The sequence below is a fragment of the Streptomyces sp. SS1-1 genome (assembly GCF_008973465.1).
Taxonomy (GTDB): domain Bacteria; phylum Actinomycetota; class Actinomycetes; order Streptomycetales; family Streptomycetaceae; genus Streptomyces.
This window is the reverse complement of sequence record NZ_WBXN01000004.1, coordinates 7,073,127-7,128,416: the sequence shown is the minus strand read 5'-3', so window position 1 is coordinate 7,128,416 and position 55,290 is coordinate 7,073,127. Positions and strand designations below refer to the sequence as shown.

At 74.5% G+C, this 55,290-nt stretch carries 53 protein-coding genes and 1 pseudogene (2 of these 54 running past the window's edge); 19 read left to right on the top strand and 35 right to left on the bottom strand.

Annotated elements, in window-relative coordinates; translation table 11 throughout:
* The 8 genes and pseudogenes from F8R89_RS33985 to F8R89_RS33950 form a co-directional block, all read right to left on the bottom strand.
* Positions 1-186 carry the beginning of a branched-chain amino acid ABC transporter permease gene (locus tag F8R89_RS33985; protein ID WP_413251282.1) on the bottom strand. The gene continues 966 nt to the left of window position 1, outside the view, so 186 of the gene's 1,152 nt are visible here — the first part of the coding sequence; the start codon lies at positions 184-186; its stop codon lies beyond the left edge, outside the window.
* Positions 179-1,078 carry a branched-chain amino acid ABC transporter permease gene (locus F8R89_RS33980; protein WP_151787604.1) on the bottom strand — a complete coding sequence of 300 codons (900 nt, stop codon included), beginning with the start codon at positions 1,076-1,078 and terminating at the stop codon, positions 179-181. Before F8R89_RS33980 ends, F8R89_RS33985 begins: the two co-directional genes overlap by 8 nt.
* Positions 1,075-1,875, bottom strand: coding sequence for an ABC transporter ATP-binding protein (locus F8R89_RS33975; RefSeq protein ID WP_151787603.1), 801 nt, complete (start codon positions 1,873-1,875; stop codon positions 1,075-1,077). The genes F8R89_RS33980 and F8R89_RS33975 overlap by 4 nt, the downstream gene beginning before the upstream one ends.
* Positions 1,872-2,690 carry an ABC transporter ATP-binding protein gene (locus tag F8R89_RS33970; RefSeq protein WP_151787602.1) on the bottom strand — a complete coding sequence of 273 codons (819 nt, stop codon included), beginning with the start codon at positions 2,688-2,690 and terminating at the stop codon, positions 1,872-1,874. Before F8R89_RS33970 ends, F8R89_RS33975 begins: the two co-directional genes overlap by 4 nt.
* A gap of 183 nt (positions 2,691-2,873) precedes the next feature.
* Positions 2,874-3,440, bottom strand: a complete 567-nt coding sequence (locus F8R89_RS33965) for a PH domain-containing protein (protein ID WP_151787601.1) — start codon at positions 3,438-3,440, stop codon at positions 2,874-2,876.
* A 98-nt stretch (positions 3,441-3,538) separates the two neighbouring features.
* Positions 3,539-4,840: a helix-turn-helix domain-containing protein gene (locus tag F8R89_RS33960; protein ID WP_151787600.1), complete on the bottom strand. Its 1,302-nt coding sequence runs from the start codon at positions 4,838-4,840 to the stop codon at positions 3,539-3,541.
* A 215-nt stretch (positions 4,841-5,055) separates the two neighbouring features.
* Positions 5,056-6,648, bottom strand: a pseudogene (locus tag F8R89_RS33955) (helix-turn-helix transcriptional regulator); the annotation flags it as partial.
* Between the two features lie 141 nt (positions 6,649-6,789).
* Entirely contained in the window at positions 6,790-7,701 is a 912-nt protein-coding gene (locus F8R89_RS33950) for an alpha/beta hydrolase (protein ID WP_151787598.1), read from the bottom strand.
* Positions 7,702-7,955: 254 nt separating this feature from the next.
* Between F8R89_RS33950 and F8R89_RS33945 the strand changes: the two genes are divergently transcribed.
* From F8R89_RS33945 to F8R89_RS33935, 3 genes are all read left to right on the top strand, one after another.
* The gene (locus tag F8R89_RS33945; RefSeq protein ID WP_151787597.1) at positions 7,956-8,600 is read left to right on the top strand and encodes a dihydrofolate reductase family protein; all 645 of its coding nucleotides are present in this window, start codon (positions 7,956-7,958) and stop codon (positions 8,598-8,600) included.
* Between the two features lie 185 nt (positions 8,601-8,785).
* The gene (locus F8R89_RS33940; RefSeq protein WP_151787596.1) at positions 8,786-9,625 is read left to right on the top strand and encodes a DUF1206 domain-containing protein; all 840 of its coding nucleotides are present in this window, start codon (positions 8,786-8,788) and stop codon (positions 9,623-9,625) included.
* Between the two features lie 28 nt (positions 9,626-9,653).
* The gene (locus F8R89_RS33935; RefSeq protein ID WP_151787595.1) at positions 9,654-10,085 is read left to right on the top strand and encodes a hypothetical protein; all 432 of its coding nucleotides are present in this window, start codon (positions 9,654-9,656) and stop codon (positions 10,083-10,085) included.
* Between the two features lie 66 nt (positions 10,086-10,151).
* Here F8R89_RS33935 and F8R89_RS33930 read toward each other — a convergent pair whose 3' ends face one another.
* Positions 10,152-11,219: a helix-turn-helix transcriptional regulator gene (locus tag F8R89_RS33930; protein ID WP_151787594.1), complete on the bottom strand. Its 1,068-nt coding sequence runs from the start codon at positions 11,217-11,219 to the stop codon at positions 10,152-10,154.
* A gap of 95 nt (positions 11,220-11,314) precedes the next feature.
* Here F8R89_RS33930 and F8R89_RS33925 point away from each other — a divergent pair, with 95 nt between their 5' ends.
* Together F8R89_RS33925 and F8R89_RS33920 are read left to right on the top strand one after the other, a co-directional pair.
* Positions 11,315-11,716 carry a VOC family protein gene (locus F8R89_RS33925; protein WP_151787593.1) on the top strand — a complete coding sequence of 134 codons (402 nt, stop codon included), beginning with the start codon at positions 11,315-11,317 and terminating at the stop codon, positions 11,714-11,716.
* Between the two features lie 113 nt (positions 11,717-11,829).
* Positions 11,830-12,957, top strand: coding sequence for a hypothetical protein (locus tag F8R89_RS33920; RefSeq protein WP_151787592.1), 1,128 nt, complete (start codon positions 11,830-11,832; stop codon positions 12,955-12,957).
* A gap of 421 nt (positions 12,958-13,378) precedes the next feature.
* On the opposite strand, the gene F8R89_RS33915 is transcribed toward F8R89_RS33920, so the two are convergent.
* The 4 genes from F8R89_RS33915 to F8R89_RS33900 are packed head-to-tail and all read right to left on the bottom strand — an operon-like array spanning position 13,379 to position 16,917.
* Positions 13,379-14,260: an SDR family oxidoreductase gene (locus tag F8R89_RS33915; protein ID WP_151787591.1), complete on the bottom strand. Its 882-nt coding sequence runs from the start codon at positions 14,258-14,260 to the stop codon at positions 13,379-13,381.
* A gap of 31 nt (positions 14,261-14,291) precedes the next feature.
* A complete protein-coding gene (locus F8R89_RS33910; RefSeq protein WP_151787590.1) occupies positions 14,292-14,753 on the bottom strand; it encodes a hypothetical protein in 462 nt (153 codons plus the stop codon).
* A 48-nt stretch (positions 14,754-14,801) separates the two neighbouring features.
* Positions 14,802-16,421 carry a phytoene desaturase family protein gene (locus F8R89_RS33905; RefSeq protein WP_151787589.1) on the bottom strand — a complete coding sequence of 540 codons (1,620 nt, stop codon included), beginning with the start codon at positions 16,419-16,421 and terminating at the stop codon, positions 14,802-14,804.
* The gene (locus tag F8R89_RS33900; protein ID WP_151787588.1) at positions 16,414-16,917 is read right to left on the bottom strand and encodes an SRPBCC family protein; all 504 of its coding nucleotides are present in this window, start codon (positions 16,915-16,917) and stop codon (positions 16,414-16,416) included. The genes F8R89_RS33905 and F8R89_RS33900 overlap by 8 nt, the downstream gene beginning before the upstream one ends.
* A gap of 129 nt (positions 16,918-17,046) precedes the next feature.
* On the opposite strand from F8R89_RS33900, the gene F8R89_RS33895 reads away from it, so the two are divergent.
* The 5 genes from F8R89_RS33895 (at position 17,047) to F8R89_RS33875 (ending at position 22,500) form a co-directional block, all read left to right on the top strand.
* Positions 17,047-17,733 (top strand): DNA alkylation repair protein, encoded by a 687-nt coding sequence (locus tag F8R89_RS33895; protein WP_151787587.1) that lies wholly within the window; start codon positions 17,047-17,049, stop codon positions 17,731-17,733.
* Positions 17,734-17,811: 78 nt separating this feature from the next.
* Positions 17,812-18,756, top strand: a complete 945-nt coding sequence (locus tag F8R89_RS33890; RefSeq protein ID WP_151787586.1) for an amidohydrolase family protein — start codon at positions 17,812-17,814, stop codon at positions 18,754-18,756.
* A 353-nt stretch (positions 18,757-19,109) separates the two neighbouring features.
* Positions 19,110-20,471, top strand: a complete 1,362-nt coding sequence (locus tag F8R89_RS33885; protein ID WP_151787585.1) for a bifunctional o-acetylhomoserine/o-acetylserine sulfhydrylase — start codon at positions 19,110-19,112, stop codon at positions 20,469-20,471.
* The gene (gene metX / locus F8R89_RS33880; RefSeq protein ID WP_151788393.1) at positions 20,468-21,670 is read left to right on the top strand and encodes a homoserine O-acetyltransferase MetX; all 1,203 of its coding nucleotides are present in this window, start codon (positions 20,468-20,470) and stop codon (positions 21,668-21,670) included. Before F8R89_RS33885 ends, metX begins: the two co-directional genes overlap by 4 nt.
* On the top strand, positions 21,667-22,500 hold the full coding sequence (locus F8R89_RS33875) for a DUF1684 domain-containing protein (protein ID WP_151787584.1): 834 nt from the start codon (positions 21,667-21,669) through the stop codon (positions 22,498-22,500). Before metX ends, F8R89_RS33875 begins: the two co-directional genes overlap by 4 nt.
* A 53-nt stretch (positions 22,501-22,553) precedes the next feature.
* On the opposite strand, the gene F8R89_RS33870 is transcribed toward F8R89_RS33875, so the two are convergent.
* The 4 genes from F8R89_RS33870 to F8R89_RS33855 all read right to left on the bottom strand — a co-directional run bounded on the left by F8R89_RS33870 (position 22,554) and on the right by F8R89_RS33855 (position 27,080).
* A complete protein-coding gene (locus F8R89_RS33870) occupies positions 22,554-23,336 on the bottom strand; it encodes a sulfite exporter TauE/SafE family protein (protein WP_151787583.1) in 783 nt (260 codons plus the stop codon).
* A 39-nt stretch (positions 23,337-23,375) separates the two neighbouring features.
* Entirely contained in the window at positions 23,376-24,203 is an 828-nt protein-coding gene (locus tag F8R89_RS33865; protein ID WP_151787582.1) for a class I SAM-dependent methyltransferase, read from the bottom strand.
* Between the two features lie 92 nt (positions 24,204-24,295).
* Positions 24,296-24,880 (bottom strand): helix-turn-helix domain-containing protein, encoded by a 585-nt coding sequence (locus tag F8R89_RS33860; RefSeq protein WP_151787581.1) that lies wholly within the window; start codon positions 24,878-24,880, stop codon positions 24,296-24,298.
* Between the two features lie 85 nt (positions 24,881-24,965).
* A complete protein-coding gene (locus F8R89_RS33855; RefSeq protein WP_151787580.1) occupies positions 24,966-27,080 on the bottom strand; it encodes an MMPL family transporter in 2,115 nt (704 codons plus the stop codon).
* 74 nt (positions 27,081-27,154) lie between these two features.
* Here F8R89_RS33855 and F8R89_RS33850 point away from each other — a divergent pair, with 74 nt between their 5' ends.
* On the top strand, positions 27,155-27,652 hold the full coding sequence (locus F8R89_RS33850) for a MarR family winged helix-turn-helix transcriptional regulator (protein WP_192806305.1): 498 nt from the start codon (positions 27,155-27,157) through the stop codon (positions 27,650-27,652).
* Position 27,653: 1 nt separating this feature from the next.
* On the opposite strand, the gene F8R89_RS33845 is transcribed toward F8R89_RS33850, so the two are convergent.
* Genes F8R89_RS33845 through F8R89_RS33835 form a run of 3 tightly spaced genes read right to left on the bottom strand, consistent with a single transcriptional unit; the run spans position 27,654 to position 31,231 of the window.
* A complete protein-coding gene (locus F8R89_RS33845; protein ID WP_151787579.1) occupies positions 27,654-29,378 on the bottom strand; it encodes an MOSC and FAD-binding oxidoreductase domain-containing protein in 1,725 nt (574 codons plus the stop codon).
* Positions 29,379-29,433: 55 nt separating this feature from the next.
* Entirely contained in the window at positions 29,434-30,318 is an 885-nt protein-coding gene (locus F8R89_RS33840) for a pyridoxamine 5'-phosphate oxidase family protein (protein WP_151787578.1), read from the bottom strand.
* Between the two features lie 43 nt (positions 30,319-30,361).
* Positions 30,362-31,231, bottom strand: coding sequence for an alpha/beta fold hydrolase (locus F8R89_RS33835; RefSeq protein ID WP_151787577.1), 870 nt, complete (start codon positions 31,229-31,231; stop codon positions 30,362-30,364).
* Positions 31,232-31,382: 151 nt separating this feature from the next.
* Here F8R89_RS33835 and F8R89_RS33830 point away from each other — a divergent pair, with 151 nt between their 5' ends.
* A complete protein-coding gene (locus F8R89_RS33830; RefSeq protein ID WP_151787576.1) occupies positions 31,383-31,892 on the top strand; it encodes a CGNR zinc finger domain-containing protein in 510 nt (169 codons plus the stop codon).
* A gap of 71 nt (positions 31,893-31,963) precedes the next feature.
* On the opposite strand, the gene F8R89_RS33825 is transcribed toward F8R89_RS33830, so the two are convergent.
* From F8R89_RS33825 to F8R89_RS33790, 8 genes are all read right to left on the bottom strand, one after another.
* Complete coding sequence (locus tag F8R89_RS33825; protein WP_151787575.1) at positions 31,964-32,254, bottom strand: DUF6355 family natural product biosynthesis protein; 291 nt, start codon at positions 32,252-32,254, stop codon at positions 31,964-31,966.
* A 221-nt stretch (positions 32,255-32,475) separates the two neighbouring features.
* Positions 32,476-33,270: an SDR family NAD(P)-dependent oxidoreductase gene (locus F8R89_RS33820; protein ID WP_151787574.1), complete on the bottom strand. Its 795-nt coding sequence runs from the start codon at positions 33,268-33,270 to the stop codon at positions 32,476-32,478.
* A gap of 205 nt (positions 33,271-33,475) precedes the next feature.
* Complete coding sequence (locus tag F8R89_RS33815; RefSeq protein ID WP_151787573.1) at positions 33,476-34,681, bottom strand: glycoside hydrolase family 64 protein; 1,206 nt, start codon at positions 34,679-34,681, stop codon at positions 33,476-33,478.
* Between the two features lie 206 nt (positions 34,682-34,887).
* Positions 34,888-36,744: a GMC family oxidoreductase gene (locus tag F8R89_RS33810; RefSeq protein ID WP_151787572.1), complete on the bottom strand. Its 1,857-nt coding sequence runs from the start codon at positions 36,742-36,744 to the stop codon at positions 34,888-34,890.
* Positions 36,741-36,890, bottom strand: a complete 150-nt coding sequence (locus tag F8R89_RS36405) for a hypothetical protein (RefSeq protein ID WP_192806304.1) — start codon at positions 36,888-36,890, stop codon at positions 36,741-36,743. Before F8R89_RS36405 ends, F8R89_RS33810 begins: the two co-directional genes overlap by 4 nt.
* Entirely contained in the window at positions 36,887-38,284 is a 1,398-nt protein-coding gene (locus tag F8R89_RS33805) for a hypothetical protein (protein WP_151787571.1), read from the bottom strand. Before F8R89_RS33805 ends, F8R89_RS36405 begins: the two co-directional genes overlap by 4 nt.
* Positions 38,281-38,997, bottom strand: a complete 717-nt coding sequence (locus tag F8R89_RS33800) for a FadR/GntR family transcriptional regulator (protein ID WP_151787570.1) — start codon at positions 38,995-38,997, stop codon at positions 38,281-38,283. Before F8R89_RS33800 ends, F8R89_RS33805 begins: the two co-directional genes overlap by 4 nt.
* 270 nt (positions 38,998-39,267) lie before the next feature.
* Positions 39,268-40,986: a SpoIIE family protein phosphatase gene (locus tag F8R89_RS33790; RefSeq protein ID WP_151787569.1), complete on the bottom strand. Its 1,719-nt coding sequence runs from the start codon at positions 40,984-40,986 to the stop codon at positions 39,268-39,270.
* A gap of 190 nt (positions 40,987-41,176) precedes the next feature.
* On the opposite strand from F8R89_RS33790, the gene F8R89_RS33785 reads away from it, so the two are divergent.
* The gene (locus F8R89_RS33785) at positions 41,177-42,073 is read left to right on the top strand and encodes a PfkB family carbohydrate kinase (protein ID WP_151787568.1); all 897 of its coding nucleotides are present in this window, start codon (positions 41,177-41,179) and stop codon (positions 42,071-42,073) included.
* A gap of 810 nt (positions 42,074-42,883) precedes the next feature.
* Here the strand turns inward: F8R89_RS33785 and F8R89_RS33780 are convergent.
* Genes F8R89_RS33780 through F8R89_RS33770 form a run of 3 tightly spaced genes read right to left on the bottom strand, consistent with a single transcriptional unit; the run spans position 42,884 to position 44,537 of the window.
* Positions 42,884-43,744 (bottom strand): oxygenase MpaB family protein, encoded by an 861-nt coding sequence (locus F8R89_RS33780; RefSeq protein ID WP_151787567.1) that lies wholly within the window; start codon positions 43,742-43,744, stop codon positions 42,884-42,886.
* A 27-nt stretch (positions 43,745-43,771) separates the two neighbouring features.
* Positions 43,772-44,251 carry an MSMEG_6728 family protein gene (locus F8R89_RS33775; RefSeq protein WP_151787566.1) on the bottom strand — a complete coding sequence of 160 codons (480 nt, stop codon included), beginning with the start codon at positions 44,249-44,251 and terminating at the stop codon, positions 43,772-43,774.
* A gap of 10 nt (positions 44,252-44,261) precedes the next feature.
* Positions 44,262-44,537 carry a DUF2945 domain-containing protein gene (locus F8R89_RS33770; RefSeq protein ID WP_151787565.1) on the bottom strand — a complete coding sequence of 92 codons (276 nt, stop codon included), beginning with the start codon at positions 44,535-44,537 and terminating at the stop codon, positions 44,262-44,264.
* Positions 44,538-44,779: 242 nt separating this feature from the next.
* Between F8R89_RS33770 and F8R89_RS33765 the strand changes: the two genes are divergently transcribed.
* The 4 genes from F8R89_RS33765 (at position 44,780) to F8R89_RS33750 (ending at position 48,144) form a co-directional block, all read left to right on the top strand.
* On the top strand, positions 44,780-45,244 hold the full coding sequence (locus tag F8R89_RS33765) for a DUF6325 family protein (RefSeq protein WP_225994574.1): 465 nt from the start codon (positions 44,780-44,782) through the stop codon (positions 45,242-45,244).
* A 51-nt stretch (positions 45,245-45,295) separates the two neighbouring features.
* Positions 45,296-45,592, top strand: a complete 297-nt coding sequence (locus tag F8R89_RS33760; protein ID WP_151787564.1) for an SHOCT domain-containing protein — start codon at positions 45,296-45,298, stop codon at positions 45,590-45,592.
* Between the two features lie 80 nt (positions 45,593-45,672).
* Positions 45,673-46,995, top strand: coding sequence for a chloride channel protein (locus tag F8R89_RS33755; protein ID WP_151788390.1), 1,323 nt, complete (start codon positions 45,673-45,675; stop codon positions 46,993-46,995).
* 309 nt (positions 46,996-47,304) lie between these two features.
* On the top strand, positions 47,305-48,144 hold the full coding sequence (locus F8R89_RS33750; RefSeq protein ID WP_225994573.1) for an SDR family oxidoreductase: 840 nt from the start codon (positions 47,305-47,307) through the stop codon (positions 48,142-48,144).
* 16 nt (positions 48,145-48,160) lie between these two features.
* Here the strand turns inward: F8R89_RS33750 and F8R89_RS33745 are convergent, their stop codons facing one another.
* Together F8R89_RS33745 and F8R89_RS33740 are read right to left on the bottom strand one after the other, a co-directional pair.
* Positions 48,161-49,999 (bottom strand): glycoside hydrolase family 15 protein, encoded by a 1,839-nt coding sequence (locus F8R89_RS33745; RefSeq protein ID WP_151787563.1) that lies wholly within the window; start codon positions 49,997-49,999, stop codon positions 48,161-48,163.
* 97 nt (positions 50,000-50,096) lie between these two features.
* Positions 50,097-50,828 carry a GAP family protein gene (locus F8R89_RS33740; RefSeq protein WP_225994572.1) on the bottom strand — a complete coding sequence of 244 codons (732 nt, stop codon included), beginning with the start codon at positions 50,826-50,828 and terminating at the stop codon, positions 50,097-50,099.
* Positions 50,829-50,962: 134 nt separating this feature from the next.
* On the opposite strand from F8R89_RS33740, the gene F8R89_RS33735 reads away from it, so the two are divergent.
* Entirely contained in the window at positions 50,963-51,877 is a 915-nt protein-coding gene (locus F8R89_RS33735; protein WP_151787562.1) for a YhjD/YihY/BrkB family envelope integrity protein, read from the top strand.
* Between the two features lie 136 nt (positions 51,878-52,013).
* Positions 52,014-52,688 carry a DUF4328 domain-containing protein gene (locus tag F8R89_RS33730; RefSeq protein WP_151787561.1) on the top strand — a complete coding sequence of 225 codons (675 nt, stop codon included), beginning with the start codon at positions 52,014-52,016 and terminating at the stop codon, positions 52,686-52,688.
* Positions 52,689-52,725: 37 nt separating this feature from the next.
* On the opposite strand, the gene F8R89_RS33725 is transcribed toward F8R89_RS33730, so the two are convergent.
* Both F8R89_RS33725 and F8R89_RS33720 read right to left on the bottom strand, forming a co-directional pair.
* The gene (locus tag F8R89_RS33725) at positions 52,726-54,171 is read right to left on the bottom strand and encodes an APC family permease (RefSeq protein WP_151787560.1); all 1,446 of its coding nucleotides are present in this window, start codon (positions 54,169-54,171) and stop codon (positions 52,726-52,728) included.
* 285 nt (positions 54,172-54,456) lie between these two features.
* Positions 54,457-55,290: the 3' portion of an esterase/lipase family protein gene (locus F8R89_RS33720; protein ID WP_151787559.1), read on the bottom strand. The gene runs 162 nt beyond the window's last position; only the last 834 of its 996 coding nucleotides appear in the window; the start codon falls outside the window, past its right edge — the gene reads right to left on this strand; it ends in the stop codon at positions 54,457-54,459.

Below are 55,290 nucleotides of genomic sequence, written 5' to 3'. Positions count from 1 at the left end.
GGAGAGCTGGCCGGCGGTGCCGGACAGCAGGCCGAGGCCCACCGCGCCGACGGCGGCGGCCATCGAGAACAGGCCGATGCGCAGCCAGAACGCGTCCAGGTAGAAGGGAAGGGCGCACAGGACGGCGACGGCGGCGAGGGTGCGGCCCAGACGCAACGCGCGGGCGCGGGAGGGTCGTTCAGACACGGACCGCCGCCTTTCCGCCGAACAGCCCGGTGGGCCGCACCAGCAGGACGAGCACCATCACCGCGTAGGGGGCGACGTCGCCGAACCCCTCGCCGAGGACGTGCAGTTCGGACTGGTAGCCGGCGACGAGCGCCTCGGTCAGGCCGATCAGGAGGCTGCCGGCGAGGGCGCCCGGCGGGGACGCCATGCCGCCGAGGATCGCCGCCGGGAACGCCTTCAGGGCGATCTGGCCGGTCGTCCGTTCCAGGCCGGGGGCGGGGAACGCGGCGAGGAAGACGGCCGCGAGGGCCGCGAGGGCGCCGGCCAGGCACCAGGCGAGCATCCGGACCCGCACCAGCCGTACGCCCATGAGGGAGGCGGCCTCGACGTCCTCGGCGGCGGCCCGCAGCGACAGGCCCCAGGAGGTGTACCGGAAGAGGGCGAAGACGCCGGCGATGACGGCAGCCGAGACGACGATGGCGGCGATCCGGCTGTCCGCGACGGTGACCGGGCCCAGCGCGCTGACGGAGTCGCCCCAGGGGTCGCCGAGCGAGAGCAGGTCGCCGCCGATGCGCCGGGACAGGTCGGTGAGGATGACGATGTCGACGCCGATGGTGACGATGGTCTGGACGTGGGCGGCGTGCGGGTCGGCTCCCCCGCCGGCCTGGAGCAGGAAGCGGTCCATGGCGCCGGCCACGGCCGCGGTGACCAGGACGGACACGGCGAGGGCGGCGGCGAAGCCGAGGTCGTCGTGGAGCACGGCGGTGAGGTAGCCGCCGAGCAGCAGCAGCGAGCCGTGCGCGAAGTTCATGACGCCGGACGCCTTGAAGATGATGACGAAGCCGAGGGCGACGAGGGCGTAGACCGCGCCCAGGGCGAGGCCGTTGAACAGGGTGTCCAGGAAGGTGGTCACGCGGCGTCCTCCTCGTCGGCTCCGGTGCCGAGGTAGGCGCGCAGCACCTCGGGGTCGCCGCGCACCTCGTCGGGGGTGCCGTGGGCGATGACCCGGCCGAAGTCGAGGACGGTGACCTCGTCGGCGAGCCGCATCACCAGGCCCATGTCGTGCTCCACCAGCACCACGGACAGGCCGAGTTCGGCTCGCACGGTGTGCACGACCTCGACGGCGCGGGCGCGTTCGGCCGCGTTCATCCCGGCGACCGGTTCGTCGAGGAGCAGGACGCTCGGTTCCAGGCACAGGGCGCGCGCGAACTCGACGCGCTTGCGGTCGCCGTAGGACAGCAGGGCGACGGGGCTGTCGAAGTGCTCGGCGAGGCCGGTGAGTTCGGCGATCTCGCGGGCCCGTGCGAGGTGTTCGCGCTGTTCGCGGCGGGCGTGGGGCAGGCGCAGCGCGCTGGCCGCGAAGCCGGCGCTGGACAGGGCGTGCCGGCCGAGCATCAGGTTGTCGGCGACGGTGCCCTGGGTGGTGACGATGTTCTGGAAGGTGCGGGCCACGCCGAGCGCGGCGATGCGGTGCGGGGCGAGCCGGGTCAGGTCGGCGCCGCCGAGGCGTACGGTGCCGGACGCCGGGCGGCACAGTCCCGACAGGACGTTGAAGCAGGTGGACTTGCCGGCTCCGTTGGGGCCGATGAGCGCGTGGACGGTGCCCGGGGCGACGGTGAAGGACACCGTGTCCAGGGCGGTGAGACCGGCGAAGCGGACGGTCACGTCCGTCACGGCCAGTTCGGGCGGTGCGGTGGTGCGGACGGTCACGCGGCTCCCTGCCCCTCGGTGGTCTTCGTCGCCTCTCCGGTGCCGCCGGCCTCCGGTGTCTCCCCCAGGTAGAGCCGGCGTACGGCGTCGGTGCGGGCGAGTTCGTCGGCGGGCCCGGACAGCCGGACCTCGCCGACCTCCAGGACGTGCGCGGTGTCGGCGAGGGACAGGGCCATGCCCGCGTTCTGCTCGACCAGCAGGACGGCGGTGCCCTGCGCGTGGATCTCGCGGACGACCTCGGCGATCCGGTACACCATCTGCGGGGCGAGGCCCAGGGAGGGCTCGTCCAGCAGGAGCAGACGCGGAGCGGCCATCAGGGCGCGGCCGATGGCGAGCATCTGCTGTTCGCCGCCGGAGAGCAGTCCCGCGGCCTGCCGGGTGCGTTCGGCGAGCCGCGGGAAGAGGGCGAAGACCCGGTCGCGGGCCTCGTCGACCTGCGCCGGTCTGCGCCGTCCGAGGCCGAGGCCGCCGGTGCGCAGGTTCTCGTCGACGGTGAGCCCGGCGAAGACGCGGCGCCCCTCGGGGACCTGGACGACGCCGGCGCGCACGGCGGCGACCGGGTCGCGTCCGTCGAGTTCCGTGGTGCCGTAGGTGATCCGGCCGGCCGTGACGGCGCCGCGGTGCAGGCGCAGGGTGCCGGACACCGCGCGCAGCAGGGTCGTCTTGCCGGCCCCGTTGGCGCCGAGCAGGGCGACGACCGAGCCGTGCGGGACGGTCAGGGACACGGAACGCAGGGCGGACACGGCCCGTCCGTAGGTCACGTCGAGGGCGTCGACGCGCAGGGCGGGCTCGTCGTCCGGTGGTGCTTCGGGCATCACGTCTCCTCGGATCCGTGCCGGGGGCACGGGTGCGTCGGGGGGAGGGGCAGCCCACGACAGCACGCCCGCGACCGGCGGGTACAGGCCCGAGCCGCAGGTCGCTGCGCGGTCCCAACGGGGGTGGGCCGGGGTTGTGCGGGTGCCCACCAGGCCGTTGACGCCCGGGAGTCCGGACGTGCCCTAGAGAGCCCTCAGGATCTCCGCCCTGCGGTCCCGGTGCTCCTGGTCGGTGATCGCGCCGGACGCGCGCAGGTCGTCCAGGGTGGCGAGGCGGGCGGCGATGTGGCCCGCGGTGCCGGGCGGGGGTGGGGCGCCGGCGGCGAGGCGGTGGCCCAGCAGGTCGGCGAGGGCCGTGCCCTGGTCGGTGGGCACCTGCCGGAGCTCGGTCCCGCCGCCCGCCGCGACGACGCGCAGGGTGCCCATGAGCAGGCCGCCGGTCCACTGCACGGAGCTGATCCGGTCGTACGGGAACTCCTCCACGGTGCGCGTCAGCATGCCGTGGCCGTAGAGGACGAGGCGCCGGTCCGTCATGACGAGGACGCCGGTGCCGTGGCCGTGGGTGCCCGTGGCGAGCATCTCCACGGTCTCGTCCTCGCTCAGCACCTCGGGCAGCCGCCGTACCGCGTGCCGTACGCCGAGGGAGGCGACGCGGAAGGCCACGGCGTTGATCCGGGTCCGTACGCCGCCGTGCGGCCAGGGCCGGGGCGCGGGCGGGAGGGGCCCGCGCCGGTGTCCCCTGTCAGCCATGGCACCTCCAGCCGACCGGCCCCCGCCTCCTCACCCGAGTGCACCATCCGGCGCCCGGCCGCGCATCTCCGTACGGCGGGCGGGGCGGGCGCGGCCGGTCAGCCGCGCAGGAGGCGCCGGGCCGTCAGGGCGAGGCTGATCTCGACGACGTCGACCGGGCGGGCGAGGGAGCGGCCGGTGAGCTGTTCGCAGCGGCGCAGCCGGTTCAGGACGGTGTTGCGGTGGCAGTACAGGCGCTCCCCGGCCCGCTGGGCGGAGCCGTCGCAGTCGAACCAGGCGGTCAGGGTGTCCAGCAGGACGTCCCGGTCGGCCGGGTCCAGGCGCAGCAGCGGGCCGAGGACCTGTTCGGTGAGGGTGATGCCCAGCTCGGGGCAGGAGACCACGAGGGCCTCGGGCAGATGTTCGGTGAGCCGGATCGTGCCGCCCCCGGGCGGGCAGATGCCGAGCGCGAGGTCGGCGAGGCGGCGGGCGTCGCCGACGGCGGCCAGGCCGTTCACGGTGCCGCCGACGCCGACGCGCCGCCCGGGCACGCCGTCGGCGCTCAGGCCCAGTGCCTCGACGGGGTCGCGGCCGTCCGCGTCGTCCCCGTCGTCCCCCTCGTCGCCGACCAGGACGATGCCGTGGTCCACTTCCCCTCCTGAGTGCCAGTACACGCTCGCACCGGGTGGTACGGCGGTGGCGCGGACGCCCGCCGGCAGCTGGGGCCGGCCGCCCGCGACCGCGACGACGACGTAGCGGCCCTGTTCCGGCAGGCGCAGTCCCTCGGCGGTCTCCGGCAGGTCGGCGATGCGGCTCGTGCCGTCGAGGAGGGCGGTCGCGAGGAGGCGCGCCCGGTTCTCGCGGCGCCAGGCGAGCTGCCGTTCGGTCTGCCGGTACGCCTCGGCGACGATGCCGCTGTGCTCGTCGACGTAGTCCCACACGTCGGTGGCGACGTGCACGAGGAGCCGGACGTCCTCGGGCGCCGAGCGGGAGGTCTCCTCCACGAGCCGCTGCCAGACCAGGGAGCCGCCGAGCCGGAACGCGTGCAGCAGGGCGTCGAGCGGCAGCCCCTGCTCGGCGCGGGAGACCCCGATCCGCCAGGTGCAGCGGTGCGCGGCGTCCCGGGTGCCGCGCGGGTCGAGCAGCGAGGTCACGCTGTGCCGCAGGGAGCGGTGGGCCTCCTCCCAGGTGGCGCCGTGGTCGTGCGCGAGCGCGGCGCGGTACGCGGGTTCCTGCTCGCCGAGGGCGGCCAGGAGGCGGTCGGTGAGCGCCGGGAGGTCGTCGAGCAGGGCGCGGGCCGCCCGGTGCAGGACGCGCAGCGCGTCGGCGTCGATCAGCGACCGCAGGCGCGGGGCCCGCCGGTGCGGGACGGGCACCGGCCCGGTGCGGATCGTGGCGCGTGTGCGTACGGCAGGATGCATCGCGGTCCTCCCCCAGCCTCGGCTTCCCGGCAGTGCTCCGGCGCCGGGCCGGCTCAGCGGTGTCCGGCGGGGTGCGCTGCCCGTGCGGCGGTCGCCACCCGAATCGTCCTGCGTTGAAGGATGACATACCGTCCGGTCGGTCCCTAGGGGTGTGCAGCCGGATTCTTCGGCCGGGCCGGGGCACGGCCGGCCTCACCGGGCCGGCCCGGCGCCGCTCACCGGTCCTCCTGGCCGACCATGAGCGCCAGTTCGATGCGGGAGCGGACGCCGAGCGCGGCGAAGACGTTGCGCAGGTGGTAGTCGACGGTGCGGGTGCTGACGGCGAGGCGCTGGGCGACCTCGCGGTTGGTGGCGCCCTCGGCCACGTGGCGGGCGATACGCAGTTGCTGCGGGGTGAGCCGGGCCAGGCCCGCGGCCCGCTCGGTCCTGGACGCGGCGCCGTTGGCGCGCAGTTCGGCGCGGGTCTGCTCGGCCCAGGCGGCGGCGCCACACCGCTCGAACCCGACCAGGGCGGCCCCGAGACGGGCGCGGGCCTCGCGCAGACGCCGGCGCCTGCGCAGCCAGCGGCCGTACAGCAGCTCGGTGCGGGCGCGCTCGAAGTCGCCGCCCGCCTCGTCGTGCAGGGCGAGCGCCCGCAGGTAGAGGGCGTCGGCCCGGTCGCCGGACGCGAGCAGGGCCCGGCAACGGGCGAGCTGCGCCGGGGCGTGCGGGTCGGCGCCGAAGGCCGCCCACAGCGCGAGGTCGCCGACGACCGTCCGCGCGTCCTCGGGGTGCCCGGCGAGCACCGCGGCCTCCACGAAGCACGGCACGGCGAGCATCCACACGGCGAAGTGCCCGCGCCGGGCGCCCGGTCCGACGAGCGGGCCGAGCCGGTCGGCGGCGTCCAGCGGGCGGCCTCGGGCCAGGTCGGCGCGGGCCACGGCCCATTCGGCGAGGGTGGCCGCCTGTGCCAGGCCGTGCCGGCGGGCGACGGCGAGGGCGGTCGCCGCGTACCCCTCGACGGCGCCCGTGTCCCCTTCGATCGAGGCGGCCAGGGCGAGCATGGCGTGGTGGCTGGCCGCGGTGTTGCGGTGCCCGGCCGCCGCCGCGGCCCGTACGCCCTCCTCGGCGTGGGCGCGTGCCTGCTCGTGCCGGCCGGCCCGCAGTTCGCCGTAGGCGAGGTACTCCAGGGCGCGTGCCTCCGACGCGGCGCAGTCCGCGTTGCGGGCGGCGGCCAGGGCGCGGGCGCCGGCGGCGCGGGCCTCCCTGAGGTCGCCGAGCAGCAGGGCCGCGGACGCCGCCCGCAGCAGGCGGTCGGGGCGGTCGTCGGTGCGGGCGCGGTCCAGCACCCGGCGCAGCGGGCCGACGGCGTGCTCGGGGCGGCGGGCCAGCAACGCGCGCATGCCGTCGCGGTGGTCCTGGAGGAAGGCGTCCCTGGCCCACCCCGGTCCGGAGAAGGTGTCCGCCCTGTCCTCGCCGTCGAGCGTGCTCAGGCAGGCCGCGATGTCGCCCGCCGCCCAGGCGGCCTCGGCCGCCGACATCCGGGCGGCCCCGGCCAGTTCGGGGGCGTCGGCGGCGAGCAGGGACGCGGCCAGCAGCAGGCTCTCCCGGGCGTCGTCCACCGGTCCGTCGGCCAACTGCCGTCGGCCCCGCGCCAGTTCGAGGCACCCTCGGTCGACCACGACCGACCCGGCGCCCTCCTCGCGGGTGCGGCCCCGCTCGGGGGGAGCCGTCCGCGTGCTGCTCCTGTCTGTGGTCATTCCCGTGATGTTACGGGCGCGTAAAGCGACGCGGAAGGCCCGCGTCCGTGGGGGCGCGGGGCCGAACAGGCCGCGCCACCTGCGGGTTGGCGAGGGAGGCGGGGTGGCGGGACTGTGCCGCCGCCCAGCCGTGCGCGCCGGGGACCGTGCCCCGGCACAACGGGGCGGTGGACGCCGTGGTCGCGTCCACCGCCCGCCTGTGGGGGAACCTCAGGAGGTGTGGGGGCAGTTGCCCCGGTACTCCTCGATGGTCAGGCTGGCCCGGGGCAGCGGGCACAGGAACTGCTCGTAGCGGGTGTCGTTGTCGATGAACCGCTTGAGCCAGGAGATGCTGTACTTCGCGATCGTCGTGTTCGACGTGTTGGGCGTGAAGTGGGTCGCCGCGTTCAGTTCCAGGTACGCCCGGTCGAGGTTCGAGGGCAGGGTGTTGTAGAACGGCTTGGCGTGGGTGGCGACCGGGGCGATGGTGTCGCCGTCCGCGCCGAAGATCAGGGTCGGCGTGGTGAGTTCGGGCCAGGTCTTGTCGAGGTTCCACGGGGTCAGCGGGATCGCCGCCTGGAGCGACGGACGGGTCTTGGCGGCCTCCAGGCTGCCGCCACCGCCCATCGAGTGGCCCATCACGCCGAGGCGGCTCGCGTCGATCCGCCCGCGCACCGAACTGCGCTCGGTCAGGTAGTCCAGCGCGGCCAGGAGCTGGCGGCCCCGCGAGTCGGGCTGGTCGACCGTGGTGAGCGTGTCGATGGTGAACACCACGAAGCCCTGCGAGGCGAGCCGCGGCCCCAGCCAGGCGATCGACGACTCGTACGCCGTGAAGCCCGGGGAGACGGCGATGGCGCCGAAGGTGCCGTCGCTGGTCGACGTCGGGTAGTAGATGGTGCCGCCGCCGAACCCGGTGACCACGAGCGAGGACACGGAGGTCTGCGACACGGCGTAGGGGCCGCGCAGGGCCTCGATGCTGGAGGTGGTCGGCGCCGGGCCGCGCTCGTACGGGTTGTCGGCGGCGTGGGCGCCCGGACCGCCGAGGGTCCCGAGTCCGACGAGCGCGGCGAGGGCCGCGGCGGCGCCGGCCAGGCGTCCGGTCCGGCGCCTCGCGGGGGCGGTGCTGTGGGGGTGCAGTCGCACGGGTCGTCCTCTCTGTCGTGGCGGGCGGCCGGCGCCACGGGCACACGGGACATGGGGAGTCGGCCGCGTGCCCGCGGCGGGGCCCGCCGTGGGTGGCCGTGTCACTGTCGGGGACCGTGCGGCCCGTGCGGACCGGCAATGTCACCGGTCTTCTCGGCGCGCACGACGCGCCGTGCGCCGTTCCGCTGCGCGACGGCCGGGGAGCGGCCAAGCTGGTGCAGGGAATCTCCGGCCGCGGAAGCAGGGAGCCGCCCATGTCACTCGCCCGTGTGCACAACTTCTCGGTCTCGCTCGACGGCTTCGCCACCGGCGAGGGACTCAGCCGCGAGGCGCCGTTCGGGCACGCCGGGGAACGGCTGCACGAGTGGATGTTCGCCACCCGCTGGTGGCGCGGGAGAACCGGCGAGGAGGGCGGGACCGGCGGCGCCGACGACGCGTTCGTCCGGCAGTTCGAGCCCGGGATCGGCGCCGAGATCATGGGCGCCGGCAAGTACGGCTGCCCGGGCTGGCACGAGGACCCCGACTGGAAGGGGTGGTGGGGGCCCAATCCGCCGTTCCACACCCCGACGTTCGTCCTGACCCGGCACACCCGGCCGCCGATCACCATGGAGGGCGGCACCACGTTCCACTTCCTCGACGCCTCCCCCGCCGCCGCGCTGGAGACGGCACGCGAGGCCGCGGGCGGGCAGGACGTGCGGATCGGCGGGGGCCCCACCGTCATCCGGGACTTCCTCGCCGCCCGGCTGATCGACCATCTGCACGTGGTGGTCGTGCCGATCGTGCTGGGGCGGGGCGTCCGCCTCTGGGACGGCCTCGAGGGCCTGGAGAAGGACTACGCCGTCGACACCGTCACGACGTCGAGCGGCGTCACGCATCTCACGTTCGACCGGACCGGCTGACGTTCGACCGACCGGCCGCCCTTCGATCAACTGGCCGCCGTTCGACCTGGCCGGCCGCCGACCCCTCCGGCACACGGTCCCCTCCCGGCTCCCGTGTTCCCGCCGGTCACGCGCCGGACGGCCCCGGTGGAAGCGCCGCGTGTGCGGTGGCGCCGCCGGGGCATCCGCATGTCCGGGAGGTCTACATGAACACGAGTGCGATGGCGTCGACCGGACGGCTGCGGGCCCGGCGGGCCGCACGGGGGTCGGTCACGCGGGGGGCGGCACGCGCCGGGCTGGCCGCGCGCGGGGTGATCTATCTGCTGGTCGGGGCGCTGGCCCTGCAAGTCGCGTTCGGCGACACCGGACAGCAGGCCGACCGAGGGGGCGCTCTGGCCGAGCTGTCGCAGCGGCCGTTCGGCGCGGTCCTGCTGTGGGCGCTGGGCATCGGGCTGGTCGGCATGGCGCTGTGGCGGCTGAGCGAGGCCGTCTTCGGCTCCCTCGGCGAGGACGGGCGCAGCCCGCGCAAGCGGCTGCTGGCCGCGGCCCGCTGCGGGTTCTACGTCTTCGTGGCCTACTCCGTGCTCTATTTCGCCGCCACCCGGCACCAGAGCGGCGGCGGGTCGAGCGACAAGCAGTCGCGGGACGTCACCGCACGGGCGCTGGAGCTGCCCGCCGGTCAGTGGCTGGTCGCCGCGGCCGGGATCGGCGTCGTGGCCGCCGGTGTCTGGATCGGGGCGCGCGCGGTCCTGCGCAAGTACCACGACAAGCTCCAGCTGGGCCGGATGAGCCGCCGCACCCGGCGGCTGGTCGACATCACCGGCGTGGGCGGCGGGGCGGCCCGCGGCCTGGTGTTCGCGGCGGCCGGCGTCTTCGCCGTCCGTGCCGCCGTCGAGTACGAGCCGGACAAGGCGAAGGGCATGGACGACACGCTGCGCAGCCTGGCCGACACGCCGCTCGGGCCGTGGCTGCTGGTGTGCGTGGCGGCGGGGCTGGTGCTGTTCGGACTGTTCTCCTTCGCACTCGCCCGCTGGCGTCGTGTGTGAGCCGCGCCGCGCGGGAAACACGGGGCGAATGAGCGAATTCGAGATTCCGCAAGGCGACGGCCGGCCCGTGGACGTGTACCTGGACCTCCTGCGCATTCGGATGGACACGGAGGACTACCGCCTCCTGCGACGCCTGGTGGAGCCCGTGCTCCAGGCGATCGAGGAGGAGCGCCTGTCCAGCCTCGACCTCGCGCTCGACTCCGGGGCCGACGACCTGCCCCAAGAGGTCCGTGAGGAGGCCGCCCTCGTGATCGCCACCGCGGTCACCGGCCGCATGGACAACGAGGTGGTCGAGATCGACGTCGACGAGACCGGTCCGGTTCGCATCGTCACCGACGCCATGACCGCTTCCGACCCGATCCGCCTCGGCGAGATCGCCGACTACATCAGGGAACGGCACAAGGAGACGGAGGAGCTGCGCGGCATCGCCGAGGTCAGCGGGCTCTCCACCGACTTCTGAACCAGCGCGACCACCGAGGGTGCCCCCGGAGCCACGGCTCCCCGGGCACCCTTTCGGCATGCCCGCTCAGGACGCCGGTGCCGGTCCCTCGGGCTCGGGGGCGGGCTCGGGGTCGGGCGAGGTGCGGCGGGCGGAGGCCGCCAGGCGGTCGGCGAGCGCCGCGACGAGGTCGCGCAGGGCGGCGGGGCGCTCGACGACGAAGGGCCGGTCGAGGGCGGCGAGCACCGGAGGCAGCCACTCCAGCCGCTCCGCGCGCAGCTCGGCCCGCAGCCACGGCCTGTCGGTGCCGCCCTGGCCCTCCCTGTCCCCCGGGTCCTCCAGGACCGCGACGCCGGCCGGCAGGTGCGCGCGGATCTCGCCCGGCGTCGCCCGGATCCGCAGGGTCACCTCGTGCCGGTATCCGGCCGTGGCGAACCCGGACACGACACGCTCCGCCGGACCGGGCCCCTCCGGGGGCGGGAACGAGCCGGGCAGGGCCCGCGCGTCCGCGATCCGGTCGAGCCGGAGCGTACGGTCCTCGTCGATCCCGGCGTCCCGGCCGGTGACGTACCACCGGCCCGCGTGCCCGACGATCCCGTACGGGTGCAGGGTGCGGTCGCTGCGGCGCCCCTCGCGGTCGGTGTACCGGACGGCGACGGGACGGCGGTGGCGCACGGCGTCGGCGAGGGTGAGCAGCACACCGGCGTCCGGGGTGTCCCGCACTTCGGGTGTATCGGCTCCATCGGGTCCTTCGGATCGCGCGGTGAAGGCGAGGGATCCCAGGAGGCTGTCGAGCCGGTGGGCGAGGTGCCGGGGCAGCACGCGCCGGATCTTCGCCGACGCCGTCTCCGCGGCCGTGCTCTGAGGCCCGGTCAGCCCCGCCCGGCGCCCGGCGACCAGGCCGAGCAGTACGGCGAGCGCCTCCTCGTCGCCGAGCATGAGCGGAGGAAGCCGGTAGCCGGGGCCGAGCCGGTAGCCGCCGTAGCGGCCGCGCACCGACTCGACGGGGACGTCCAGCTCGAGCAGCCGGTCCACGTACCGCCGCACGGTGCGCCCGTCGACGCCGAGTCTCTCGGCCAGCTCGGCCACCGTGCGGGTGCCGCCGGACTGCAGCAGCTCCAGGAGGGTCAGGACTCGGGCGGTGGGTCGGGGCATACGCCGAAAGCTACCACCTGTACAGGACCGATTCTGTCCTCTATCTCTCCTAGCCTCACCGGTACAAGCAGTCCGGCACGACCTGGGAGAGTCCCATGCAGTTCGTCTCCGTCCGTATGATCACCGCCGATGTGGCACGCCTCGTCGCGTTCTACGAGCGTGCCCTGGGGGTGGCCGCGAGCTGGGCCACCGAGGAGTTCGCCGAGCTCAGGACGCCGGGGGCGACCCTCGCGATCGCCGGCACCGGCACGGTCCCGCTGTTCGCCCCGGGGTCCGCGCGTCCGGCGGACAACCACAGCGTGATCATCGAGTTCCTCGTCGACGACGTGGACCGCGTGCACGAGAACCTGACAGGCGTCGTGGACGACGTGGTCGCCGGCCCCACCACGATGCCGTGGGGCAACCGGTCCCTGCTCTTCCGCGACCCCGACGGCACGCTCGTGAACTTCTTCACCCCGGTCACCCCGGCGGCCAGGCAGAAGTTCGGGCGGGACTGACCCCGGGGGCGGCGGGGTCGTGTTTCGGCCACGGGGCCGCGTTCGAAGATCGACTCCCTCTATCCTTCCGCTGCCCGCCATCGACGACGGGCCCAGGACGGACGGGGGACGACATGACGTACCGACGCGCGGCGATACCGGCACTGACCGGGGCCGTACTGATCACCTTGCTGCTGTGGTGGGCCGGGGCGAGCGCCCACGTCCTCCAGCTCCAGGGCGCCACCCGGGTGCTCGGCATCGAGTCCGTCCTGGAGCTACGGCGCTGGCTGGCCCCCTGGGCCTACGACCCCTCGGTGCTGACGTCGGCCGGTGACGGCACGGGGGTGAGCGGGACCCCCGACTACTCCGACCTGCGTCGCACCGGGATGCAGATCAGATTCGTGGCGCTCTTCGCCCTCTACGGGGCGGGCGCGCTGCTCCTGCTGCGCCGGATGCCGCCTTCGCACGGGCGGACGCCGGGCACGCTGCTCGCGCTGTGGGCGTGGGGGCCGGTGGCCGGGACGCTGGCGGCCGCCGTCTCCACCCCGTGGCTGATCGCCTCGGGCGGGCAGGGCGGCTACCGGTTCCTGCCGCGGCTGGCCGCCGGGATCGAGTCCAGCGGACCGGTGGCGGTGCTCGTGGCCCTGCTCACCGCCGGGCTCACGGTGCTGGTGGGGCGGGTGGTGGCCAAGGACGGGGAGACGTCGCCGCGGTCCCCGGTGCCGGCCCGCCCCGCCCGCCTGGCCGCGTCCCTCGGCACCGCGCTGGTCGCCGTGTCCCTGCTGGTCCTGTCCTACGACCGGGTGGCGGCCCGCGTCCACACCGCGTTCAGCGGCTCGGGACGGCTGTCCGAGCCCGGCGACCTGCTGCGCCAGTGGCTGATCCTCGGCGGCTGGACGGGACCGGGGTCCACGGGGTTCGGCGACTGGCTGGCGTACCGCCTCGTCGACGTGCTGATGCTGGCGGTGGTGTGGTGGGCCCTGCGGCTGCTGCCGGGCCTGCTGACACGGGTCACCTTCCCGGCGATGGCGGTGGGCGGGGTCTGCGCGACGGTCCTGGCCCTCCTCGCGGGCCAGATCCTGCGCATCCCCCTGGACGACACCCTGTCCGTCTGGGGCCCGACCCACTTCCTGGCCACCCTGGGCACCCACATCCCGGCCGCCCTCACCTTCGGAACCCTTGCGGGCACGGTGTCCTACGCGACCCTGCGCCTGACGAGCGAACGCACCACGCCGACCCCGCAGCCGGTGCCGGCCGCCTGACGCCCGCCGGGGGGCCTCGGGCGGTGCGCCCGGCACTTCGCCACCGTCCGGTCCGCTGCGGGACCATGCCGGCAGGGCGGCCTACGCCACCGTCCGGCTGACGGATGCAGTGCACCACAGCGGCTCCGCAGCCGGTTCCGGCCGTCTGACGCTCACCGGGGGCCTCGGGCGGTGCGCCCGGCACTTCGCCATCGCTCGGCTCGCTCGGGACCGGACGGGCACCGCACCCCCGCCTGACCGCCGAGCGCACCGCACGAGTACCACGGGCGGTACCAGCCCTGACCCGCGCCGGGTGGTGCCTGTAGCCTTCCGCGCCGCACCTTGCCGCCGTCCCGCTCGCCCCAGGACCGGGGGGCAGGCGGCCCGCCCCCTCCCCCGCCTGACGGGTGAGCGCCCCGCACACCGCGTGCCGGAGGCGCCCTCAGCCTCCCCCGGCCGCAGCCCTCCGGTCGGCCTGGCCTCCTGCGCCCAGGAGGCCTGTGTGGTCGAAGGGGATCTCCGCTTCCAGGCGGGGCATGGCGCGGCGGGCGACGCGTAGGACGACCGGGGGCATCGCCGCGCGTACCGGCTGGGTCAGCCGTAGCCATGCCGGGGCGTAGACGGCCGTACGGCGGCGTTCGAGGCCGTTGACCAGGCGGGCGGCGACCTGGTCGACCGGGTACACCCGGCGGGCGGGCGGCGGCATGTGGCCACGCAGTTCGCGCAGGACGGCGTACCGGTCGGCGTCCCGGATCATGTCGGTGTCGGTCCAGTTGAGGTAGGCGACGCCCACGCCGACCCCGCGGTGCGCCACCTCGGCGCGCAGGGCGTGCGCGAAGGCCTCGACGCCCGCCTTGGACGCGCAGTAGGCGCTCATCAGGGGTGCGGCGCCGATCGCGGCGAGCGAGGCGACCTGGAGGAGGAACCCCCGTGTGTCGAACAGGTCCGGCAGGAAGGCGCGTGCCGTGTGGGCGCTGCCGGTGAGGTTGACCTCGATGACACGGGCCCAGTCGGCGGGGTCGGAGGAGGGGAAGGGCCCGCCCTCGGCGATCCCGGCGTTGGCCACGAGGGCGGACACGGGCCCGAGGCCCGCCCGGACGCGTGCGGCGGCGTCCGCGAGGGCGTCGGGGTCGGTGATGTCGGCCTCGACGGCCAGCGCCGGTCCCGGCAGTTCCTCGGCGAGCGCCTCCAGTTCCGGTCTCTCGTGGCCCAGCAGGGCCAGGCGGGCGCCTCGTCCGGCGATCTGCCGGGCCATGGCGGCGCCCAGGCCGCGGGCGGCTCCGGTGACGACGACCGTCCGGTCGGCGAGCGGGCTGCTGCGCACGGGCGGTCCCTCCTCTCGGTGGCGGGGCGGCTCAGGACTCTTCGGTCGGTGGCAGCGGCGTGTGGTGGGGGTGGCCGGGGGTGCGGCGCTCCTCCTTCATCTCCGCCTCGAGCAGGTGGTCCGCGCCGTCGGCCAGCTCCTGCAGCGCACTGGCCTCCAGTTGCTGGAACGGCCGGTAGTAGGTGGCGTTGTAGGCCTCGATGATCTGGAACGTCCAGTGCCCGGGGATGACGTTGCGGCCGAGGATCTCCTCGCGGACCTTCTCGGCCCACTCGGGGTGCCCGGCCTCGCGCAGCAGCTCGACCGCGCGGTCGAGCTGCAGGTCGGCGGTCCCGGTCAGCTGGTGGAAGTCGTAGAGGCGCCCGCGGGCCCGCTCGGTCGTCTCCAGGGCCTTGGACAGCGCTCCGAGGGCCTCGACGGTCTTGTCGTCGACGCCGGCGGGGCGGGGCCGGATACGGTCACGGCTGGTGGGGGCGTCGTCGTGCGTGGTCATCGTTCTCCTCGACGGCGTCGTGCGGTCAGCGGTGGGCGGGGCATGGGGTCATCGTCGCGTGCCGGTGCGGTCGCGGCCGCTCAGATAGCGCTGGGCGCGGGCCAGTCCGGGCGGCCGGTTGCGGTGCAGGGCGGCGCGTGCGGCGTTCGCGCCGGGCGCGCCGTGCACTCCGCCGCCCGGGTGAGCGCCGGAGGAGGCCAGGAACAGTCCGGGGACGGGGGTCTCCGGGCGCCCGGTGCCGGGCAGGGGCCGGAAGAAGAGCTGCTGGTGCATGGCGGTGGTGCCGCCGTTGATGGCGCCGCCCATCAGGTTGCCGTTAAGGGACTGCAGGGTCGGCGGCGCGAGGACGCGGCGGGCGCGGATCAGCCGGCGGAAGCCGGGCGCGAAGCGTTCGACCTGGCGTTCCACCCGGTCGGCCATGAGCTCCTCGTCCTTGGCGTTCCAGATGCCGGTGATGTTCTCGTCGCCGGCGTCGGCGCGGATGTCGTGGGGCACGTGGGTGTAGGCCCAGGCGGACTCGGTGCCCTCCGGGGAGCGGGACGGGTCGGAGGTGGTCATCTGGCCGAAGAGCAGGAAGGGCCGGTCCGGGACCTGCCGCATGGCGATCTGCGCGGCGAAGCGGGTGAGCTCGTCGACGCCGTCGGCGAGGTGCACGGTGCCGGCGCGGGCCGCCTGCTCGGCCTGCCAGGGCACCGGCCCGTCGAGCGCCCAGTCCACCTTGAAGGTGGCGAAGTCCCACTGGAAGCGCCGCAGGTCGTCCAGGACCTGCGGGGGCAGATGCTCGGGTTCGACGAGGCCGCCGTAGAGGGCGGGCACGGACAGGTCGGCCAGGACGGCCCGGCGGGCCGCCACGGTGTCGCCGGCCGCGGTCCGTACGCCGGCGGCGCGTCCGCCGCGGACGACGACCCGTTCCACGCGCTGCCCGCAGCGCACCTCGCCGCCGAGCGAGCGCAGCCGCCGTACGAGGGCGTCGGTCAGCGCGCCGGACCCGCCGGCCGGGACGGGGAAGCCGTACGTCTGGCCGAGCATCGTCATCAGCCAGCCGAAGCCGCCGCTGCCGGCGGACTCCGGGGCGAGGTCGGCGTGCAGGGCGTTGCCGGCGAGCAGCAACCGGCCGCCCTGGCCGCGGAACTCCTCCTCGCCGAGGCGGCGCACCGGCAGGACGAGGCTGCGGGCCATGCGCAGTCCGCCCGCGGCCCGCAGCCGCAGGGCGAGCCGCGCTCCCGCGCGCACGGGCGGGAACGGGGTGAACAGGGTGTCCAGCAGGTCGGGGCGCAGCCGCTCCCAGATGTCGTGGAGGCGCCGCCAGGCGTCCCCGTCGCCCGGCGCGAACGCCTCCAGGGAGGCGGCGGTGACGTCGACGTCGCGGTCGAGCAGGGCGCAGCTGCCGTCCGTGAGGGGGTGGGCGACGACGCTGGGCGCGTGGCTCCAGCGCAGCCCGTGGTTCTCCAGGCGCAGCCCGGCCACGATCGGCGACGCGGCGGCGAGCGGGTAGAACGAGCTGAAGAGGTCGTTGACGAAGTCGGGGTCGACGCCCCGGTCGTGGCGGACGGCACCGCCGGGCTCCGGCTGTTCCTCCAGCACCTCCACATGCCATCCGGCGTCGGCGAGGACGTTGGCGGCGACCAGCCCGTTGGGGCCGGCGCCGATCACCACGGCGTCAGGCATGCCCGGCCCCGTACGCCTCCGCCGGGCCGGCGGTGTCCTGCCGGTCCGGCCGCTCGTCCGGGGTCGCCTCGCCCTCGCAGATCCGCGCGAGGCGGGCCAGCATGGTGCGGTGCCGGAGCTGGATCAGCGCCTCGAAGCCGGCGTTGTGCAGCATGCCGCCGGCTCCCTGGAGGGGGTGCTCGTCCACGATGACCAGGGTCTTCTCACCCCATGGGCGGACCTCGACCGAGATGCGGGCCGTGCCCAGCGGGCCCGCCTTGGCCTCCAGCTCCAGCAGGCGGCCCTCCTCGTACCGGCGCACGACCGTCTCGTTGGACAGCCGGGCCGGGCCGATCCTGATCTCGTAGCGGATCGCCGCGCCCTCCTGCGGCCACTGTCCGCGGACGGGTTCGGACCGTGCGGTGCCCACGACCCATTCCGCGTACCGGCTGCCGTCCTCCAGGACGTCCCAGACGGCACTGGGCCCGACGTGTATCAGACGATGGCGTACGGCCACGGAGACCTCCCAGGTGCCGGGACCGCGTCGGGCGGCCCACTCCGCAGCCCCGGGTTCCCGCACTCCGGATGTCCAACCGGCGCCGTATGCTGCCCGCGCACAGCAGGGCGTTTACGACGGGAGGCCGTGATGACCCAGGCGGCGGGGACCGGTCCGACGGTGGCCGAGGTGAGGGCGGAGCTGGCCGCGCTGGAGGACCCCAGGACGCGGGCGGAGAACGAGCGGCACGGCGACGACCACGGCGTGAACCTGGGCAAGCTCCGCGCGATCGCGAAGCGGCTGAAGACGCAGCAGGAGCTCGCCCGGGACCTCTGGGCGACAGGTGACTCGGCGGCGCGGCTGCTGGCCCTGCTGATCTGCCGGCCGAAGGCGTTCGGCCGGGACGAGCTGGACGGCATGCTGCGGGAGGCGCGCACCCCCAAGGTGCACGACTGGCTCGTGACGTATGTGGTGCGCAGGAGCCCGCACGCCGAGGAGCTGCGCGTCGCCTGGTTCGCCGATCCGGACCCCGTGGTCGCGAGCGCCGGCTGGGCGCTGACCACCGAGCGGGTGGCGAAGCGGCCGGACGGCCTGGACCTGCCGGGGCTGCTCGACACGATCGAGGCGGAGATGAAGGACGCCCCGCCGCGTCTGCAGTGGGCGATGAACCACTGCCTGGCGCAGATCGGCATCGAGCACCCCGGGCACCGGGCGCGGGCCATCGCCGTCGGGGAGCGGCTGGAGGTCCTGAAGGACTATCCGACGTCCCCCGGCTGCACGTCGCCGTTCGCCCCGGTGTGGATCGACGAGATGGTGCGGCGGCGCGCGGAGGCGTAGCCGGCGCCGTGCGGAGTGATCTTCCGCACAAGGGCGGGCAGTGGACCTTCCCCGGCGTCAGGGGTGATCGTGAACGGCATGACGGACCACCTCTCGCCGCAGACGCCCCGCACCGGTTCCGCCGAGCCCGCCGCGGCGGGCCGTGAGGCCGAGGTGCTGGAGGTCCGCCGTTTCCGGGAGGGGCTCGGGCTGCCCGGTCTGATCGACGTCCACACCCACTTCATGCCGGAGCGCGTGCTGCACAAGGTGTGGGCGTACTTCGACGCGCTGGGGCCGCTGACCGGCGGCGTCGAGTGGCCGATCACCTACCGGGCCGAGGAGGACGAACGGGCGTCCCTGCTGCGGGACTTCGGGGTGCGGGCGTTCACCGCGATGCTCTACCCGCACAAGCCCGGCATGGCCCGCTGGCTGAACGGCTGGGCCGTGGACTTCGCCCGCCGCACTCCCGACTGCCTGCACACGGCGACCCTGTTCCCCGAGCCCGGCGTGGAGACGTATGTGCGGGAGGCCGTCGACGCGGGCGCCCGGGTGTTCAAGGCGCATGTCCAGGTGGGGGCGTACGACCCGGCGGACGAGCTGCTGGACGGGGCGTGGGGACTGCTCGCGGAGGCCGCCGTCCCCGTCGTGGTCCACTGCGGTTCGGGGCCCGCGCCCGGCAGGCACACCGGGCCGGGCCCGATCGGGCGGGTGCTCGCGCGGCACCCCGGACTGCGGCTGATCGTCGCCCATCTGGGCATGCCGGAGTACGAGGACTTCCTCTCCCTCGCCGAGCGGTACCCGCAGGTGCGCCTGGACACCACGATGGCGTTCACGGACTTCACCGAGGGCATGATGCCGTTCCCGCGCCGGGCGCTCCCCCGGCTCGCCGCGCTCGGCGACCGCGTCCTGCTCGGCTCCGACTTCCCCAACATCCCCTACCCGTACGCGCATCAGCTCCGGGTGCTGGAACGGCTGGGGCTCGGCGAGGAGTGGCTGCGGGCCGTGTGCCACGACAACGCCGCGAAGCTGTTCGAACTGCCCTGAACCGCAGGGTGGTTCGACGTCCGGTGAGCCGTCCGGGCGGTGGGCGCCCCGGCTGGTCCGCGCCGCGCGGTTCGTCCCGGGTGACTGGTGCGGACCCGCTCCCGTGTGGTTACCTGGCTCCATGACCGTGCTCGTGACCCGCCGCCACGTTGACTACGTGCGTGTCACCACCACGGCGTGTTCCGTCGTGAGCTGACCTCGTCCTCCGACGTCAGAACCCTTTTCCCACCGCTTCGAGCCGATCGCCGACGCCTGCCCGGTTCCGGGCGCGGTCGCGCCGGCCGGCCAGCGGTGTCCTGAACCCTCCCCTTCCGCCGTCCCAGGCACCGCCACACCCGCACCCAGGGAGAACCATGAGCCAGCCCCTCGACTCCGTCACCGCCGGCCACACCCCCGAGGACGACCCCACCGGCCCCGACACCTCCGCGTGGTCCTTCGAGACGAAGCAGATCCACGCCGGCGCCACCGCCGACCCGACGACCGGCGCGCGGGCGACGCCGATCTACCAGACGACGTCGTTCGTGTTCCGGGACACCCGGCACGCGGCCGACCTGTTCTCGCTGGCCGAGCCCGGCAACATCTACACCCGGATCCACAACCCCACCCAGGACGTCTTCGAGCAGCGCGTCGCCGCCCTGGAGGGCGGGGTGGCCGCCGTGGCGCTGTCCTCCGGGCAGGCCGCCGAGACCCTCGCGATCCTGACGCTGGCGGGCGCCGGGGACCACATCGTCTCCAGCGCGTCGCTGTACGGCGGCACCTACAACCTGTTCCGGCACACGCTGCCCCGGTTCGGCGTCGAGGTGTCGTTCGTGGAGGACCCCGACGACCTCGACGCGTGGCGTGCGGCGGTCCGGCCGAACACGAAGGCGCTGTTCGCGGAGACGCTGGGCAATCCGCGCGGCAACGTCCTCGACGTGCGGGCCGTCGCGGACGTGGCGCACGAGGCCGGGGTGCCGCTGATCGTGGACAACACCGTGCCCACGCCCTACCTGCTGCGGCCGCTGGAGCACGGCGCGGACGTCGTGGTGCACTCGGCGACCAAGTTCCTCGGCGGGCACGGCACCGCGATCGCCGGTGTGGTGGTCGACGGCGGCACCTTCGACTTCGGCGCGCACGCCGAGCGGTTCCCGGACTTCTCCGAGCCCGACCCCAGCTACCACGGTCTGCGGTACTGGCCGGCGCTCGGCCCGGGCGCCTTCGCCGTCAAGCTGCGGGTGCAACTGCTGCGCGACCTCGGGCCCGCCCTCTCCCCGCACTCCGCGTTCCTGCTGCTGCAGGGCGTGGAGACGCTGAGCCTGCGGATCGAACGGCACTCGGAGAACGCGCAGGCGCTGGCGGAGTGGCTGGAGCAGCGCGACGAGGTCGCCGCCGTCCACTACCCGGGGCTGGAGTCCAGCCGCTGGTACGAGGCGGCCCGGCGGTATCTGCCGCGCGGCGCGGGCGCGGTGCTCTCCTTCGAGCTGCGGGACGGCGTGGAGGCGGGCAAGCGGTTCGTGGACGCCGTCGAGCTGTTCAGCCACCTCGCCAACATCGGGGACGTGCGCAGCCTCATCATCCATCCGGCGTCCACCACCCACAGCCAGCTGGACGCCGAGCAGTTGGCGGCGACCGGCACCTCCCCCGGCCTGGTGCGCCTGTCGGTCGGCATCGAGAACCTCGCCGACCTCAAGGCCGATCTGGAGGCCGGGTTCCGCGCGGCGAAGGGCGCGTCCTGAACGCCGTGACTCCCCCGTCCCCGGTCCCCCTCCCGCCGGCCTCCGGGGCCTGGCGGGAGGGGGACCCGCCCGGGCGGCGCCGTTGGCATGTGCGCGAACGGCCGCTGACGCTGGAGGCGGGGGGTGAACTCCCGGAGCTAAGGCTGGCGTTCGAGACGTGGGGGCGTCTCGCGCCGGACCGGCGCAACGCGGTGCTGGTGCTGCACGCCCTCACCGGCGACTCCCACGCGGCGGGTCCCGCCGGGCCGGGGCATCCCACGGCGGGCTGGTGGGACGCGCTCATCGGGCCGGGGCGCGCGCTCGACACGGACCGCTACTTCGTCGTGGCGCCGAACGTGCTCGGCGGCTGCCAGGGCAGCACGGGCCCCTCGTCGCCGGGGCCGTCCGGCCGGCCCTGGGGCGGCGACTTCCCGTTCCTGACCCAACGCGACCAGGTGGCCGCCGAGGTGGGGCTCGCGGACGCGCTCGGCGTCGAACGCTGGGCGCTCGTGCTGGGCGGCTCCATGGGCGGCATGCGGGCACTGGAGTGGGCGGTCACCCACCCGGAACGCACCGACGCGCTGCTGCTGATCGCCACGACGGCGGCGGCGAGCGCCGAGCAGATCGCCTGGGCCGGCGTCCAGACGCACGCCATCCGCTCCGACCCGGCGTGGCGGGGCGGCCACTACCACCACACCGGTACGGGCCCCGACGCCGGTCTGGGCCAGGCCCGGCGGATCGCCCATGTGACCTATCGCAGCGAGCCCGAACTCCGGTCGCGCTTCGGCCGTACGCCGCAGGGAGCGGAGGACCCGTGGGACGGCGGCCGGTACCAGGTCGAGTCGTATCTGGACCATCACGCGGCCAAGCTGGTCCGCCGCTTCGACGCGGGCAGTTACGTCGTCCTGTCCGAGGCCATGAACAGTCACGACGTGGGCCGCGGCCGGGGCGGGGCGCGCGCCGCCCTGCGCCGGGTGCGCGCCCGGACCCTGGTCGCGGCGGTCGACTCGGACCGCCTCTACCCGCCGTCGCAGCAGGCCGAGTTGGCGGCGGGCATCCCCGGCGCGGACACCGCGCGGGTGATCGAGTCGCCGTACGGGCACGACGGGTTCCTCATCGAGACGGACCAGGTCGCCGGACTCGTCCGGGAACTGCTGCCGCCCGCCGCCCGCACCACCGCCCGACCCGCCCCGTCACCTCTCTCCCAGGAGCACGCATGACCGTCCAGGACACCGTCACCGACCTCGCCGCCTTCACCTCCGCGTGGGAGGAGTGGCACCGGCACAAGGACGCCTCCCTCGCCCGGGAGCACGGCTTCCTCGCCATCACCGGCCTGCACTGGCTGGACACCGAGCCGCGGCGCTTCCCGGACGCGCCGGGCGCCTGGTGGACGGACGGCGAAGGGGTGGGTGTCGACCTCGCCGAGGGAGAGGAACTGGTAGTCGACGGCACGCCCGTGCGCGGACGGCACACCTTCGGAGTGATCCCGGAGCGCGGCGGCGTCGAGGCCGTGTGGGGCGACGCCGTGATCGAGGTCGCCAAGCGCGGCGGACAGGACCTCATCCGGCCCCGGCACCCGGAGAACCCGCTGCGCACGCGCTTCGCCGGGACACCGGCGTACGCGCCGCATCCGCGCTGGGTCGTCACCGGCACGTACACGCCCTTCGCGGAGCCCCGGCCGACCACGGTGGGCGCGGCCGTCGAAGGGCTGCAGCACGTGTACGACGCGCCGGGCGAGATCAGCTTCCGCATCGACGGCACGCCGCTGCGGCTGACCGCGTTCAACGGGCACACGCCGGGCAGCCTCCAGGTGCTGTTCACCGACGCGACGTCCGGGGTGACCACCTACGCCGCCAACCGCTCCCTGAGCATCGACGCGCCGGCCGCCGACGGCACGGTGACCCTCGACTTCAACCGGGCCACCAACCTGCCGTGCGCCTACACCGATCTGGCGACCTGCCCGCTGCCGCCCGCCGAGTACCGGCTGCCGGTGCCGGTCGAGGCCGGCGAGCGGATCCCGTACGAGCGGACGAAGCCGATCGCCGGGTGACGCGGCCGGCCCGGCGCGTGCCCGTCGGGCGCGCCGGGCCGGCGCGCGTCCGCTCAGCCCAGAGCGCGCACCACGTAGAGGGCCCCGACGCCGGCGGCCAGGGCGCCGAGGAGCAGCCGCAGCGCCCGTTCCGGCAGCCGGGGCTGGAGGCGGGCGCCGAGGTAGCCGCCGATGAGTCCGCCGACGCCGCAGGCCAGGCCGAGGGACCAGTCGGGGGCGACATCGCCCGAGCCGGTGAGCGCCAGCACGGCGAAGGCCGCCGCGCCGACCACCGAGGTGGCGAACGTGGACGCGAGGGCGGCCGGGGCGACCACGGCGACCCGCATGCCGCGGCCCACGAGGATCGGTCCGAGCAGGGAGCCGCCGCCGATGCCGTAGATCCCGCCGACGACGCCGACCGCCAGGGCCAGCGTGACGACGGCGCGCGGTGACGGCTCCGCGCGCCGGGGTGTCCGGGCGGGCCGCAGGGTGCGCGCGACGAGCCACAGGCCCAGCGGGGTGAGCAGCCCGGCCACCAGGAACCGGAACGCGGTGGCGCCGGGGACGGCGAAGACCCGGACGACGGCGCCGATGACCACGCCGGGCAGGGTGCCGAGCACCAGCAGCCGGACCAGGGGACCGGCGAGGGTGCCCTCCCGCAGGTGCCGCAGGAGGGCGCCGGGGCCCGCGACCACGTTGTAGAGCAGGTTCGTCGGCGTGACCGCGGGACTGGGCACGCCGAACACGCTGAGCTGCACGGGGAGCAGGAACACGGCGCCCGACACCCCGACCGGCGCGGTGACGAGCGCGATCACCAGACCGGCGGCGAGACCGTACAGTTCCGTCGGCCCGTTCATCCCGGCTCCTTTCCGCGGCCGGGGAACTGTACCCGTGCTTCAGGGGCGGCGGGCCGCCCACACCTCGCGTCGGGTGCGCAGCGTCAGGTCGGGCCGGTGCAGCAGGCCGTCGGGACCTGTGGGGTCGAGGAGGGCGTCGAACGCGGCCAGGTCCCGGGCGTCCAGCGTGGCGGCCGCGTTGCCGCGCATCCGGGTCCAGCCCGCGAGGGCGTAACGGCGTACGGGCTCGGGGGCGGGCGGGCCGATCTCCACGTCGACGGTGCGCTGTCCGGCGACGGTGAAGCCGGCCCGCGTCAGCTTGTCGCCCCAGTCGGCCCCGCGGTGGGGGACGTGGTCCGCGTGCCGGTGGTCCCCGGCCGCATGGCACCGCTCCTCCAGGCCGGGCGCGTCCGCCGGGGCCTCCGGCGGCAGGAACCGGGGGAAGCCGGCCAGTTCGACGACCGCGAACAGCCCTCCGGGGGCGAGCAGTTCGCGCACCCGGCGCAGGGCGCCGTCGGGGTCGGCGAGGTGGTGCAGCGAGGCGGACGCCCACACGAGGTCGGGGGTGTCCAGGCCGGGCCACGACGGGGCGTCGAGGTCCGCCTGGACGAGGCGGACGCGGTCGGCCGCCCCGGCCGCGGCGGCGTGCTCGCGCAGCCGGTCCAGGTGTGTGGCGGAGGCGTCGACGGCCGTGACACGGGCCGTGGGGAAGCGTTCCAGCAGGGTGAGGGTGCCGGCTCCGGTGCCGCAGCCGAGGTCGAGGATCTGCCGGGGGGCGGTCTCGACGGGCAGCCATGCGGCGATGGACGCGGTGTGCCGGGCCATGACGTCGGCGTCCAGGTCGAGGATCTCCGCCAGGTCGCCGGTGTGGTGGTGGGTGTGGCTCATGGCCTCACGCTAGGTGCGGGCGGCGCGGGGGACGGTCCGCGTGCCGGGATGCGCAAGGCGCTGGGCCGTCCGTATGCGCGGGGCGCAAGAGGTCAGGGCGCGGGGCGTGTGTCCCGGCCGCGCTGGTGGCCGCGGCGGGCGTCGCGGTCGAAGATGCCGAGGATCTCGCAGGGGCCGCCCTCGGCGCCGATGGCGTGCGGGAGCATCGTGGGGAACTCGGCCGCCTGGTCGGTCTCGACGCGCAGCCGGCGGTTGCCGAGGAGCAGGACGGCGGTGCCGGAGAGGACGACGAGCCATTCGCGGCCCGGGTGCGCGCGCATCCGCGCCGGGTTGTCGGGCGGGGGGCCGGTCAGGCGCCGGCGGATGACGGTCATGCCCGGTTCCGCCCGGACGGGCCAGCGCTTCTGGGCGTGGGCCGCGTCCACCGTGGGGTTGACGATCACGTCGTCGGTGGCGGTCTCCACGAGCTGGTCGAGGGTGGTGTCCAGGGCCCGGGCGAGGGTGACGAGCTGGTCCAGCGCGAGCCGGCGCTGCCCGTTCTCGATCCGGCTGAGCGTGGACTGACTGACCCGGGCGCGGGTGGCCAGATCCTCCAGGGACCAGCCCTGGGCCACGCGGAGGGCGCGGATGCGTCTGCGGACCAGGGTGTCGAGGTCGCCGTCGTCGTCTTGCGTCATGGGCAAGAGCGTATGCCGCCGGCACAAGGGCGGTACGGAAGAGGGCGGGGGCTCCCCGGCTGTCCGGAGGAGCCCCCGCCCGCTGTCACACCGTTTCCTCGACCGCCGCTTCCACCGGTTCGGGCTCGCGCCGTGCCAGGGAGCTGGGCCACCACGCCCGCCGCCCGATGTCGATCATCAGCGCGGGGACCAGCAGGGAGCGGACCACGAGCGTGTCCAGCAGGACGCCGAAGGCGACGATGAACGCGATCTGCACGAGGAACGCGAGCGGGATCACCATGAGGGCCGCGAAGGTCGCGGCGAGCACCACGCCCGCCGAGGTGATCACGCCTCCGGTGGTGGTCAGGCCGCGCAGCACGCCCTCCCGGTGGCCGTGGAGCAGCGCCTCCTCGCGGACCCGGGACATCAGGAAGATGTTGTAGTCCACGCCGAGCGCGACCAGGAAGACGAAGCCGTACAGCGGGACCGAGGCGTCCGTGCCGCTGAAGCCGAGCAGATGCTCGAAGACGAGCGTGGACACCCCGAGCGTCGCCAGGAAGTTCAGGGCGACGGTCGCGACGAGCAGCACCGGGACCAGCAGGGAGCGCAGCAGGAGCATCAGGATCAGCAGGATGATCACGAGGACGACCGGCACGATGACCGTACGGTCGCGGGCGGCGGTCTCCTGGGTGTCGTACTGCTGGGCCGTGTAGCCGCCGACCAGGGCGTCGGCGCCGGGGATCGCGTGCACCTCCGCGCGCAGCCGCTCGACGGCCGCCTTGGCGGCGTCGCTGTCGGCGGCGGCCTTCAGCGTGGCGTCGACGCGGACGCGTCCGTCGACGACGAGGGGCTCCCCGCCGCCGGGCCGGCCGGACTTCGAGACGGCGCCGGCGGACGCCACGCCCTCGGTGTCCTCGGCGGCGGCGGTCACCTCGTCGACGCGGTCGGCCGAGGCGATGATGACGGCCGGGTTGCCGGAGCCGCCGGGGAAGTGCTCGCCGAGCGTGCGCTGGGCGGACACCGACGGGGCGTCGTTGACGAAGATCTCGTCGAGCGGCACGCCCTTGGAGGACAGCTGGGGCGAGAAGACCGCGAAGACGCCGAGGACGAGGGCGGTCACCACCCAGGTGCGGCGGGGCCTGCCGGCCACCGTGGCGGCGACCCGGCGCCACACGCCGCGGCCCTGCGCCGACTCCTCGGCCGGCTGCGGCTTCGACGGCCAGTAGGCGGCGCGCCCGAGGAGGGCGAGCACGGCCGGCAGGAACGTGAGCGTGGACAGGACGGCGCACACGATGCCGATGGCGCCGACGGGTCCGAGCGCGCGGTTGTTGGTGAGGTCGCTGGCGAGGAGCGCGAGCAGGCCGAGCGCGACGGTGGCCGCGCTGGCGGTGATGGCGCCGAAGGAGCGGCGCACCGCGGCGAGCGCGGCGGCGGCCCGGTCACCGCCGCGGGCCAGTTCCTCCCGGAAGCGGGCGGCCAGCAGGAGGGCGTAGTCGGTGGCGGCGCCGATCACCAGGATGGAGAGGATGCCCTGCACCTGTCCGTCGACGCGGACGACGTCGTGGTCGGCCAGGACGTAGACGACGGCGCAGGCGAGCGCGAGGGCGAAGACGGAGCCCAGGATGATCAGCAGTGGCAGCAGCACACTGCGGTAGACCAGCAGCAGGATCACCAGTACGGCGCCGAGGGCCACGCCGAGGAGCAGCCCGTCGATGCCCGCGAAGGCGTCCGACAGGTCGGCCTGGCTGGCGGCCGGGCCGGCGATCTGCGCCGTGGTGCCGGACACGCTGCCGGCGGCGGCGCGGACCGCGTCGAGGGTGGGCTCCAGGTCGTCGCCGAGGTCGGGCCTGAGCTGGACGACGGCCTGCAGCGCCTCACCGTCGTCGGAGGGCAGCGCGGGCGACGGCCGGCCCACGATGCCGGGCTCGCCGGCGAGCGCGGCGACGGCCCGGGTGGCCTCGGCCCGCTCGGCCTCGGACACCTTCTCGCCGTCCGCCGTCCAGACGACGATCGCGGGCAGCGTCTCGGACTGGTCGAAGGCCTCCCGCGCCTTCAGCACCTGGGTGGACTCGGCACTCTGGGGCAGGAAGGCGGCCTGGTCGTTGGTGGCGACCTCGCCGAGCTTGCCTGCGTAGGGTCCGAGCGCTCCGCCGACGCCCAGCCAGACGAGCAGCAGGACGACGGGGACGAGCCACCGGGCCCAGCGCGGTGCGGTTCTCATGAGCATCCCATGCGGTAGTCAAGTTAACTCAATGGCAAAGTATCTCACTCATTGAGTGATCTTATACTGCACTCATGAGCGGTCCAGAGGTGCCCTCCCCCACTGTTCCGGCGGACGACCCGACAGGGTTGCAGTCGTTCGCCGTTCTTCTGCGCCGGATGAACAGCGAGTTCAACCGCATCACGCAGGAGTTCGCCCAGGCGCAGGGACTGCACCTGACCGACATGCAGGCGCTCATCGCGATCCTCGACGCCGACCCCGAGGCCGGTCCGATGACCCCCGGGCGGCTCCGCCGGCAGCTCAACCTGACGTCCGGTGCCGTCACGGCGTGCCTCGACCGTCTGGAGCGGGCTGGGCACATCCACCGCGTCCGGGCGGCGGACGACCGCCGGGTGGTGCACCTGCACTACGCCGAGCCGGCCAGGGCCGTCGCCCGGGACTACTTCCGCCCGCTCGCGGAGCGCACCGACACGGCCCTGAGCCGCTTCTCCCCCGACGAACTGGCCGTCGTCGTGCGGTTCCTGCGCGAGCTGAACGCGGAGCTCGTCCCGCTGCGCGCCGATCCGGCCTGAGTCACATGTCCAGGACGACGTCGGTGCGCGGCCGGGAGCAGCAGATGAGGGCCTGTCCGGCCGGCGGCGGCTCCAGGGGCGCGGGCGCGTAGCCGACCTCGCCCGACAGGACCGGGGTGACACAGGTGTGGCACACCCCGGTACGGCAGCTCCAGCGGGCCGGTACGTCGCAGGCGTCGGCGAGGTCGAGCAGGCTGTGCGCGCCGTCGGGGAACGGTGCCGTCACCCCGCTGCGGGCGAAGGTGACCCGTGGACCGGTGCCGGGCGGGCCGGGCGGCGGGTGCGGGGCCGGCGCCCCGGTCCCGGTCAGGCCGGGCGTGAGGGGAGGCAGGGTCGCGAACAGCTCGGTGTGGACGCGGGCGGGGTCGATACCGGCGTCGGTGAGCGCCCGCCGCATGTCCGTCATGAAGGAGGCGGGCCCGCACACGTAGGCGCTCGCCTCGGGCGGCACCCCCAGGGCCCGGACGGCGTCCGGGGTGAGGCGTCCGGGGGCCGCGTGGGCCCTGTCCCGCTCCTCGGGGGTGGCCGCGCTGTAGAAGACGTGCTCGTGTGCGTGCGGCAGGGAGCCCAGTACGGCGTGGGCCTCGGCGGCCAGGGGGTGCTCGCGCGGGCCGCGGGCGCCGTGCAGCCACCAGACGTCCCGGTCCGGGGAGCGGGCGGCGAGTTCGTGGAGCATGCCCAGGACGGGGGTGACGCCGATCCCGGCGGAGACGAGGAGCACCGGTTCCGTACCGGCGTCCAGGACGAAGTCGCCGCGCGGCGCCGCGGCCTCGAGGACGGCTCCGGGCCGCAGCGCCGTCGTCAGATAGCCGCTGGCGGTGCCGTGCGGTTCGTGCTTGACGCTGATGCGGTAGCCGTCGGCGCCGGGGACCGCGGAGAGCGAGTAGCTGCGGATCGGTGCCGGCCGCGCGGTGCCCGGGACCCGCACGGTGAGGTACTGGCCGGCGCGGGCGTCGGGCAGCGGTGTCCCGTCGGCCGACGTCAGGTGGAGGGAGACGACCGTGTCCGTCTCGGCGGTCACGGCGGACACGCGCAGGGACCGGAACCCCTCCCAGGCGGGCGCGTCGGCGGCGGGCTCCCCGTCCTGCGCCGCCAGCAGGTCGCGGAAGGAACCCTGCCAGCCGGGGCTGAGCGCGGGGATGGCGAGCGCCCGCCGCAGCAGGGCCGGGTCCCGTCCGGGGAGATAGAGCAGGGCGTCGGTGTCGGCGACGGTCAGCGCGCCGGGGCCGGTCCGGGTCCGGACGATCGGGTCGCCGGCCCGGATCAGCCCCTCGCGGACGACCCGCAGGTAGAAGCCGGGCCGGTGGTGGGCGACGAGCAGCGCGGGCATCTCGGGCACGCCCATCCGCAGCCCCACGCGATAGCAGGTCACCCGGGGCTGGGTGACCTCGAACTCCGCCTCCCCGATCCGGTACCGGTCGCCGATGCACACCTCGTCGTCGGGCAGGCCGTCGACGGTGAGGTTCTCCCCGAACTGCCCGGGGACGAAGTCGTCCCGTCCGAGGTGCCGCTGCCAGTACCGGTAGGAGTCGATCTGGTAGACGAGCACCGCGCGCTGCTCCCCGCCGTGCCCCTGGGTGTCACCCTGGCCGTCGCCGTCGAGGTTCAGCCGGCGGGCCATGACCGGGCCGGACACGGAGTGCTTCCACACGCCCGTGCGGACGGTCCGGCCCTGCCAGGGCACGTCCTGGGGCAGTCCCACGTTGACCGACAGCAGTGAGGGCATCCGGACGCTCCTTCCGGTACCAGTCAAGACGGTCCGGCGCCCGCGCTCATGTCGATCACGGGACGGGAGCCGCCTCACGCAGCGGGATGCGGCTCCCGCGCACCCGCCGGGGCCGGAACCGGACCCGGCGCCCGGTGCCGCCCTCGTCCCCGGCGGCCGCCGGGTCCCGCCACTCCACCGTGGCCTCACCGCTGAGGTGCAGGGTGCGGCCGGTCGTGAAGTCGAGGAACAGCAGGGCCGCGGCCGGGTCGACGGTGAGGTTGCCGAGGCTGGTGAAGAGGTTGTTCCCGGCGTAGTCGGGCCACCAGAGCTCCCCGCCCTCGACGCGTACGAAGCCGGGCGCGCCGCCCTTGTGGGAGGCGTCGGTGCCCCGGTCGGGGTGCGTCGTGCCGAGGAAGAAGGTGTCGGCGCCCTCGATCAGCGCACGGTCCCGGTCGTCCAGCCCGGCCCGGACGGCCGTAGGAGCCGACGCGCCCGCCGGGGCGGTGGCGTCCGGGGCGAGGAGGCGGGGGCGGATGTAGGCGGGGCAGTTGCCGAACGCCTGCTCGGCCTCGATGGTCAGGGCGCCGTCCGTGCCGTCCGTCAGCCGGCCGTTGACCCGGATACGGCGCCGGAGACCAAGGTCGATCGCGAGGAGCCCGGCGGGCTGCGGAACGGGCAGGGCGTGCAGCGGGTCACCGGCCCGGGGTGCGGCGGCCACGGTGAGGGTGGTGCCGTCCCCGTCCAGGAAGCCCGGCTCACCGGTGAGGGGGGAGATCCACAGCGCCCCGTCCCGGTCGCGGGCGGTGAGGACGGCGAAGGTCCGTGCCGCGAGGGCCGCGCGCAGCCCCCCGCCCAGCCACGGCGGCCGCAGCATGCCGTGCAGCCGGGCCGCCTCCTCCGTGGCCCCCGCCCGCGCCTGGACGGCGCGCTCCCCCTCATGGAAGCCCGACGCGTTCATCCGGACCGCCTCCTCTCCTTGTGCCGCGGTGCGGTGCGTGGGGTCAGACCAGGACGCGGCCGAGGAAGTCGCGCATGGCCCCGGCGATGGTGCCCAGGTGCGACTCCAGGGCGAAGTGCCCGGTGTCCAGCAGACGGACCTCGGCGTCGGGCAGGTCCTGCCGGAACGCCTCCGCGCCGGCCGGGCCGAAGATCGGGTCGTTGGCCCCCCAGACCGCGAGCAGCGGGACCTGGCTGTCGCGGAAGCACTGGTGGACCTTCGGGTAGAGGGCCACGTTGGTCGGGTAGTCGCGGAACAGCCGCAGCTGGATCAGGTCGTTGCCGGGGCGGTCCAGCAGGGCCAGGTCGTGGGTCCAGGCGTCGGGGCTGACGAGGCTCGGGTCCGGGACGCCGGTGAGGTACTGCCAGCGCACGCCCTCCGGGGTGAGGGCGGTCCGCATGGGGGCCTCGGTGTCGGGGCCGGGGTGCTCGCCGTAGGCGAAGACGTCCTTCCAGAACTCCGGGACGAGCCCCTCCTCGTAGGCGTTGCCGTTCTGGGTGACGATCGCGGTGATCCGGTCGGGGCCGCGCAGGGCGAGGCGCCAGCCGATGGGCGCGCCGTAGTCCATCACGTACATCGCGAACCGCTCGACGCCCAGCCGCCGCAGCAGCCCCTCGGTGATGTCGGTGAGCGCGTCGAAGGTGTACGGGAAGTCCTGGAGGGCCGGCACGGCAGACCGGCCGAAGCCGATGTGGTCCGGGGCGATGACGTGGTAGCGGTCGGCGAGCGCCGGGATCAGGCCGCGGAACATGTGCGAGCTGGTCGGGAAGCCGTGCAGCAGGACGACGGTGGGGGCGCCGGGGTCGCCGGCCTCCCGGTAGAAGACCTCCAGGCCGTCGACGGTGACGGTGCGGTGGTGCACTGCGTACTCCATGCTTCTAACCCCTCTAGAGCCGTTCGCTGGTTACACACACAGTCGACCACGACCGACCTAACCTGTCAACACACTTTTAAGAGTTAGGATGGCTGGACGGAGGCAGGCTGTAGCCTGCGCAGGGCGAACGGACAGGTGAGGAGGCGGACGCATGGAGCAGGACACCCTGGTGGAGCTCCTCAACAGCACCCCCGTGGTCGACGGCACCCCGGAGGATCTGCTCGCCGACCCCGAGGCCGCCCGCGCCTGGCAGCGCGAGCACGGCGGCAGCGGCACCCCCGCCGAGCGCCGGCATCTCGTCGAGGCACGCGACCTGCTCCAGCGGGTCGTCCGCGGCGACGCCCCCGCCACCGCCCTCGGCCCGCTGCTGGAGGGCGTCACCTCGCATCCGCGCGTCGACGCCGACGGCGTGACGTGGGAGCCGAGGCCGCCCACCGACCGGCGACTGGCGGTGGAGGCGGTCCTGGCCTGGGGCGCGATCCAGGAGACGATGCCCGGCCGGCTGCGCCCGTGCGCCAACGAGGAGTGCCGCCGGTTCCTCCTGGACCGCAGCAAGACGAACAAGGGGCGCTGGTGCTCGATGGCCCTGTGCGGCAACCGTATGAAGGCCCGGCGCCACTACGAGCGCACCCGCCAGGCGGCCGCCCACCGACCGGACTGACCCGGCCGACGCAAAGGCCCCGCCCCCACCAGAGTCGGTGGGAACGGGGCCCGTGGTCTTCCGCGGACGCGTCAGCAGGTGCGGCCGACGTAGTGCGCGCCCTGGATCTTGGCGGCGGAGCCGAGCCAGGTCCGGCCCGGCGCCACACAGCGCTCGTAGTCGGCGGCGTAGGCGACCCGCACCTGGATCACCACACGGGAGCCGTCCGACGTGCAGTGGTTGTAGTACGCGTCGGAGCTGGTCTCGTAGAAGCCGCAGGGGTCCGCGGCGGCCGGGCCCGCATGGGCGGTCACCATGCCGAGGGACGTCAGCGCGAGGGCGGCGGAACCGAGGACGCCGGTCAGCGTACGGCGAAAACTCAAGGGAACTCCTTGGCCGGTGCGGGCGGCGGACCGGACGTCCCCGCCCGTCGAGGGGTCGGTACGCCCCTCAGCATTCCGCCGGGCGTCCGGCGCTCCGGGCCCCGCACGCCCCGTTCACCTGGTGAATCGTTCGGCCCGTAGGCCGTTGGGGCGATCCTGGACCGCTCGTCCCGCGCACTCCCCCGGCACCGTGTAAGGCCGTCACGGCAGGATCGCGGCCGTCACGGCAGGATCGCGTCGACGTACCCGCCGTCGACCCGCACCGCGCCGCCCGTGGTGGCCGAGGCCAGGTCGGAGGCGAGGTAGACGACCATGTTGGCGATCTCCTCCGGTTCGATCAGGCGTTGCAGCAGGCTCTGCGGCCGGTACTCGCGCATGAAGGTCCGCTGCGCCTCGTCCCAGGGCAGGTCCTTGTCCACCAGCTCGTAGACGAAGTCCTCCACGCCGCCCGTGTGGGTGGGGCCGGCGAGGACCGAGTTCACGGTGACCCCGGTGCCGGCCGCCTGCTTGGCGAACCCGCGGCTCACCGCGAGCAGGGCCGTCTTGGACATGCCGTAGTGGATCATCTCGGCCGGGGTCACGATCGCCGAGTCGCTGGCGATGTTCTGCACCCGGCCCCAGCCGCGCTCGACCATGCCGGGCAGGTACCGCCGGATCAGCCGTACGGCCGACAGCACGTTGACGTCGAAGTAGCGACGCCACTCCTCGTCGCTGATCTCCAGGGGGTCGGCGGAGCCGAAGATGCCGAGGTTGTTGACGAGGATGTCCACCTCGGGAAGGAGTTCGGCCACCTGGTCGACGCCCTCCTGCGTGGTCACGTCCGCCGCCACCGGGACCAGCTGGGCGCCGGGCGCCCGGCTGCCGAACTCGGCGACGCTGCGCTCCACACGGTCCCGGCTACGGCCGTTGACGCCGACCCGCGCCCCCGAGCGGGCCAGCCCGACGGCGATCGCCGCGCCGATGCCCTGGGTGGAACCGGTCACCAGCGCGGTGCGGCCTTTCAGATCGATCTGCATGCCTACAGCCCTTTCCCGTGTCCGTTCGTCCGTGTTCGGGTACCCCGCGGCGTTCGTTGCGTACGCCCTCAGAGCGCGATGGCTTCTATCGAGCGCATGCGGGCAGCGGGCGGGTGCGGGCGTCATGCCACCGGCCGCCGGGGGACGGGCTCCCGGCGGCCGGTGGCGTACGTTCGGTGGGGGGTGGCATGCCTTCGGCGGTGGGTCAGTTGAAGGGTTCGAGGGTGATCGTGGCCTGGCGCGGGTCTCCGTCGTGGACGAGGGACTCGTGGTTGCCGACGTCGTCGAAGGCGAACGCGTACGCCTTGCCGTCGGCCATCTGGGAGTGGATCACCCGGGCGTAGTGGTCGGTGACGCCGTCCTTGTAGAAGGCGTCCGCGGAGGCGTCCGGCTGGTTGGGGTTGACCAGCAGGGTGGAGCGGTGGAATCCGGCGCACAGGGTGCGCGAGATCGGGCCGCGCACCTGGTCGTTGGGCGCGTCGAGCTTGCGGTGACAGCCGAAGACGGAGGAGGCGTCCGGCTTCTCGAACTGGGTGACGACCGCGCCGGCACTGTTGGTGAAGCGCAGGACGCCGCCCGAGACCCGGCCGAAGTACTTGGTGTTCGGCTGGTCCTTGAACGGTGTCACCGTCAGGGTCGCCGAGGTGTACTTCTGCCAGACCCGGTTGATGTAGTCGTCCAGCACGGAGACGGGCAGCGCGCCGGTCTCCAGACCGTACAGCGGGGACAGCGCGCGCAGCACGGTGCCGTCGGAGCGGGTCTGGATCAGGTTGCCCCAGCCGCCGGACTGGTTCCTGAGCCCGTTCAGGACGGCGTTGTAGCCGCCCGCCTTCAGCTTGCCGGCGCTCGCGGTGCTGCCGTCGGGGCGCTGCACGCCGACCGAGTACGGCGCGGAGAACATGTCGACCTGGGTGCTGTTGAGCCACAGGCCGCCGTCGTCGAGCGTGTACTCGGTCCAGTTGAACAGGATGTCGCGGTTCGGGTCGCTCGGGTTCTGCACGGCGGGCTGGACGAGTCCGCCGGTGGTCAGCTTGAACTCCAGCTTCCGCCCGTACGAGAAGTACACGCGCCCGGAGAACTTCGGCATCCGGATGGTCGTGGACTGTCCGGCGGCGGGGCCCGCGATGGAGGCGTCCGGCGCGGGGGTCGGCGGGTTCCCGCCGGCCGGCCAGGGGTGGAAGGTGCCGTTCGCGTCGGCCCAGCCCTGCCGTCCGGTCGAGAGTTCGGTGCCGAGGTTGTAGACGTACACCTGGTCACCGCGCGCCGAGTTGTTGGTGATCTTCAGGGGGATGGTCGCCGGGACGGCGGCGTGGGCGGGTGCGCCCGTCCCGGTCGCGAGCAGCGTGCCGCCGAGGATCGTGGCGAGGGACAGGCCCGCGGCCGCGATCCGGCGTTCGAGTGTCTTCCCCATGCTCCGTCTCCGTTCGAGTGGGGGATCGACGATCTGAGAGCGCTCTCAGAGTCCCGCCCTGGTATGGACCTGTCAACGACTCAACCAATATCGACTGCCGGGAATCGGCTACCGGAATCGACTACCGGGGAAAGAGAGAGCGGGGCGGCCGGTGACCGGCCGCCCCGCCCTCCTGACGCTCCGCCCCGTGCCGCTCCGTCACCTCGTCAGTCCGCCCGCAGCCAGCGGTCCGTGACGGCAAGGGCGGCCGCCATGATGCTGAGCTGCGGGTTCACCTCGGGGCAGCTGGGCAGTACGGACCCGTCGGCGATCAGTACGCCGTGCACGCCCCGCAGACGTCCCTCCGGGTCGGCCGGCGCCCGGTCCTCGTCGGCGCCCGCCGCGGCCGTACCGGTGGGGTGGAACGCGGACACGTGGAGCTGACGTACCGACACATCCGCGAGCAGGGCCTCCAGTTCCGCCATGTCGCGGGCGCGGGGGGCGTGCGGGACGCCGGTCAGGACCTCCTCGGCACCGGCGGCGAACAGCAGGCGGCCCATGGCCCGTTGGGCGCGCAGCAGACGGCCCGCGTCGCGGGGCGCCAGGTCGTAGCGGAGCAGGGTGCCGTGCCGGCCGAGGACCCGGCCGGAGGGGCGGTCGGCGACCATCGCCCCGAGCGTCGCCAGGTGTTCGGTGTCCTCCAGCGCGTGGCGGAGCGCGCGTCCGACGCCCGGCAGCACGAAGGAACTCATGCCCGGGGGCGCGGCGGTGGCCTCGATGAGGATGCCGTCGGCGTGCAGTGCCTCCACCGCGACGCTCTGCAGGACGGCCCGCCCGCCGCCGACGGGGGTGCCGAAGCGGCCCGCGACACTGATGGCGGGATGGACGCTGAGGTTCCGTCCGAGGCCGGGATGACCGCCGAGACCGGAGCGGCGCAGGAGTTGCGGCGTCCCGAGGGCACCGGCCGCCACCACGACGAGGGGGCTGAGGATCTCCAGTTCGCTGCCGTCGGGGCGGCTCACCAGGACGCCCGCGGCGCGGGTGCCGCCCGGCCGGTCGCGGTCGGTGAGTATGCGGCGCACGCGGGCGGCCGTGACGATCCGGGCGCCGGACGCGCACGCGTCGGGCAGGACGGAGAGCTGCACGCTCTGCTTGGCGCCGGTGGGGCAGCCGACGACGCACTGGCAGGAGCCCTGGCAGCCGGGCGCGTTGCGGCGCAGGGGGCCCGCGGCCCAGCCGAGGCGCCGGGCGCCGGACAGGGCGAGCCGGCCGTTCTCGCCGAGGACGTCGAACGGCTGCCGGGCGACACGCAGGGTGCGTTCCGCCTCGTCGAGGTGGGCGGCGAGACCGTCGGCGGCGGCGAAGCCGTGGGTGGTGCGCCATCGGGTGAGGACGTGGTCCGGAGTGCGGTAGCAGGTACCGGAGTTGACGACGGTGGTGCCGCCGACGGCGCGCCCGGTGGGGACGACCAGCGGAGGGGCCCCGTACGCGATCGTGGCACCGGCGTCCCGGTACAGCGCGGTGAAGCGGTCGAGCGGGGTCCGGTCCGCGAACGAGGCGGTGGTGTGGTGGTCGCCCTCCTCCACGACGACGACCCGCAGTCCGGCGCGGGCCAGGGTGCGCGCCGCCATGGCACCACCGGCGCCGGACCCGACGACGACGGCGTCGGCGGTGGACCGGCTGGGCCAGGCGGAGGACGGCGTGCAGTCCAGCGGCGGGTCCTCGGGGGCGGGCCGCGCGGACGGTGCCTCGCGGTGCAGCATCCGTTCCGTCCCGGCGGCGAGCAGCACCGGCACCTTGAGCGCGTCGAGCACCGGCAGGGCGCTCCGGTGCCCGGCGAGCCGGGCCAGCAGGCGCTCACGCTCGCCGGGGGTCAGCGCGGTGAGGCGACGACCGGTACGGGCCAGGGCGTACGCGTCGACGGCGAGGGCGGCGCCATGGACGGCGGCACGGGCGGAGCGCGGCATCGCGTCCAGCAGGGTCCGCAGGCGGCGCGGGACGCCCGTCACCCAGTCGGTGGTGCCGTCGTCCGCGAGGAAGGCGGCGGTGAGGGCCGGCAGGGCGGCGTCCGGGCGGAGGCTCATCGCTCACCGACCTTGGCGAGGACGGCGGTTGAGGCGGAGCGCGGCATCGCGTCCAGCAGGGTGCGCAGGCGGCGGGGCATGCTCCGGGCCCGGTCGGGGGTGCCGTCGTCCGCGAGGAAGGCGGCGGTGTCCGTACGAGGGGTCACCGCTCGCCGACCTCCGCGTGGGCGGTGCCCGTCAGGTGCCAGTGCGCTTCCGGCCGCCAACTCCCCCACCAGCGTTCCAGGCGGATCTCCGCGTCGGCGCTCTCGCTGTTGCGGCAGACGGCGGTGGATCCGTCGGGGTCGGTGTAGTCCAGGGCCAGGGTCCGCTCCTCGGGCTGGTACACCGTCACCCGGATCCGGCGCAGGCCGGCCCGGCCGGTCACCCGCCAGCGGGGCAGGCCCAGGTCGGACGTGAAGCGGCCCGCTCCCGCCCAGCCCACGGCGGTGCGTTCGGCGCGTCCCGGCCAGGTCCGCCCGCCGCGCAGCAGGCGCAGGAAGACGAGCGGGGGCAGCCGGTCGAGTCCGGGTCGGGTGGACACGGCGGCGACGATCTCGAGAAGGTCGCCGCCGCCCAGGTCGGCGTGGAGCCAGGCCCAGCGGGAAGCGTTGCCGTGGCCGTAGATGCGGGCGCTCGCGCCGAACGCGCCGTCGAGGCGCAGCTGTTCGCCCTCGCCGTAGCGGACGGTGCCGGTGTAGCGGCAGCGGGAGGCCGGGAGCATATGGCTGGCGGGCAGCCAGGGGTGGCGCCAGGACCAGCGCGGGAAGGTGTGCAGCGGCGGGCCCTGCGGTGTCTCGGTGAGCGACCAGGTGAACGGGCCGGCGCTGCCGGACAGCGTGCCGGGGGCGACGCGGACGCCGTCGGCGGCGTAGCCCTCGGTGTCGCGGGTCGCGGGGACGGGCCCGAATCGGGCATGCCGGACCGGGCCGTTCGGGGGGAAGACGGCGGCCCAGCCGTGCGCGTAGGCGGCCGATCCGTCGGTGGGGGCGACGACTTCGTGGTGCAGCCAGACCCCGGTGCCGGTCGCCGGGTCGGTGAGGGTGGTGTACCAGACCTCCGTGCGGCCCGGCCGCCCGTCCCAGCGGGCCGCGAGGTGCCGTCCGGGATGGTCGGCGGAGGTCCGGGGGAACCGGAAGCTCGTGAGGAACGGCAGCAGTCCGGTGCCGAGCGGGAAGCGGAGCGTGCCCTCCCCCGCCGGCCGGCCGTCCTCGAGGAGGCTGTACGGCAGGACGGTCATCGAGGTGACGGGCCTGGCCGGGGAGAGGGACTTCCAGCCGTCCAGTTCGAGGCGCCGCCCCTCCAGGGAGAAGGTGATCCGGTAGCGGATCCTGCGGCGGGCCAGCGGGGATATCTCCAACTCCCCGGTGGCGTCGGCGTCGTCGGCGCGTCCCGCGATCCGGACGCGGCCGGTGAGCCGGGCCAGGGTGGTGCGGTGCGGCAGCACCACCGTGCCGGCGCGGGCCACGAGGTCGAGGCGGACGGGCCGTTCGCGGTCCTCCCCGTCCAGGCGTACGCGGCCCAGCAGGGTCTCCCGGAACTCCGTCCCGCGGGTGCTCACCGCTCCCCGCCCCGGCCCCGGCCGGCGGAGGCCAGCCCTTCGAGCATCAGGCGTTCCGTCGTGGACAGGTAGGCCCCGGCGGCCGTGCGGGCCCCGGTCTCGTCGCGCGCGGCGACGGCCTCGACGACGGGGGCGAGCCGGTCGTGGGCGGCCCGGGCGTCCTGGAAGGGCTCCACGAGTGCCGAACGGACCGGCAGATAGGCGTTGAACAGGGTGTTGGTCAGCAGGACGTACACCCGGTTGCCGGTGGCGCGGGCGAGCGCGCGGTGCACCTCGGCGTCCGCGAGCTGCGCGTCCTCGCCGCCGTCCGCCTCCCCCACGGCCGTGACGAGGCGGCGCAGTTCGGCGATCTGGTCCTCGGTGGCACGGGAGGCGGCGCGCTCGGCGATCAACGCGCCGATGCTGCGCCGCACTTCGAAGATCTCCCCGATCCAGTCGGGGCTGTGCCGCACCAGCATCGGCAGCAGGTCGGCCCCGCCCAGCCGCAGGAAGTCACGGACGCGTGTGCCCACGCCGTGCCGGGTCTCGAGGAGTCCCGCGTGCACCAGGCGGCCGAACGCGTGCTTGAGCGTGGTGCGGTTGACGCCGTACTCGTCGGCGAGTTCCCGCTCCGGGGGCAGATAGCTCCCGGCGGGATGGCGCCCGGCGAGGATCCGCTCGCGCAGGCGCTGCTCCAGTACGTCGACGACCGTCTCGCGCGGCAGTGCTCCCATTCGAGGCCCCCAGCCCGGGTGTGGTTCAGTGACTGAGCCACTGAACCACCGTGGTTGACTGTGCGTCAACACCTCCTGCGCACACGGTCCTTGGGGGTCTCCTACGGCAGTTCCAGCGGCGTTGCGTGACGTCGCAGTGTGCTTCGCCGTTGCGGACAGTCCCGGTGAGCGCGGAGGCCGAACAGCTCTGGCCCGGCGGGCGATACGGGCTCGGCCTGGTCGAGCGCCCCCTGAGCTGCGGAGGAACCTACTGGAGCCATCCCTGCCCGTTCAGGCCGGTGCGCGCAGGGCGAGAAGGGCCACGTCGTCGTCGTTGTCGGCGGGGCGGACGCGGCGCAGCACCTGGTCGGCGAGGACGGTGAGCGGCCGGTGCACGTAGGCGGCCGCGTGGCGGCGCAGCCGGTCCAGGCCCACGTCGAGGATCTGGCCGTGCTCCTCCACGAGGCCGTCCGTGTAGAGCACGAGGGTGGAGCCCGGCTCCAGCACGGCCTGGGCGTCGGGGCGCCTGGCGCGCAGCCCGGTGCCCAGGGCCACGCCGTGCCCGCCCTCGAGGAAGCGGCCCACCCCGTCCCTGCCGACCAGCAGCAGCGGCGGATGCCCCGCGTTGGTCCAGGTCAGCTGCCAGGTGCCGTCGTCCAGCGCCTCGATGCGCGCGAAGATCATGGTGGCCATGCTGACGTCGGTGATGTGCTCCATCGCCTCGTCGAGCCGGGTCACGATCCGGCTGGGGGGCTCGTTCTGCGACCAGGCGTAGGCGCGCAGCATGTTGCGCAGCTGCGCCATGCCGGACGCCGCCTCCAGATCGTGGCCGACGACGTCGCCGATGGCCAGGGCGGTCGCCCCGTCGGACAGCGGGAACGCGTCGTACCAGTCGCCGCCCACCTGCGAGGCGTCCGGCGCGGGCAGATAGCGGGCCGTCATCTCCAGGCCCGGGACGCCCGGCATCTGCGGCAGCAGATGGTTCTGCATGGTCTCGGCGACCTTGCGCTGACGCTGGTACAGGCGGGCGTTGTCCAGGGCGAGCCCGGCGCGCCGCGCGATGTCCTCGACCAGCGGGAGGTCGGCGGTGCTGAACTCCGCCTGGTTCTCGGCGCGGCCCAGCGTCAGCGCGCCCAGCACCTCGCGCGTGCCGCGGATGGGGGCGATGGCCGCCGAGTGCATGCCCGTACGGTCGAACAGGCGGCGCTGCTCGACGGCGATCCCGGAGTCGGGCGGGCGGTGATACCGCTCGGGTCCGGTCACGGTGGACGACGCCCCGCGCAGGGCTCTCGACAGCGGCCACTGGGACTCCGCCAGCACGGGCGGCATGGGCCCCTCCAGGTCCTCGTGCCGCTTGAGGGTGGCGCCGTCCGCATGGGCGACGACGTCCCGCCACACCTCGTCGCGCTCGGTGACCAGGTCGACGATCACCCAGTCGGCCAGCCGGGGCACGACCAGATGGCTGAGCCGGCTCAGCGTCTCCTCGGTGTCGAGCGTCGAGGTCAGCTGGGCGGTGGCCTCGGCGAGCAGGGCCAGCCGCTCCAGCTCGGTCAGGGTGGCGACCGGCGTCTCCGGCGGCGCGGCCGGCTCCTCGGCGATCTCCTGCGGGTGGAAGACCACCAGCGTGTGTTCCTCCTCCTCGCCCTCGACCGTGTACGGCGTGATCAGCCAGGCGACGGGTCGGACGGAGCCGTCGGGCAGCGCGAAGAACTCCTCCGTGCCCTGGGCCGGCCGGCCCGCGTGGAACGCCTGGCGCATGGCGCACTGGCTGTGCGGCAGCGGCTGGCCGTGCGGGCCGCGGTGCAGCAGGTCGTGGGCGTCGTAGCCGGCGACTTCGCCGGCGGATCTGCCGAGCATGCGCTCCGCCTGCGCGTTCACCGCGACGATGCGGCCGCGTTCGTCGACGAGGTAGGCGCCGACGCCGAGGGCGTCCAGGGCCCGGGACAGCGCGGCGGGCACCGGCGCCACGTCCTCGCGGCGCAGGGTCTCCGAGTCCTGCGACCCTTCCACGTCGTGCCTCCCTGCGATCGGTACGGGTTCCCCGGTCGTGGGCCCGCACGCCCTTTCGCGCCACGCCCCGCCCCGGTGTGTCCTCCGTGTGCCCCCGGACGGCCGAAAGGCACCTGCCTTGCGCGGCCGGTGTCGGGGGTCGGAGGATCCATGGCCACACGGTACGCACGACTCGGCGGGAGGAGCGGGGATGGAACCGCGGACGGAGGGCCGCCCGCGCGGGCTGTTCGTCGGGCTGTGCACGCTGGACGTGGTACAGCTCGTGGACCGGGTGCCGGCCCCCGACGAGAAGGTGACGGCACTCGACCAGCTCGTCACGGCCGGGGGGCCGGCGGCGAACGCTGCCGTGACCTTCACCCATCTGGGGGGCGCGGCACAGCTGCTCACCGGGGTCGGCTCGCACCCGCTGGGCGAGATGGTCCGGGCGGACCTGGACCGGGCGGGGGTGACCGTGACCGACCTGGCGGCCGGCCGGGACGAGCCGCCCGCCGTGTCCTCGGTCCTGGTCACCGCCGACACCGGGGAGCGTGCCGTCGCCTCCACCAACGCCCGCGCGCACCGGCTCGCCCCGCCCGCGCCCCCGGACCTGGACACCCTGCTGGCCGCCTGCGACATCGTGCAGTTCGACGGCCACCACCCCGCGCCGGCCCTCGCCGCGGCGCGTGCGGCGCGGGCGGCGGGGCGCCGGACCGTGCTAGACGGAGGCAGCTGGAAGCCGGGGACGGAGGACCTGCTGCCGTACATCGACGTGGCCGTGTGCTCGGCGGCCTTCCGGCCACCCGGTGCCACCAGTGACACCCTTCGGTTCCTGCGGGACCACGGCGTCACCTGGGCGGCCGTCAGCCACGGGCCGCGTCCCCTGGTGTGGGCGGGCCCGGACGGCGCCGGCACGGTGGAGGTCCCCGAGGTCCCCGTGGTCGACACCTTGGGCGCCGGCGACGTCCTGCACGGCGCGCTGACGCATGCGCTGGCGCGAACCGCCGCCCTGACCGGCACGGACTTCGCCGACGCCCTACGCACCGCGGCGACCCTGGCGGCCCACTCCTGCACGTCGTTCGGGACGCGTGCGTGGATGCGGGAGGTGTGAGGGGTCGGGACCGTCCCCGTCCGGCGTGCCGGGCACCCTCCCGTCCCCGGGGCCGCCCCGACACGCCGAGCCGACCGGGCGACTGCGCCGGGGGCCTTCGCACGCGGCGGACTGACCGCACGGTCTGGCGAAGGGTGCTGGAAGCGGCCCTTAAGGCGGGATGGTGGGAGCGGGCGCTGTCGGCCCGGTCCGGCGTGCCGGGCACCCTCCCGACCCCGGGCCGCCCCGACACGCCGAGCCGACCGGCGTCGACTGCGCGAGGGCCCGCGTACGGCGGCCGTCTGGGCTCACGACCAGCGCGGAACGCGGGCGGCGGGCGGGCCGGCCGCTCACGCGAGGCCGGGCCGCTCACCTACGGCCGGCCCGACTCGCCGACCTGACCGGGGCGGACTCCACTCGAAGGTCGGACGCGGCACAGCAGACCCGTGTGCGCTCCCCCGGAACCGTCACTCATCCACCGACTGGCCCGACCCGCCGACCCGACCGGGCGGACCTCGCCCGGTGCCCGCGTACGGCAGCGCACCCGACCGTACGGTCCTGCGGGGCGTTCGGCGGTGGCCCGGAGACGGGACCGGTGAACGGGGTGCGCTCACCCCGGGCCCGGTCGGGGCGCCGGTCTGCGCCGACTTCGCCGGGTGCTGCGTGCGGCGGGCCCGGCAGCGTGGTCCCGCACCTCGTTGTCACGGCTCAGCGGGCCCGCTGATCGCCGGGGCGCCACGCCGAGCCGATCTGCGCGGGAGGCGCCGCCCCCTCCGTGTGGTCCTGCACCTCGTGCGGAAGCGCTCAGGCGGACGGCTGAATCGCGCGGCCTCAGTCCGGGCCGGGAGTCGTCGGCGGGCGCATCACCCAGCGGATCGTGCGGGTGAGGGCCTGGCCGGTGGGGCGGATCGCCACGTCCTCGACGAGGGGGATGCGGGGCAGCCAGAGCAGGCGGCGGGCCCACGGGGGCAGCAGGGCCACGGCGTTCGCGGCGAGGCCGCCGTACAGGGGGCGGACGGCGAGGGGTACGGGTGGCTGGAGCAGGAGGAAGCGGGCGGTCGCCCGGGCCTCCGGGGTGGCCCGCAGCTCGGGGCGGTAGGCGGCGAGGCGGGCCGCCAGCTCGCGGCGGTCGCGCGGCGGGTCGGTCACGCCGAGGGCCCGCGCCACCCGTGCGGCGTCGGCGACGTAGCCGTCGTAGCCGTCCGCGTCCAGCGGGCGCGCGCCGAAGCGCTCGTGGGCGCGGAGGAAGCTGTCCGTCTCGGCGGCGTGCACCCAGCCGAGCAGATGCGGATCGGCCGCGTGGTACGGCTCCCCGTCGGCGGTCGTGCCGCGGATCCGCTCGTGGATGGCGCGGACCTGGTCGACCGCCCGCTGGGCGTCCCCGGCGGTGCCGTACGTCGTCACGGCGAGAAAGGTGCTGGTGCGCTGGAGACGGCCCCACGGGTCGCCCCGGTAACCGGAGTGCCCGGCCACCGCCGCCATCGCCAGCGGGTGCAGGGACTGCAGCAGCAGCGCGCTGAGCCCGCCGATGAACATCGACGCGTCGCCGTGGACCGCGCGGATCGGCCGGTCGGGGCCGAACCAGCGCGGCCCCGGGGTCTCATGGATACGGGCCCGGGTCGCCGGCCCGTCGGGGCCCGCGACCCGGCGGAACAGGGCCTGTCCCAGATGGTCACGCACCACGCTCAGCACGGCCCGCCTCCCTTCCGCCGTCGCCGGTCACCCGGCGGCGGACGCGCGCTCCCGGTCGGAGGCCGGCCACACGTACGGCAGGTCGTCGGCCACACCGGGGAAGAGCGCCGCGTACACCTCGGGGTCCTTGCGCACCAGCGCCGACCGGTGGCTCTCGTGGAACGCCTCGTCGCCGAGCCACGGCGGCAGCTCGGCGGCCGCCGCCAGCTCCTCCTGCCCCCGGACGGGGCCGGGCCGGTGCGCGGCGAGCCCGGAGACCAGGGATGCGGCGCAGCTGTCCTGGTGCCCTTGGTCCCGCCAGACCCGGCAGATCTCCAGGCCGTAGCGGACCAGGGCCTCCTCGTAGCCGGTCCACATGCGGACGGCCGGATGCCTGCGCCAGCCGTAGCCGGGCACGGTCAGGCCCCGCAGGACCTGGAGGGCCTCGACGCGCTGCTTGCCGAGCCGGCGCCGGTCCAGCAGCAGCGCCGTGCTGTGGAAGTCGGGGTCCGGCAGGAAGGTCTGCATACTCCCCCGCTCACTTCTTGCGCAGGGCGGACGGCTTGTGGACGGCGGACCTGCCGGACTTCTCGCTGCGCACCTCGTACTGCGGCTCCTCGGCGGAGGCGTCGACGGTCCGGCCCGCGGCCTCCGTACGGCGGGTGATCTTCCGCTCGACGGTGCCCTCAGTGGTGCTGCCGTGACTCTTCCAGGTCACCTCGTCGCCCTTGGCGAGCCCGTCACCGGACTGCTTCGCGCTCTTCTCGTTCTTCGCGCCCTTCGCGCCCTTCGCGCTCTTCTCGTTCTTCGCCACCGTGATCCCTCACTTCCTGCGGGTGCGGAGACGGCGGGACCCGCCCCGAGTGCCCGTCCGGCACCCGCCCAACCCGCACCGCCCGACCCGCACCGCCGGGCCCGTCGACCGTCGGGCGGCGCCCCGGATGCAGGGGCGCGGGCCGAGTGCTGCAATGACTGCAGGGCCGCACTCGGGCTGCGCGGACGCCCTCCGCCATCGGGATCGCGGCCGGGCCCGGACCGTTCGTACGAGGAGAGGTCATGCACCAGGACATCGCGGACATGGGGCCCGTCGACTACCTGATCGTCGAGTTCCCCGGCAGCCGGATGACGGGTGAGGGGCTTCCCCTCCTCGTCGACCTGGTCGACCGGGGCATCATCCGCGTCCTCGACCTGGCCTTCGTGCGCAAGGGCACCGACGGGTCCGTCGAGGCCCTCGAACTGCGCGACACCGGCGACGAGGTCGACCTCACGATGTTCGAGGGGGCGTCCTCCGGACTGCTGGACCAGGGCGACCTGGAGGACGCCTGCGCCGCGCTGGAGGCGGGCAACTCCGCCGCCGTACTGGTCTACGAGAACCTGTGGGCCGCTCCCCTGGCCCGCGCGCTGCGGCGCGGCGGTGCCGAGCTCGTGGCGAGCGGCCGTATCCCCATGGACAGCCTGGTGGCGTCGCTGGACGCGGCCGAGGCGGCGGCACCCGCGGGCGGGACCGCCGGCGCACGGTGACAGGGGCGCCGGCCGGCGCGCCGGGCCCACCTCAGCAGGGAGACGAGTGACATGCCAGGACTGCTTCGCGGGGTCGCCCGCACGGCCGTCATCTCCGGGACCGCCACGGCGGTGTCCAACCGGGTCTCGCGCCGGCAGGCGGGCCGGTGGGCCGAGCAGGACCGTGAGCGGCAGTTCGCCTACGGGCAGGAGGCCGCGCCCGCGGCGCCCGCCCCGGCCGAGCCGGTGCCGAACGCCGACGACATGACCACCAAGATCGACCAGTTGAAGCAGCTCGGCGACCTCAAGGCCCAAGGGGTGCTCACCGAGGAGGAGTTCCAGGACCAGAAGCGCCGGATCCTCGCTTGACGCACGACGGGCAGGACGCGCGCGAGACGTCCCCGCAGGGCGGGCGGACCCAGCCGGAGGAAGCCGACCGGCTGCGCGGGATGCTGCGCGACCCGGCGTACCTGAAGGCGCTCGTCTTCTCCGCGCTGATCGGCGTCCCGGTCGCCCTGCTGGCGTTCTTCTTCCTGGCCGGGCTGCACCAGCTGGAGCACGTGCTGTGGGCCGACCTGCCCGACGCGCTGGGCTGGGACGCGCCGCCGTGGTGGTGGCCGCTGCCGCTGCTGGCGGTCGCCGGTCTCTGCGTCGGCCTGGTGGTCCGTCATCTTCCGGGGGCGGGCGGGCATGTGCCGGCGGCCGGGCTGCACGCCCCCGGATCGACCGCGGCCAGCCTGCCGGGTGTCGTCCTGGCGGCGTTCGCCAGCCTGCCGCTGGGCGCCACGCTCGGCCCCGAGGCCCCGCTGATCGCGCTGGGCGGCGGCCTGGCCATGCTGTTCGCGCGGCTGGCCCGGGCGCCGACCACCCCGCAGAGCGCCGCGCTGCTCGGTGCGGCGGGTGCGGCCGCGGCCCTGCCGGCGATCTTCGGCAACCCGCTGATCGGCGCGATCATCCTGATAGAGGTCGCCGGGGTGGGCGGCCCGCGACTGTTCGCGGTGATGCTGCCGGCCCTCCTGTCCAGCGGCGTCGGCTCCCTCGTCTTCACCGGCTTCGGCCGCTGGACCGGCCTGTCCACCGGCAGCCTGAGTCTGCGTCTGGGCGTGCCGACGCCGCACATCGACGCCGGGGACGTCATCTGGTCGATCCCCCTGGCCGTCGCCATCGGCTTCGCCGTCCACCTGATCATGGACACCGGGCGGCTCGCCGCGGTCTTCGTCGCCGGGCGGCCGGTGCCCCGTACGGTGGTCTGCGCGCTGGCCGCCGGTGCCTGCGGTGCCGTCTACACCCTCGCCACCGACCGGGACCCGGCGGACGTGGCGTCGTCCGGCCAGACCACGCTGACGCAGCTGGCGCAGGACCCGCACGCGTGGGGGGTCGGCGCGCTGATCGCCGTGCTGCTGTGCAAGGGCGCCGCGTACGCCGTGTGCCTGGGCAGTCTGCGCGGCGGCCCGATCTTCCCGGCCCTGTTCCTGGGAGCGGCGGCCGGCGTCCTGCTGTCGCCCCTGCCCGGCCTGGGTGTCGTACCCGGACTGGCGGCCGGCATGGCGGCGGCGGGCGGCGCCGCGCTGCGCCTGCCGGTCAGCAGCGCGGTCCTGGTCGTCCTGCTCATGGGCGGGGCGGAGATGACCCCGGTGGTCCTCCTGGCGGCGGTCGCGGGCTTCGCCACGGTGGAGCTCCTCCCCCCGGGCCGCACGGTCCCGCCCATCGGCAAGCCGGCGGAGGCCCCGGTGGCGGCACAGAAGACGGGCGGCGGCCCTCAGGGCGCGTGAGGCGGACGGCGTGAGGCACGAGAGCGCGGCCGAGGCGCCCCCGCACGTGCACCCGGCGGCCCCGGCGCCGAGCGGCCCGTAAGCGGGGGCCGCGCGCCCGCACGGCGGGGGCCGGCGCCGCGTCCGGCGGAGCGCGCGATGTCCCCGGCAGGCACCCGGCGGCCGCCGTCCGGTGGGCGAACCCGCTGCGCCGGTCGGCGCAACGGCCGATCGGGCCACCTCGCGTACAGCGGAGCGTGGTGGTTGGGTGGTACGTGACCTCCGGGCCGGGCCCGGGCAGCCGGCCGCGCAGGGCAGGAGACCGTGATCGTGAGTTCCGCCGAGGGCAGGCCCCGTGACGTCGTTCCGCCGCAGTTGCTCAAGGGGCAGAAGGCGCTGGTGACCGGCGCGAACTCCGGGATCGGGCGGGCGACGGCCGTGGCGCTCGGGAAGGCCGGGGCCGATGTCGTCGTCAACTATGTGACGGGGGCGGAGGAGGCCGAGGCCGTGGCGGAGGAGATCAGGTCCCACGGGGTGCGGGCGGCCGCCTACGAGGCCGACGTCTCCGACGAGGGCCAGGTCGTCGCCATGACGAACCGGATGATCGAGGAGTTCGGCACGGTCGACATCCTCGTCGCCAACGCCGGTGTCCAGCGGGACGCGCCGCTCACCGAGATGACCCTCGCGCAGTGGCGCAAGGTCATCGACGTCAACCTCACCGGGCAGTTCCTGTGCGCGCGGGAGGTCACCAAGGAGTTCCTGCGGCGCGGCGTCGTCCCGGAGGTGTCGCGCGCCGCCGGGAAGATCATCTGCATGAGTTCGGTGCACCAGATCATCCCGTGGGCCGGGCACGTCAACTACGCGGCGTCCAAGGGCGGTGTGCAGATGATGATGGGGACGCTCGCCCAGGAGCTGGCGCCGAAGAAGATCCGCGTGAACGCCATCGCCCCGGGCGCGATCCGGACCCCCATCAACCGTGACGCCTGGGACACCCCCGAGGCCCGCGCGGAATTGCAGCAGCTCATCCCCTACGAGCGCATCGGCGACCCGGAGGACATCGCGTACGCCGCGGTCGGCCTCGCCTCGGACCTGTTCGACTACGTCGTGGGCGCCACCCTCTTCGTGGACGGCGGGATGACGCTGTTCCCGGGGTTCGCCACCGGAGGCTGACGGGCCGGGACGCGCGTCATCTCCGGTCGAGCGCCGCGTCCAGGGTGAGGGCCGCGTCGACGAGGGCCAGATGGGTGAACGCCTGCGGGAAGTTCCCCAGTTGCCGTCCGGTGGGCGCGATCTCCTCCGAGTACAGGCCCAGGTGGTTGGCGTACCCCATCATCTTCTCGAACACCAACCGGGCCCGGTCGGTCCGTCCCGCGCGGGCCAGGGCGTCGACGTACATGAAGGTGCACAGCGAGAAGGTGCCCTCCGAGCCGGCCAGGCCGTCCGGTGACGCCTCGGGGTTGTAGCGGTAGACCAGGCTGTCGCTGACGAGTTCGTCCTCCATCGCGGTGAGGGTGGACGTCCACAGCGGGTCCTGGGGCGTGATGAAGCCGACCGTCGCCATGCGCAGCAGCGAGGAGTCGAGGACGTCACTCCCGTAGTGCTGCACGAACGCCCGCCGGGACCGGCTCCAGCCCTTGCTCATCACCTGCTCGTAGCAGGCGTCGCGCGCCCTGCGCCAGCGGTCGGGGTCGGCCGGGCGGCCGTTGGCCTCGGCGAGCCGCAGCGCGCGGTCGAAGGCCACCCAGGACATGACCCGGCCGTAGGTGAAGTCCTGGCGGCCGCCGCGCGTCTCCCACAGGCCCTCCTCCGGCTGGTCCCAGTGGTCCACCAGCCAGTCCAGGTCGGTCAGCAGCGCGGTCCAGCCCTGGTGGCTCATGGGGTGTCCGTGCCGGTGCGCGAAGTAGATGCTGTCGAGGGCCTCGCCGTAGATGTCGAGCTGGAGTTGCCCGGCGGCGCCGTTGCCGATGCGCACGGGCGCCGAACCGGCGTAGCCCGCCCAGTGGTCGAGGGTCTGCTCGTCGAGGTCGGAGGAGCCGTCGACCCGGTACATGATGTTCAGCGGGCCGGTGGCGCCATGGCCTCCGGCGCGTTCCCTGACCCGGTCGGTCAGCCACTGGATGAACGCCTGCGCCTCCTCGGTGAAGCCCAGGCCGAGCAGGGCGTACACGGAGAAGGACGCGTCCCTGATCCAGGTGAACCGGTAGTCCCAGTTGCGTTCGCCGCCGAGTTGCTCGGGCAGGGCGGCGGTGGGGGCGGCGACGACGGCTCCGGTCGGCGCGAACGTCATCAGTTTCAGGGTGATCGCGGACCGTTCGACCGTCTCCCGCCAGCGGCCGGTGTAGCGGGACTGGCGCAGCCACGACCGCCAGTACCGCACGGTCTCCTGGAACGTCTCCCCGTACTCGGCGAGCCGTACCGTCCGCGGGGTCCCGTCACCGCCCCATTCGAGGATCAGTCCCCGCTCCTGGCCGGCCTCCAGCGTCATCGTGAAGTGCAGGGCGTCGCGCCGGTCGGCGAGGACCTCCATCAGCCGCTCGTCGTGCGGTTCGCGGATCGGGTGCACGGTGAGGTGCGCGCCGTCGTCATCGGTGAACGTGGCCCCGTGCGTGGTGATGTGGAGCCGGTGCGGGCGGCGTCCGTAGTCGAACCGGGGGGCGATCTCCACCTCGAACGTCATCCGGCCCCGCACACAGCGGACCATCCGCACCAGCTGGTGCCGTTCGGTGACGGTGGTGCCGGTGACGGGCATGAAGTCGTGTATCTCGCCGGCGCCGGCCTCGGTCATGTAGCGGGTCACCAGGATCGCGGTGTCCGGGAGGTACAACTGCTTGGTCGCGTACGCGCCGTGCCGGGGCCGGACCGTGCAGTGCCCGCCGTTGTCCTTGTCCAGCAGGGCGCCGAACACGCTCGGCGAGTCGAAGCGCGGGGCGCAGAACCAGTCGACGCTGCCGTCGGTGCTCACCAGGGCCGCGGTCTGCAGGTCCCCGACCAGGCCGTGGTCCTCGATGAGGGGGTAGTCGTGCATCGGGGCGGACCTCCCGGTGTGCCGGTCCCGGTCTCCCCCTCCGCCTCAGGGTAGGACGGCGGCCCCGGATCGGCGCGCGGGGCTCCGGGCGTCCCGGTCAGCCGGCCAGGCCGTAGGCGCTCTTCCCCACCAGGTACAGGCCGATGAGGACGCTGCCGGCGACGATCGCCTGATGGGCGTGGTCCGCCATCCAGGCGCGCATCGCCAGCAGCCGCCGCCGGGCCCGTTCCGGGCGGACCGCGATGTACGTCTCGACGACGAGCAGGCTGGCGGTGGCGAGGAGGCAGAACCCGACGAGGACGAACCACGTCGACGTGTGGTCGCCGTCGGCGTCCACGACGGTGAGGCCGCCCGCGGCGACCAGGCCCCACGGCTGGAGCAGCACGGCGAGGACGGCGGCGGGCCAGACGGCTCCCCGTTCCAGCCGGGAGGACAGGAACGAGGACGAGCCACCGCTGGGGCCCGGGGACGCGTCGTCGCCGGACGGTGCGCGGGCCGTGCGGTCGCGTCGTCCGCCCGCGTCGCGGCCGCGGCGGCGCAGCAGGTGCCGGCGCACGCCGTAGGCGACCAGTCCGGCCCCGATGGCGAGTCGGAGGGCGAGGCCGGCCGTGGACGGCGGGGAGCGCGGTTCCGGCGGCCGGCCGCCGGTCAGGGTGAGGACGAGGACGAGGACGGCGACGAAGCAGGCCGTCCATCCGGCGATGAAGGCGAGCCCGGTGCGTACGCCTCGGGCCGACGCCACCACGAGGACGAACGCCATCAGCGGGAGGGGATCGAGCGTGATGGCGAGGGCGACGAGCATCAGGTCGAGGACCATGGGCGATCCCATCGGGCACGGTACGGGTCGAGCGTACGCACGCGTGCCGGCCGCCCGCATCTTCGCGCGGCCGCTCTCGCGGGGCGGCCGACGGGGTGCCGGGTACCGCGTCCTCGCGCACTCTGGACGTGGGAAGGAGCGGCTCGATGGAGACTCGCCGGCGCCGGGCGTCACCGCTGCGCGCCGCCTGGTGGCGCGAGCGTGCCCGGGCGGTGGCGGCGTGGGGGACGGCCGTCCACGCGCGGTGGGAGCGCCGGTTCCCGGTGATCACCGGGATCGTGGACCGGCTGGTGTCGGTGAACATCTTCGACTCCGCCACCCGGATCGCGGCGCAGTGCTTCCTGACGGCCGTGCCGCTGCTGTTCGTGCTGAGCGCGTACGCGCCGGAGTCGGTGCAGGACCAGGTGACGACGTCCATCACCACGGTGTTCGGGCTGACCGGGCAGGCCAAGACGGACGTGGAGCAGACGTTCCACCCGCCGTCGGAGGATCTGCGGCAGGCGACGGGCGTGGTGGGCGGTCTGATGGTGCTGCTGTCGGCCACCGCGGTGAGCCGGGCGGTGCAGCGGCTGTGCCGCAGGGCCTGGGTCATGCCCCGTGCGCGGGCGAAGGTGGCGCCGTGGCGGTGGCTGGCGTGGATCGCGCTGTGGCTGGCCGCGCTGGTCGTGCAGGGGCTGCTGCACAACGGGTTCGGGCTGGGCGCGACGCTGGGGTTCCCGATCGTGCTGCTGATGCAGGCCCTGATGTGGTGGTGGACGCAGCATCTGCTGCTGGGCGGGGCCGTGCCGTGGAAACCGCTGCTGCCGGGTGCCGTCATCACGGCGGTCGCGGTGAGCGGTCTGTCGGTGACCGCGCACTTCTACATGCCGCGGGCGCTCAACCGGGCGCTGGCCGACTACGGTTCGGTCGGCTCGGTCTTCGTGATGCTGTCCTGGCTGATCGTGGTGTGCGTCGCCGTGGCGATCGCCCTCAGCGTCGGGGCCGTCCTGTCCCAGGAGCCGTTCCTGCGCGGCCGGTTGGGGCCGTTCCCGGCGGCCCCCGACACGTCCGCGCCGGAGTGACGCGCGCGGGGCGCCGGGGGACCCGTGCGGAGCCGTCGCCGCCCGCGTGGACGGGGCGGTCGTCCTCGCCTATCGTTCCTCCGCACGCGATCTTCCGCGGGCCGTTTCCACTCGTCGCCCGTGGGGGGTCGTCGTCATGTCCGTTTCCTCTGATCCGCTTCCGCCGCCGCACACCCGTCTGCCCGGCGGCGTGCGGCCCGCGTCGCAGGTGCTCCTGGTGGTCGTCTGTGTGCTGCTGGCGGGCATGGCGCTGACCGATCTGTTCGCGGTGTTCGCCGGTCTCCGGATCCGTACGCTGACCGGGGCGGACCCGGCGCGGGCGCTCGACGGCGCGTACACGCTGTACGAGCGGGCCGGTGACCTCCAGGGGATGGTGACCCTGCCCGGCATGGTCGTGTTCGTCGTCTGGTTCTACCTGATGCGGCGGGACCTGGGCGTGCTGGCGCCCGACGCCTTCCGCAACGGCCGGGGATGGGCCGTCGGGGGCTGGCTGATCCCGTTCGTCAACCTCTGGATGCCGTACCGCGTCGCCGTCGACATGTGGGGCGCGGCGGCGCCGCTGCCGCGGCGGGCGTCTCTCTGGCCGGTGAACCTGTGGTGGGGGCTGTTCGTCGGCGGGACGCTGCTCGGCCGGTACGCCTCGTCGGGGTACGCCGACAGCGACGGCCTCACCGAGGTGCGGGAGGCCGTGGCGCAGTACGTGGCGGCCGATCTGCTGAACGCCGGTGCCGCGGTGGCCGCCGGGTATGTCGCGGTCCGGCTGACGGCGATGCAGCGGTTCAAGGCGGCCCGCGGACCGTTCGCGGGCTGAGCCGGGCGGGCCGCGTGCCCGCCCGGCGCGCCGGTGGTCAGGGCCGCGTCTCGTGTTCCGTGGCGTCGGTGGCCTCGGTGGCGGCGACGGGGGCGGAGGTGCGGTCGCGGGTGAACCAGGCGACGGCCCACAGGGCGACGCCGATCAGCAGCAGCACGCCCGCGATGCGGTACTCGTCGCCGGGGCGGCCGGACGACCACGGCAGCACCAGGTAGACGCAGGCGACCGCCCCCACGACGGGCAGCACGCGGCCGGCCCGGAAGTGCGGGGTGTCCACCGTGTCCTTGCGGAGCACCAGGACCGCCACGTGCACCCCGGCGAAGACGGTGAGCAGCAGCAGCGACGTCGTGCCGCCGAGCAGGGCGACGACCGGGCTGTCCGGGTTCAGCGAGACGAACGTGATGAGGCCGAAGGCGATGACCGTGGTGAACAGGATCGCGGCCTGCGGGGTGCGGCGCACCGCGTGCACCTTGGCCAGGAACGGCGGCAGGACGCCCTTGCGGCTCATCCCGTACAGCAGCCGGCTGGCCATCATCATGTTGATCAGCGCCGAGTTGGCCACGGCGAACATGGAGATGAACGGCAGCAGGTCGGAGATGGGGAAGTCGGGAGCGGCGGTCTGGACGACGGTCGCGAGCGGCGTCTCGCTGGCGGCGAGCCGGCCGACGGGCACGACCGCGACCGCGCACACGGACACCAGGACGTAGATGAGGCCGGTGATGCCGAGCCCGGTGAACATCATGCGGGGGAAGATCCGCGACGGTTCCCTGGTCTCCTCCGCCATGTTGACGGAGTCCTCGAAGCCGACCATGGCGAAGAACGCCAGCGAGGTGGCGGTGCTGACGGCGAGGAAGACGTTCTTGTCGGAGGCGGTCTCGAAGGCGACGACGCGGGAGAAGTCGGCGTTCCCCCCGGCGATGAACCAGCCGCTGATCAGGACGACGAGCAGCAGACCCGACAGCTCGACGGCCGTCAGGAACACGTTGACCTTGAGGCTCTCGCTGACGCCCCGCAGGTTGACGAGGAGCACCAGCCCCATGAAGCCGAGGGCGATCGCGAGGATGAGCCCGTCGCCGCCGTCCAGCCCGAACCCGGTGACCAGGTTGGCCGCGAAGGCTCTGGAGGCCGCCGACGCCGAGGTGATGCCGGAGCACATCACGGCGAAGCACACCAGGAACGTCAGGAAGTGCTTGCGGAACGCCTTGTGCACGTACAGCGCGGCACCCGCGGCCTCGGGGTACTTGGTGACCAGTTCCAGGTAGGAGCAGGCGGTGATCAGGGCGACGGTGAAGGCGATGACGAACGGCAGCCAGGCCGCTCCCCCGACCTCGCCGGCGACCTGTCCGGTCAGGGCGTAGATGCCGGTGCCGAGGATGTCCCCGACGATGAACAGCAGGAGCAGACCGGGACCCATGACCCGTTTGAGCGCGGGCTCGCCGTCCGCGTCCATGGCGGGTGAGTCCTTCTGTCCCGTGGATGTCATGGCGTACTCCTCGTCGGGGTGGCGGCGGGGACTCCTCACTGATGACGACTACTGCCCTGATCCCTGCGCGGCATGTGCGGCACGGGAAACGCCGAGGCCCGTCCGCGTGATGCGGACGGGCCTCGTGTCGGAGCGCCGGGCAGGCCTTGCACCTGCATCTCCCCGCAGGAAGCGGGGCGTCTTTCCTTGGACCACCAACGCAGGGTCGGAGACCGCGAGTTGCGGTGACCGGCTCTGGGAGCAGCTTAGTACATCCGGGTGAGTGCCCGTGACACGGCCCGTGGTTCAGCCGCCCAGCAGGGGCAGGGTGAGGCCGCATCGGACGGGGCGGGCGTGCGCCGGGTCGAGGGCGTTCCGTACGAGCTGGGCGGCGTTGGTGTCGTAGGCGAGCGACAGATGGTCCGAGACGTCCTGCGGGCAGACGTCCTGGATGAGGATGTTGCGCACGGTGGCGTCCGGACCGGCCGTCAGGAAGTTGTTGCGGTAGGGCGTGGCGAAGAGGTCGTACCGGGTGGAGACGACCGTGTACGAGACACCGGGTTGGGTGTCGCCGTCGCGGTCGAGTGTGCGGTTCACCTCGGAGCCCACCATCTGGTCCGACCACGCCTGCCCGACCACCGCGGACATCGCCGGGTGGAGGCCCAGCCGGCCGGTGACCGTGCCGACGCCGGAGAGGTTCCCGCCGTGGTTGGACGGGGCGAGGGCGATCAGCCGGCGCACCTTGTTGCGCTCGGGGTGGGCGGGGTCGGTGCCGCCCTCGAACCTCAGGTACCAGCGCGGAGTGGGGCCGCCGCCCTGCGAGTGCCCGACGAGGTCCACCTTGCGGGCGCCGGTGGCCTTCAGGACGCGGTCGACGTACCGGGCGATCTGCCGGGCCGACGTCGGCACGGGGCCGGTCGCCTTGAACGGATTGCCGGGCGTGCCGCCGTAGTTGGGGGCGAAGACGCAGTACCCGAGGCTCTTGAGATACGGCGCGAGCATGCTCCAGTTGTTGTAGGCGTTCGCCGCCGAGCCGTGCAGCAGGACGACCGGGCGGGGATGCGTCCGCGAGGGGCGGCACGACCAGTCGTCGGCGTCGGCGGGAGCCGCCTCCGGGTGGACGAGCCCGTACGCCACCGC

Bases quoted from the DNA above. Each gene is read 5' to 3' on its own strand.
- F8R89_RS33970 (WP_151787602.1), bottom strand. From the start codon at position 2,690: ATGCCCGAAGCACCACCGGACGACGAGCCCGCCCTGCGCGTCGACGCC.
- F8R89_RS33965 (WP_151787601.1), bottom strand. From the start codon at position 3,440: ATGGCTGACAGGGGACACCGGCGCGGGCCCCTCCCGCCCGCGCCCCGG.
- F8R89_RS33960 (WP_151787600.1), bottom strand. From the start codon at position 4,840: ATGCATCCTGCCGTACGCACACGCGCCACGATCCGCACCGGGCCGGTG.
- F8R89_RS33945 (WP_151787597.1), top strand. From the start codon at position 7,956: ATGTCACTCGCCCGTGTGCACAACTTCTCGGTCTCGCTCGACGGCTTC.
- F8R89_RS33940 (WP_151787596.1), top strand. From the start codon at position 8,786: ATGAACACGAGTGCGATGGCGTCGACCGGACGGCTGCGGGCCCGGCGG.
- F8R89_RS33935 (WP_151787595.1), top strand. From the start codon at position 9,654: ATGAGCGAATTCGAGATTCCGCAAGGCGACGGCCGGCCCGTGGACGTG.
- F8R89_RS33930 (WP_151787594.1), bottom strand. From the start codon at position 11,219: ATGCCCCGACCCACCGCCCGAGTCCTGACCCTCCTGGAGCTGCTGCAG.
- F8R89_RS33925 (WP_151787593.1), top strand. From the start codon at position 11,315: ATGCAGTTCGTCTCCGTCCGTATGATCACCGCCGATGTGGCACGCCTC.
- F8R89_RS33920 (WP_151787592.1), top strand. From the start codon at position 11,830: ATGACGTACCGACGCGCGGCGATACCGGCACTGACCGGGGCCGTACTG.
- F8R89_RS33910 (WP_151787590.1), bottom strand. From the start codon at position 14,753: ATGACCACGCACGACGACGCCCCCACCAGCCGTGACCGTATCCGGCCC.
- F8R89_RS33905 (WP_151787589.1), bottom strand. From the start codon at position 16,421: ATGCCTGACGCCGTGGTGATCGGCGCCGGCCCCAACGGGCTGGTCGCC.
- F8R89_RS33895 (WP_151787587.1), top strand. From the start codon at position 17,047: ATGACCCAGGCGGCGGGGACCGGTCCGACGGTGGCCGAGGTGAGGGCG.
- F8R89_RS33890 (WP_151787586.1), top strand. From the start codon at position 17,812: ATGACGGACCACCTCTCGCCGCAGACGCCCCGCACCGGTTCCGCCGAG.
- F8R89_RS33885 (WP_151787585.1), top strand. From the start codon at position 19,110: ATGAGCCAGCCCCTCGACTCCGTCACCGCCGGCCACACCCCCGAGGAC.
- F8R89_RS33875 (WP_151787584.1), top strand. From the start codon at position 21,667: ATGACCGTCCAGGACACCGTCACCGACCTCGCCGCCTTCACCTCCGCG.
- F8R89_RS33870 (WP_151787583.1), bottom strand. From the start codon at position 23,336: ATGAACGGGCCGACGGAACTGTACGGTCTCGCCGCCGGTCTGGTGATC.
- F8R89_RS33865 (WP_151787582.1), bottom strand. From the start codon at position 24,203: ATGAGCCACACCCACCACCACACCGGCGACCTGGCGGAGATCCTCGAC.
- F8R89_RS33860 (WP_151787581.1), bottom strand. From the start codon at position 24,880: ATGACGCAAGACGACGACGGCGACCTCGACACCCTGGTCCGCAGACGC.
- F8R89_RS33855 (WP_151787580.1), bottom strand. From the start codon at position 27,080: ATGAGAACCGCACCGCGCTGGGCCCGGTGGCTCGTCCCCGTCGTCCTG.
- F8R89_RS33850 (WP_192806305.1), top strand. From the start codon at position 27,155: ATGAGCGGTCCAGAGGTGCCCTCCCCCACTGTTCCGGCGGACGACCCG.
- F8R89_RS33845 (WP_151787579.1), bottom strand. From the start codon at position 29,378: ATGCCCTCACTGCTGTCGGTCAACGTGGGACTGCCCCAGGACGTGCCC.
- F8R89_RS33840 (WP_151787578.1), bottom strand. From the start codon at position 30,318: ATGAACGCGTCGGGCTTCCATGAGGGGGAGCGCGCCGTCCAGGCGCGG.
- F8R89_RS33835 (WP_151787577.1), bottom strand. From the start codon at position 31,231: ATGGAGTACGCAGTGCACCACCGCACCGTCACCGTCGACGGCCTGGAG.
- F8R89_RS33830 (WP_151787576.1), top strand. From the start codon at position 31,383: ATGGAGCAGGACACCCTGGTGGAGCTCCTCAACAGCACCCCCGTGGTC.
- F8R89_RS33820 (WP_151787574.1), bottom strand. From the start codon at position 33,270: ATGCAGATCGATCTGAAAGGCCGCACCGCGCTGGTGACCGGTTCCACC.
- F8R89_RS33815 (WP_151787573.1), bottom strand. From the start codon at position 34,681: ATGGGGAAGACACTCGAACGCCGGATCGCGGCCGCGGGCCTGTCCCTC.
- F8R89_RS33810 (WP_151787572.1), bottom strand. From the start codon at position 36,744: ATGAGCCTCCGCCCGGACGCCGCCCTGCCGGCCCTCACCGCCGCCTTC.
- F8R89_RS33800 (WP_151787570.1), bottom strand. From the start codon at position 38,997: ATGGGAGCACTGCCGCGCGAGACGGTCGTCGACGTACTGGAGCAGCGC.
- F8R89_RS33785 (WP_151787568.1), top strand. From the start codon at position 41,177: ATGGAACCGCGGACGGAGGGCCGCCCGCGCGGGCTGTTCGTCGGGCTG.
- F8R89_RS33775 (WP_151787566.1), bottom strand. From the start codon at position 44,251: ATGCAGACCTTCCTGCCGGACCCCGACTTCCACAGCACGGCGCTGCTG.
- F8R89_RS33765 (WP_225994574.1), top strand. From the start codon at position 44,780: ATGCACCAGGACATCGCGGACATGGGGCCCGTCGACTACCTGATCGTC.
- F8R89_RS33760 (WP_151787564.1), top strand. From the start codon at position 45,296: ATGCCAGGACTGCTTCGCGGGGTCGCCCGCACGGCCGTCATCTCCGGG.
- F8R89_RS33755 (WP_151788390.1), top strand. From the start codon at position 45,673: ATGCTGCGCGACCCGGCGTACCTGAAGGCGCTCGTCTTCTCCGCGCTG.
- F8R89_RS33745 (WP_151787563.1), bottom strand. From the start codon at position 49,999: ATGCACGACTACCCCCTCATCGAGGACCACGGCCTGGTCGGGGACCTG.
- F8R89_RS33740 (WP_225994572.1), bottom strand. From the start codon at position 50,828: ATGGGATCGCCCATGGTCCTCGACCTGATGCTCGTCGCCCTCGCCATC.
- F8R89_RS33735 (WP_151787562.1), top strand. From the start codon at position 50,963: ATGGAGACTCGCCGGCGCCGGGCGTCACCGCTGCGCGCCGCCTGGTGG.
- F8R89_RS33730 (WP_151787561.1), top strand. From the start codon at position 52,014: ATGTCCGTTTCCTCTGATCCGCTTCCGCCGCCGCACACCCGTCTGCCC.
- F8R89_RS33725 (WP_151787560.1), bottom strand. From the start codon at position 54,171: ATGACATCCACGGGACAGAAGGACTCACCCGCCATGGACGCGGACGGC.